The sequence below is a fragment of the Exiguobacterium sp. E17S genome (assembly GCF_057772545.1).
Genome location: NZ_JBYLRU010000003.1, coordinates 55,590 through 106,807 on the forward strand (window position 1 = coordinate 55,590; position 51,218 = coordinate 106,807).

Annotated in this window: 78 protein-coding genes (2 of these 78 cut by a window edge); 50 read left to right on the forward strand and 28 right to left on the reverse strand. The window is 47.4% G+C overall.

The genetic code is table 11. The features are described from left to right. Positions 1 to 83: the final stretch of a polysaccharide deacetylase family protein gene (locus AC3B4V_RS11120; RefSeq protein ID WP_488378434.1), read on the forward strand. The gene continues 1,165 nt to the left of window position 1, outside the view; 83 of the gene's 1,248 nt are visible here — the last part of the coding sequence; the start codon falls outside the window, past its left edge; its stop codon occupies positions 81 to 83. A gap of 37 nt (positions 84 to 120) precedes the next feature. Here the strand turns inward: AC3B4V_RS11120 and AC3B4V_RS11125 are convergent, their stop codons facing one another. Continuing rightward, positions 121 to 918, reverse strand: coding sequence for an SDR family NAD(P)-dependent oxidoreductase (locus AC3B4V_RS11125; RefSeq protein ID WP_488378435.1), 798 nt, complete (start codon positions 916 to 918; stop codon positions 121 to 123). A gap of 63 nt (positions 919 to 981) precedes the next feature. Then, on the reverse strand, positions 982 to 1,749 hold the full coding sequence (locus AC3B4V_RS11130) for an SDR family NAD(P)-dependent oxidoreductase (RefSeq protein WP_214857787.1): 768 nt from the start codon (positions 1,747 to 1,749) through the stop codon (positions 982 to 984). Between the two features lie 118 nt (positions 1,750 to 1,867). On the opposite strand from AC3B4V_RS11130, the gene AC3B4V_RS11135 reads away from it, so the two are divergent. After that, the gene (locus AC3B4V_RS11135; RefSeq protein ID WP_488378436.1) at positions 1,868 to 2,503 is read left to right on the forward strand and encodes a hypothetical protein; all 636 of its coding nucleotides are present in this window, start codon (positions 1,868 to 1,870) and stop codon (positions 2,501 to 2,503) included. On the opposite strand, the gene AC3B4V_RS11140 is transcribed toward AC3B4V_RS11135, so the two are convergent. Continuing rightward, complete coding sequence (locus tag AC3B4V_RS11140; protein WP_214857784.1) at positions 2,491 to 3,345, reverse strand: LysR family transcriptional regulator; 855 nt, start codon at positions 3,343 to 3,345, stop codon at positions 2,491 to 2,493. The genes AC3B4V_RS11135 and AC3B4V_RS11140 overlap by 13 nt on opposite strands. A gap of 136 nt (positions 3,346 to 3,481) precedes the next feature. Here AC3B4V_RS11140 and AC3B4V_RS11145 point away from each other — a divergent pair, with 136 nt between their 5' ends. The 3 genes from AC3B4V_RS11145 to AC3B4V_RS11155 are packed head-to-tail and all read left to right on the forward strand — an operon-like array spanning position 3,482 to position 4,753. Continuing rightward, a complete protein-coding gene (locus tag AC3B4V_RS11145) occupies positions 3,482 to 3,847 on the forward strand; it encodes an ArsR/SmtB family transcription factor (protein WP_488378437.1) in 366 nt (121 codons plus the stop codon). A gap of 16 nt (positions 3,848 to 3,863) precedes the next feature. Further along, positions 3,864 to 4,325 (forward strand): SRPBCC domain-containing protein, encoded by a 462-nt coding sequence (locus AC3B4V_RS11150; RefSeq protein WP_488378438.1) that lies wholly within the window; start codon positions 3,864 to 3,866, stop codon positions 4,323 to 4,325. A 17-nt stretch (positions 4,326 to 4,342) separates the two neighbouring features. Then, complete coding sequence (locus AC3B4V_RS11155) at positions 4,343 to 4,753, forward strand: DUF4362 domain-containing protein (RefSeq protein WP_488378439.1); 411 nt, start codon at positions 4,343 to 4,345, stop codon at positions 4,751 to 4,753. 48 nt (positions 4,754 to 4,801) lie between these two features. Here the strand turns inward: AC3B4V_RS11155 and AC3B4V_RS11160 are convergent, their stop codons facing one another. Further along, positions 4,802 to 5,437, reverse strand: a complete 636-nt coding sequence (locus AC3B4V_RS11160) for a homing endonuclease associated repeat-containing protein (RefSeq protein ID WP_373951076.1) — start codon at positions 5,435 to 5,437, stop codon at positions 4,802 to 4,804. A 183-nt stretch (positions 5,438 to 5,620) separates the two neighbouring features. Between AC3B4V_RS11160 and AC3B4V_RS11165 the strand changes: the two genes are divergently transcribed. Next, a complete protein-coding gene (locus AC3B4V_RS11165; RefSeq protein ID WP_488378440.1) occupies positions 5,621 to 6,331 on the forward strand; it encodes an SAM-dependent methyltransferase in 711 nt (236 codons plus the stop codon). Here AC3B4V_RS11165 and AC3B4V_RS11170 read toward each other — a convergent pair. Both AC3B4V_RS11170 and AC3B4V_RS11175 read right to left on the reverse strand, forming a co-directional pair. Further along, positions 6,320 to 7,087, reverse strand: coding sequence for a nucleotidyltransferase domain-containing protein (locus AC3B4V_RS11170; RefSeq protein WP_488378441.1), 768 nt, complete (start codon positions 7,085 to 7,087; stop codon positions 6,320 to 6,322). The two genes, AC3B4V_RS11165 and AC3B4V_RS11170, sit on opposite strands and share 12 nt — an antisense overlap. A gap of 12 nt (positions 7,088 to 7,099) precedes the next feature. Further along, positions 7,100 to 7,456, reverse strand: coding sequence for a hypothetical protein (locus AC3B4V_RS11175; protein WP_488378442.1), 357 nt, complete (start codon positions 7,454 to 7,456; stop codon positions 7,100 to 7,102). Between the two features lie 74 nt (positions 7,457 to 7,530). On the opposite strand from AC3B4V_RS11175, the gene AC3B4V_RS11180 reads away from it, so the two are divergent. The 5 genes from AC3B4V_RS11180 (at position 7,531) to AC3B4V_RS11200 (ending at position 9,343) form a co-directional block, all read left to right on the forward strand. After that, positions 7,531 to 7,935, forward strand: a complete 405-nt coding sequence (locus tag AC3B4V_RS11180; RefSeq protein ID WP_488378443.1) for a MarR family winged helix-turn-helix transcriptional regulator — start codon at positions 7,531 to 7,533, stop codon at positions 7,933 to 7,935. Further along, a complete protein-coding gene (locus AC3B4V_RS11185; protein WP_035407658.1) occupies positions 7,916 to 8,260 on the forward strand; it encodes a DUF3147 family protein in 345 nt (114 codons plus the stop codon). The genes AC3B4V_RS11180 and AC3B4V_RS11185 overlap by 20 nt, the downstream gene beginning before the upstream one ends. A 29-nt stretch (positions 8,261 to 8,289) precedes the next feature. Next, the gene (locus AC3B4V_RS11190) at positions 8,290 to 8,670 is read left to right on the forward strand and encodes a GNAT family N-acetyltransferase (RefSeq protein WP_488378444.1); all 381 of its coding nucleotides are present in this window, start codon (positions 8,290 to 8,292) and stop codon (positions 8,668 to 8,670) included. Positions 8,671 to 8,777: 107 nt separating this feature from the next. Then, on the forward strand, positions 8,778 to 8,993 hold the full coding sequence (locus AC3B4V_RS11195; RefSeq protein WP_488378445.1) for a helix-turn-helix transcriptional regulator: 216 nt from the start codon (positions 8,778 to 8,780) through the stop codon (positions 8,991 to 8,993). Next, entirely contained in the window at positions 8,990 to 9,343 is a 354-nt protein-coding gene (locus AC3B4V_RS11200) for a DUF2178 domain-containing protein (RefSeq protein ID WP_488378446.1), read from the forward strand. Before AC3B4V_RS11195 ends, AC3B4V_RS11200 begins: the two co-directional genes overlap by 4 nt. 115 nt (positions 9,344 to 9,458) lie before the next feature. Here the strand turns inward: AC3B4V_RS11200 and AC3B4V_RS11205 are convergent, their stop codons facing one another. Further along, complete coding sequence (locus tag AC3B4V_RS11205; RefSeq protein ID WP_488378447.1) at positions 9,459 to 9,860, reverse strand: VOC family protein; 402 nt, start codon at positions 9,858 to 9,860, stop codon at positions 9,459 to 9,461. Between the two features lie 146 nt (positions 9,861 to 10,006). Between AC3B4V_RS11205 and AC3B4V_RS11210 the strand changes: the two genes are divergently transcribed. Both AC3B4V_RS11210 and AC3B4V_RS11215 read left to right on the forward strand, forming a co-directional pair. Continuing rightward, a complete protein-coding gene (locus tag AC3B4V_RS11210; RefSeq protein ID WP_488378448.1) occupies positions 10,007 to 11,308 on the forward strand; it encodes an APC family permease in 1,302 nt (433 codons plus the stop codon). 23 nt (positions 11,309 to 11,331) lie between these two features. After that, positions 11,332 to 12,324, forward strand: a complete 993-nt coding sequence (locus AC3B4V_RS11215) for a phosphotransferase (RefSeq protein ID WP_488378449.1) — start codon at positions 11,332 to 11,334, stop codon at positions 12,322 to 12,324. A gap of 260 nt (positions 12,325 to 12,584) precedes the next feature. Here AC3B4V_RS11215 and AC3B4V_RS11220 read toward each other — a convergent pair whose 3' ends face one another. Genes AC3B4V_RS11220 through AC3B4V_RS11230 form a run of 3 tightly spaced genes read right to left on the reverse strand, consistent with a single transcriptional unit; the run spans position 12,585 to position 13,777 of the window. Continuing rightward, the gene (locus AC3B4V_RS11220; RefSeq protein ID WP_195864935.1) at positions 12,585 to 12,716 is read right to left on the reverse strand and encodes an NUDIX hydrolase; all 132 of its coding nucleotides are present in this window, start codon (positions 12,714 to 12,716) and stop codon (positions 12,585 to 12,587) included. Further along, the gene (locus tag AC3B4V_RS11225) at positions 12,713 to 13,588 is read right to left on the reverse strand and encodes an NAD-dependent epimerase/dehydratase family protein (RefSeq protein ID WP_488378450.1); all 876 of its coding nucleotides are present in this window, start codon (positions 13,586 to 13,588) and stop codon (positions 12,713 to 12,715) included. Before AC3B4V_RS11225 ends, AC3B4V_RS11220 begins: the two co-directional genes overlap by 4 nt. 6 nt (positions 13,589 to 13,594) lie before the next feature. Beyond that, entirely contained in the window at positions 13,595 to 13,777 is a 183-nt protein-coding gene (locus tag AC3B4V_RS11230; protein WP_488378451.1) for a Fe3+ hydroxamate ABC transporter substrate-binding protein, read from the reverse strand. 100 nt (positions 13,778 to 13,877) lie between these two features. Between AC3B4V_RS11230 and AC3B4V_RS11235 the strand changes: the two genes are divergently transcribed. The 17 genes from AC3B4V_RS11235 (at position 13,878) to AC3B4V_RS11315 (ending at position 27,655) form a co-directional block, all read left to right on the forward strand. Then, positions 13,878 to 14,027 carry a hypothetical protein gene (locus AC3B4V_RS11235; protein WP_488378452.1) on the forward strand — a complete coding sequence of 50 codons (150 nt, stop codon included), beginning with the start codon at positions 13,878 to 13,880 and terminating at the stop codon, positions 14,025 to 14,027. A 116-nt stretch (positions 14,028 to 14,143) separates the two neighbouring features. After that, positions 14,144 to 15,748, forward strand: coding sequence for a M3 family metallopeptidase (locus AC3B4V_RS11240; RefSeq protein WP_488378453.1), 1,605 nt, complete (start codon positions 14,144 to 14,146; stop codon positions 15,746 to 15,748). Between the two features lie 116 nt (positions 15,749 to 15,864). Further along, positions 15,865 to 16,119, forward strand: a complete 255-nt coding sequence (locus AC3B4V_RS11245) for a hypothetical protein (RefSeq protein ID WP_488378454.1) — start codon at positions 15,865 to 15,867, stop codon at positions 16,117 to 16,119. A gap of 10 nt (positions 16,120 to 16,129) precedes the next feature. Further along, positions 16,130 to 16,570: an NUDIX domain-containing protein gene (locus AC3B4V_RS11250; RefSeq protein ID WP_488378455.1), complete on the forward strand. Its 441-nt coding sequence runs from the start codon at positions 16,130 to 16,132 to the stop codon at positions 16,568 to 16,570. Between the two features lie 96 nt (positions 16,571 to 16,666). After that, positions 16,667 to 17,368, forward strand: coding sequence for an ABC transporter ATP-binding protein (locus AC3B4V_RS11255; protein WP_488378456.1), 702 nt, complete (start codon positions 16,667 to 16,669; stop codon positions 17,366 to 17,368). Further along, complete coding sequence (locus tag AC3B4V_RS11260; RefSeq protein ID WP_149427472.1) at positions 17,365 to 18,135, forward strand: ABC transporter permease; 771 nt, start codon at positions 17,365 to 17,367, stop codon at positions 18,133 to 18,135. The genes AC3B4V_RS11255 and AC3B4V_RS11260 overlap by 4 nt, the downstream gene beginning before the upstream one ends. A 10-nt stretch (positions 18,136 to 18,145) precedes the next feature. Further along, positions 18,146 to 18,568 (forward strand): cytidine deaminase, encoded by a 423-nt coding sequence (locus AC3B4V_RS11265; protein WP_488378457.1) that lies wholly within the window; start codon positions 18,146 to 18,148, stop codon positions 18,566 to 18,568. 98 nt (positions 18,569 to 18,666) lie between these two features. Further along, positions 18,667 to 19,416 carry an ABC transporter ATP-binding protein gene (locus AC3B4V_RS11270; protein ID WP_488378608.1) on the forward strand — a complete coding sequence of 250 codons (750 nt, stop codon included), beginning with the start codon at positions 18,667 to 18,669 and terminating at the stop codon, positions 19,414 to 19,416. Then, positions 19,413 to 21,857: an ABC transporter permease gene (locus AC3B4V_RS11275; RefSeq protein WP_488378458.1), complete on the forward strand. Its 2,445-nt coding sequence runs from the start codon at positions 19,413 to 19,415 to the stop codon at positions 21,855 to 21,857. Before AC3B4V_RS11270 ends, AC3B4V_RS11275 begins: the two co-directional genes overlap by 4 nt. Before the next feature lie 29 nt (positions 21,858 to 21,886). Continuing rightward, complete coding sequence (locus AC3B4V_RS11280; RefSeq protein WP_064299783.1) at positions 21,887 to 22,204, forward strand: hypothetical protein; 318 nt, start codon at positions 21,887 to 21,889, stop codon at positions 22,202 to 22,204. A 31-nt stretch (positions 22,205 to 22,235) separates the two neighbouring features. Then, complete coding sequence (locus AC3B4V_RS11285) at positions 22,236 to 22,706, forward strand: hypothetical protein (protein ID WP_488378459.1); 471 nt, start codon at positions 22,236 to 22,238, stop codon at positions 22,704 to 22,706. Positions 22,707 to 22,812: 106 nt separating this feature from the next. Beyond that, entirely contained in the window at positions 22,813 to 23,736 is a 924-nt protein-coding gene (locus AC3B4V_RS11290; protein WP_488378460.1) for a DMT family transporter, read from the forward strand. A gap of 97 nt (positions 23,737 to 23,833) precedes the next feature. Further along, on the forward strand, positions 23,834 to 24,322 hold the full coding sequence (locus AC3B4V_RS11295) for a quinone oxidoreductase family protein (RefSeq protein ID WP_488378461.1): 489 nt from the start codon (positions 23,834 to 23,836) through the stop codon (positions 24,320 to 24,322). Next, positions 24,319 to 24,819, forward strand: a complete 501-nt coding sequence (locus AC3B4V_RS11300) for a zinc-binding dehydrogenase (protein ID WP_488378462.1) — start codon at positions 24,319 to 24,321, stop codon at positions 24,817 to 24,819. Before AC3B4V_RS11295 ends, AC3B4V_RS11300 begins: the two co-directional genes overlap by 4 nt. After that, positions 24,809 to 25,339, forward strand: coding sequence for a nucleotidyltransferase family protein (locus tag AC3B4V_RS11305; RefSeq protein WP_488378463.1), 531 nt, complete (start codon positions 24,809 to 24,811; stop codon positions 25,337 to 25,339). Before AC3B4V_RS11300 ends, AC3B4V_RS11305 begins: the two co-directional genes overlap by 11 nt. A 20-nt stretch (positions 25,340 to 25,359) precedes the next feature. Next, positions 25,360 to 26,049 (forward strand): hypothetical protein, encoded by a 690-nt coding sequence (locus tag AC3B4V_RS11310; protein ID WP_488378464.1) that lies wholly within the window; start codon positions 25,360 to 25,362, stop codon positions 26,047 to 26,049. A gap of 205 nt (positions 26,050 to 26,254) precedes the next feature. Beyond that, complete coding sequence (locus AC3B4V_RS11315; RefSeq protein ID WP_488378465.1) at positions 26,255 to 27,655, forward strand: MFS transporter; 1,401 nt, start codon at positions 26,255 to 26,257, stop codon at positions 27,653 to 27,655. A 62-nt stretch (positions 27,656 to 27,717) separates the two neighbouring features. Here the strand turns inward: AC3B4V_RS11315 and AC3B4V_RS11320 are convergent, their stop codons facing one another. Continuing rightward, entirely contained in the window at positions 27,718 to 28,605 is an 888-nt protein-coding gene (locus tag AC3B4V_RS11320; protein WP_488378466.1) for an alpha/beta hydrolase, read from the reverse strand. A gap of 144 nt (positions 28,606 to 28,749) precedes the next feature. Between AC3B4V_RS11320 and AC3B4V_RS11325 the strand changes: the two genes are divergently transcribed. Further along, on the forward strand, positions 28,750 to 29,364 hold the full coding sequence (locus AC3B4V_RS11325) for a histidine phosphatase family protein (protein WP_214860063.1): 615 nt from the start codon (positions 28,750 to 28,752) through the stop codon (positions 29,362 to 29,364). Between the two features lie 34 nt (positions 29,365 to 29,398). Here the strand turns inward: AC3B4V_RS11325 and AC3B4V_RS11330 are convergent, their stop codons facing one another. Continuing rightward, entirely contained in the window at positions 29,399 to 29,977 is a 579-nt protein-coding gene (locus AC3B4V_RS11330; RefSeq protein WP_488378467.1) for a hypothetical protein, read from the reverse strand. Positions 29,978 to 30,094: 117 nt separating this feature from the next. On the opposite strand from AC3B4V_RS11330, the gene AC3B4V_RS11335 reads away from it, so the two are divergent. The 3 genes from AC3B4V_RS11335 to AC3B4V_RS11345 all read left to right on the forward strand — a co-directional run bounded on the left by AC3B4V_RS11335 (position 30,095) and on the right by AC3B4V_RS11345 (position 32,093). Then, positions 30,095 to 31,381, forward strand: coding sequence for a right-handed parallel beta-helix repeat-containing protein (locus tag AC3B4V_RS11335; RefSeq protein WP_488378468.1), 1,287 nt, complete (start codon positions 30,095 to 30,097; stop codon positions 31,379 to 31,381). After that, positions 31,378 to 31,596, forward strand: coding sequence for a hypothetical protein (locus AC3B4V_RS11340; protein WP_488378469.1), 219 nt, complete (start codon positions 31,378 to 31,380; stop codon positions 31,594 to 31,596). The genes AC3B4V_RS11335 and AC3B4V_RS11340 overlap by 4 nt, the downstream gene beginning before the upstream one ends. A gap of 86 nt (positions 31,597 to 31,682) precedes the next feature. Then, positions 31,683 to 32,093, forward strand: a complete 411-nt coding sequence (locus AC3B4V_RS11345) for an SRPBCC family protein (protein WP_290721918.1) — start codon at positions 31,683 to 31,685, stop codon at positions 32,091 to 32,093. On the opposite strand, the gene AC3B4V_RS11350 is transcribed toward AC3B4V_RS11345, so the two are convergent. The 4 genes from AC3B4V_RS11350 to AC3B4V_RS11365 all read right to left on the reverse strand — a co-directional run bounded on the left by AC3B4V_RS11350 (position 32,068) and on the right by AC3B4V_RS11365 (position 34,943). Continuing rightward, complete coding sequence (locus AC3B4V_RS11350; protein ID WP_167507574.1) at positions 32,068 to 32,286, reverse strand: helix-turn-helix domain-containing protein; 219 nt, start codon at positions 32,284 to 32,286, stop codon at positions 32,068 to 32,070. The two genes, AC3B4V_RS11345 and AC3B4V_RS11350, sit on opposite strands and share 26 nt — an antisense overlap. Before the next feature lie 433 nt (positions 32,287 to 32,719). After that, positions 32,720 to 33,424, reverse strand: coding sequence for an AAA family ATPase (locus tag AC3B4V_RS11355; protein WP_488378470.1), 705 nt, complete (start codon positions 33,422 to 33,424; stop codon positions 32,720 to 32,722). Positions 33,425 to 33,434: 10 nt separating this feature from the next. Beyond that, positions 33,435 to 34,142, reverse strand: coding sequence for a hypothetical protein (locus AC3B4V_RS11360; protein WP_488378471.1), 708 nt, complete (start codon positions 34,140 to 34,142; stop codon positions 33,435 to 33,437). Between the two features lie 81 nt (positions 34,143 to 34,223). Further along, positions 34,224 to 34,943: an alpha/beta fold hydrolase gene (locus AC3B4V_RS11365; RefSeq protein ID WP_488378472.1), complete on the reverse strand. Its 720-nt coding sequence runs from the start codon at positions 34,941 to 34,943 to the stop codon at positions 34,224 to 34,226. A 90-nt stretch (positions 34,944 to 35,033) separates the two neighbouring features. On the opposite strand from AC3B4V_RS11365, the gene AC3B4V_RS11370 reads away from it, so the two are divergent. Then, complete coding sequence (locus AC3B4V_RS11370) at positions 35,034 to 35,696, forward strand: Type 1 glutamine amidotransferase-like domain-containing protein (protein WP_214860072.1); 663 nt, start codon at positions 35,034 to 35,036, stop codon at positions 35,694 to 35,696. Next, complete coding sequence (locus AC3B4V_RS11375; protein WP_488378473.1) at positions 35,693 to 36,250, forward strand: histidine phosphatase family protein; 558 nt, start codon at positions 35,693 to 35,695, stop codon at positions 36,248 to 36,250. Before AC3B4V_RS11370 ends, AC3B4V_RS11375 begins: the two co-directional genes overlap by 4 nt. Before the next feature lie 5 nt (positions 36,251 to 36,255). On the opposite strand, the gene AC3B4V_RS11380 is transcribed toward AC3B4V_RS11375, so the two are convergent. After that, positions 36,256 to 36,528, reverse strand: a complete 273-nt coding sequence (locus AC3B4V_RS11380; protein ID WP_488378474.1) for a hypothetical protein — start codon at positions 36,526 to 36,528, stop codon at positions 36,256 to 36,258. 147 nt (positions 36,529 to 36,675) lie between these two features. On the opposite strand from AC3B4V_RS11380, the gene AC3B4V_RS11385 reads away from it, so the two are divergent. Next, positions 36,676 to 37,212 (forward strand): PadR family transcriptional regulator, encoded by a 537-nt coding sequence (locus AC3B4V_RS11385; protein WP_055968286.1) that lies wholly within the window; start codon positions 36,676 to 36,678, stop codon positions 37,210 to 37,212. 1 nt (position 37,213) lies between these two features. Next, on the forward strand, positions 37,214 to 37,678 hold the full coding sequence (locus AC3B4V_RS11390) for a DUF4188 domain-containing protein (RefSeq protein ID WP_047394648.1): 465 nt from the start codon (positions 37,214 to 37,216) through the stop codon (positions 37,676 to 37,678). 35 nt (positions 37,679 to 37,713) lie between these two features. Here AC3B4V_RS11390 and AC3B4V_RS11395 read toward each other — a convergent pair whose 3' ends face one another. After that, a complete protein-coding gene (locus AC3B4V_RS11395) occupies positions 37,714 to 37,872 on the reverse strand; it encodes a DUF1272 domain-containing protein (protein WP_488378475.1) in 159 nt (52 codons plus the stop codon). A 136-nt stretch (positions 37,873 to 38,008) separates the two neighbouring features. Between AC3B4V_RS11395 and AC3B4V_RS11400 the strand changes: the two genes are divergently transcribed. The 4 genes from AC3B4V_RS11400 to AC3B4V_RS11415 are packed head-to-tail and all read left to right on the forward strand — an operon-like array spanning position 38,009 to position 39,847. After that, a complete protein-coding gene (locus AC3B4V_RS11400) occupies positions 38,009 to 38,434 on the forward strand; it encodes an Lrp/AsnC family transcriptional regulator (RefSeq protein ID WP_488378476.1) in 426 nt (141 codons plus the stop codon). After that, on the forward strand, positions 38,431 to 39,189 hold the full coding sequence (locus AC3B4V_RS11405; RefSeq protein WP_488378477.1) for an aminoglycoside phosphotransferase family protein: 759 nt from the start codon (positions 38,431 to 38,433) through the stop codon (positions 39,187 to 39,189). The genes AC3B4V_RS11400 and AC3B4V_RS11405 overlap by 4 nt, the downstream gene beginning before the upstream one ends. A 25-nt stretch (positions 39,190 to 39,214) precedes the next feature. Next, positions 39,215 to 39,379, forward strand: coding sequence for a hypothetical protein (locus AC3B4V_RS11410; protein WP_488378478.1), 165 nt, complete (start codon positions 39,215 to 39,217; stop codon positions 39,377 to 39,379). A 12-nt stretch (positions 39,380 to 39,391) separates the two neighbouring features. Further along, positions 39,392 to 39,847, forward strand: coding sequence for a Type 1 glutamine amidotransferase-like domain-containing protein (locus AC3B4V_RS11415; protein ID WP_488378609.1), 456 nt, complete (start codon positions 39,392 to 39,394; stop codon positions 39,845 to 39,847). On the opposite strand, the gene AC3B4V_RS11420 is transcribed toward AC3B4V_RS11415, so the two are convergent. Beyond that, positions 39,840 to 40,298: a VOC family protein gene (locus AC3B4V_RS11420; protein WP_214857716.1), complete on the reverse strand. Its 459-nt coding sequence runs from the start codon at positions 40,296 to 40,298 to the stop codon at positions 39,840 to 39,842. The two genes, AC3B4V_RS11415 and AC3B4V_RS11420, sit on opposite strands and share 8 nt — an antisense overlap. After that, on the reverse strand, positions 40,295 to 40,666 hold the full coding sequence (locus AC3B4V_RS11425; RefSeq protein WP_488378479.1) for a winged helix-turn-helix transcriptional regulator: 372 nt from the start codon (positions 40,664 to 40,666) through the stop codon (positions 40,295 to 40,297). The genes AC3B4V_RS11420 and AC3B4V_RS11425 overlap by 4 nt, the downstream gene beginning before the upstream one ends. 119 nt (positions 40,667 to 40,785) lie before the next feature. Between AC3B4V_RS11425 and AC3B4V_RS11430 the strand changes: the two genes are divergently transcribed. The 4 genes from AC3B4V_RS11430 (at position 40,786) to AC3B4V_RS11445 (ending at position 43,734) form a co-directional block, all read left to right on the forward strand. Further along, the gene (locus AC3B4V_RS11430) at positions 40,786 to 41,466 is read left to right on the forward strand and encodes an NAD(P)H-dependent oxidoreductase (RefSeq protein WP_488378480.1); all 681 of its coding nucleotides are present in this window, start codon (positions 40,786 to 40,788) and stop codon (positions 41,464 to 41,466) included. 194 nt (positions 41,467 to 41,660) lie between these two features. Further along, positions 41,661 to 42,095, forward strand: a complete 435-nt coding sequence (locus tag AC3B4V_RS11435) for a MarR family winged helix-turn-helix transcriptional regulator (protein ID WP_488378481.1) — start codon at positions 41,661 to 41,663, stop codon at positions 42,093 to 42,095. Between the two features lie 58 nt (positions 42,096 to 42,153). Then, positions 42,154 to 43,137: a ring-cleaving dioxygenase gene (locus tag AC3B4V_RS11440; RefSeq protein ID WP_035397186.1), complete on the forward strand. Its 984-nt coding sequence runs from the start codon at positions 42,154 to 42,156 to the stop codon at positions 43,135 to 43,137. Between the two features lie 54 nt (positions 43,138 to 43,191). Then, a complete protein-coding gene (locus tag AC3B4V_RS11445; protein ID WP_488378482.1) occupies positions 43,192 to 43,734 on the forward strand; it encodes an NADPH-dependent FMN reductase in 543 nt (180 codons plus the stop codon). Between the two features lie 59 nt (positions 43,735 to 43,793). Here AC3B4V_RS11445 and AC3B4V_RS11450 read toward each other — a convergent pair whose 3' ends face one another. The 3 genes from AC3B4V_RS11450 to AC3B4V_RS11460 all read right to left on the reverse strand — a co-directional run bounded on the left by AC3B4V_RS11450 (position 43,794) and on the right by AC3B4V_RS11460 (position 44,606). Further along, positions 43,794 to 44,003 (reverse strand): hypothetical protein, encoded by a 210-nt coding sequence (locus tag AC3B4V_RS11450; RefSeq protein WP_481265753.1) that lies wholly within the window; start codon positions 44,001 to 44,003, stop codon positions 43,794 to 43,796. Between the two features lie 75 nt (positions 44,004 to 44,078). After that, complete coding sequence (locus AC3B4V_RS11455; protein ID WP_488378483.1) at positions 44,079 to 44,249, reverse strand: hypothetical protein; 171 nt, start codon at positions 44,247 to 44,249, stop codon at positions 44,079 to 44,081. 12 nt (positions 44,250 to 44,261) lie between these two features. Further along, positions 44,262 to 44,606 (reverse strand): DUF2200 family protein, encoded by a 345-nt coding sequence (locus tag AC3B4V_RS11460; protein ID WP_488378484.1) that lies wholly within the window; start codon positions 44,604 to 44,606, stop codon positions 44,262 to 44,264. Positions 44,607 to 44,688: 82 nt separating this feature from the next. Here AC3B4V_RS11460 and AC3B4V_RS11465 point away from each other — a divergent pair, with 82 nt between their 5' ends. Further along, positions 44,689 to 45,390 carry a hypothetical protein gene (locus tag AC3B4V_RS11465; RefSeq protein ID WP_488378485.1) on the forward strand — a complete coding sequence of 234 codons (702 nt, stop codon included), beginning with the start codon at positions 44,689 to 44,691 and terminating at the stop codon, positions 45,388 to 45,390. Here AC3B4V_RS11465 and AC3B4V_RS11470 read toward each other — a convergent pair whose 3' ends face one another. After that, positions 45,391 to 46,419 carry an ABC transporter permease gene (locus AC3B4V_RS11470; RefSeq protein ID WP_488378486.1) on the reverse strand — a complete coding sequence of 343 codons (1,029 nt, stop codon included), beginning with the start codon at positions 46,417 to 46,419 and terminating at the stop codon, positions 45,391 to 45,393. It lies immediately after the preceding gene. Continuing rightward, complete coding sequence (locus AC3B4V_RS11475; protein ID WP_223040365.1) at positions 46,419 to 47,135, reverse strand: ABC transporter ATP-binding protein; 717 nt, start codon at positions 47,133 to 47,135, stop codon at positions 46,419 to 46,421. Before AC3B4V_RS11475 ends, AC3B4V_RS11470 begins: the two co-directional genes overlap by 1 nt. 155 nt (positions 47,136 to 47,290) lie before the next feature. On the opposite strand from AC3B4V_RS11475, the gene AC3B4V_RS11480 reads away from it, so the two are divergent. Next, entirely contained in the window at positions 47,291 to 47,878 is a 588-nt protein-coding gene (locus tag AC3B4V_RS11480) for a TetR/AcrR family transcriptional regulator (RefSeq protein WP_488378487.1), read from the forward strand. Beyond that, entirely contained in the window at positions 47,875 to 48,405 is a 531-nt protein-coding gene (locus AC3B4V_RS11485; protein ID WP_488378488.1) for a nucleotidyltransferase domain-containing protein, read from the forward strand. Before AC3B4V_RS11480 ends, AC3B4V_RS11485 begins: the two co-directional genes overlap by 4 nt. 1 nt (position 48,406) lies before the next feature. On the opposite strand, the gene AC3B4V_RS11490 is transcribed toward AC3B4V_RS11485, so the two are convergent. Beyond that, complete coding sequence (locus AC3B4V_RS11490) at positions 48,407 to 49,663, reverse strand: hypothetical protein (RefSeq protein WP_488378489.1); 1,257 nt, start codon at positions 49,661 to 49,663, stop codon at positions 48,407 to 48,409. After that, positions 49,635 to 50,336 (reverse strand): hypothetical protein, encoded by a 702-nt coding sequence (locus AC3B4V_RS11495; RefSeq protein WP_488378490.1) that lies wholly within the window; start codon positions 50,334 to 50,336, stop codon positions 49,635 to 49,637. Before AC3B4V_RS11495 ends, AC3B4V_RS11490 begins: the two co-directional genes overlap by 29 nt. Positions 50,337 to 50,488: 152 nt before the next feature. Here AC3B4V_RS11495 and AC3B4V_RS11500 point away from each other — a divergent pair, with 152 nt between their 5' ends. Continuing rightward, positions 50,489 to 50,611: a hypothetical protein gene (locus AC3B4V_RS11500; RefSeq protein WP_256443265.1), complete on the forward strand. Its 123-nt coding sequence runs from the start codon at positions 50,489 to 50,491 to the stop codon at positions 50,609 to 50,611. Positions 50,612 to 50,812: 201 nt separating this feature from the next. Here the strand turns inward: AC3B4V_RS11500 and AC3B4V_RS11505 are convergent, their stop codons facing one another. Continuing rightward, positions 50,813 to 51,218, reverse strand: the 3' portion of a protein-coding gene (locus AC3B4V_RS11505; protein ID WP_488378491.1) for an HAD-IIIA family hydrolase. 122 nt of this gene lie beyond the right edge of the window; the window shows 406 of its 528 coding nt (coding positions 123-528); its start codon lies beyond the right edge, outside the window — the gene reads right to left on this strand; its stop codon occupies positions 50,813 to 50,815.

Genomic DNA, 51,218 nt, shown 5'->3' on the forward strand with positions numbered 1-51,218 from the left:
CCGTTGCTGGAAAGACGAGCGTCCTCGATCCATTCTTTGATGCAAAAGAGGTCTTTGATCCAGCGCGACCGGAACGGAAGTGAGTGATTGAAAACTAGTTGAATCCATCGGGTAAAGAAATTAAAACGGTAGTGGCTGCGTCCCGTCCTGATCCGTAAAGTGATAGGTCTTCGCGAGATCGGCAACGAAGAGGGCTTGTCCAGAATAACGGCTAACATCGTCATCCGCCATCAGCGCTGTAACGGCTCGTCCGATATAGGTCGTCGATTCAGTCGCAGCACTCGCGAATCCAGCATCGACGACCCGTTCCGTTCGCATGAAACCGGGGCACAGCGCGATGACAGAAATGGTCGTCTGAGCTAACTCCTGCGCCATGACGTGTGTCATTCGATTAATCGTTTGCATCGCCAAATCATAATAGAGGTTTCCGGCCACCTGATCTGGAGTGAATGACGTCAAATTGATGACGAGCGCAGCTGGACTTTGTTGTAGCAAGGGCATCGCAGCCCGAATCGTCCACAAATACGCTTTTGGTCCGGCAGACATCATCGCGTCCCAATGTTCCGGTGGTCGCTCCCAAAACCGTCGTCCAGTTCCAGACGGTAAGTGGCTTTCCGAACCACCGAACACACAATTGACGAGGAGATCGATTCGACCATGTTGGTGCTGAATCTGCTGAATCAGACGATCGATGTCCATTTGATTCGTATGGTCACAAACGACGGGAATGCCAAGTCCGCCGCGTGCTGTGACACCAGCAGCTGTCTCTACGATCGTTTCGCTTCGTTGATCCGTTGTCTGTTCATTCGTACTCCGTCCTGTGACGTAGACAATCGTTCCAGCGTCACCCAAGGCATAAGCGATGCCACGTCCGGCACCACGCGAGGCGCCAGCGACGAGTGCAATCCGTTTTGACATGATGAAACTCCTTTCAGATACGAGAAGACGGATGGGCAGATGCGCATCCGTCTTCTTCTGTCTTCAAAAACCTTTAATCGTCATCCCACCATCGACATAAAGCGTTTGTCCGGTCACGTAACGGGCTGCAGCAGACGATAAGAAGACAGCTGGTCCAACCAGTTCTTCTAATTCACCGACCCGACCGAGCGGTGTCACGTCAACGATGTCCTGCAAGTATGTAGGATCTTTCAGTAATGGTTCCGTTAATGGTGTCTTAAAATACCACGGTCCGATCGCATTGACACGAATGTTTTGTGGTCCCCATTCAAGCGCCAGAACTTTCGTCATCTGAATCATTGCCGCTTTCGTCGTCGCATACACGACGCCGGTCCGTAAGGCGACGTGACCAGCAACCGAGGCGATGTTCAGAATGCTTCCACCTGTCTCCTGCATCCGTTTCCCAATTTCTTGAGCGAAGAAGAAGGCGGATTTCAAATTCGTCTGTTGGATCGTTTCCCACTCGTCTTCTGTTACATCAAGGGCCTTCGAGCGAATGTTCATTCCAGCGTTGTTGACGAGCCCATCAATCTGCGGTACTTGTTCGTAGGCACGAGCTACCGTCTCGACGACTTGTTTCCGGTCAGTGATGTCGCACGGAAAGATGTAAGCTGTTCGACCGAGTCGTTCGATTTCTTGTGCCGTCTCCTTCAAATCCCGTTCCGTCCGGGCGACGAGAATGATGTTCGCACCGGCTTCTGCCATCCCGATGGCGAGCGCGCGTCCAATGCCTCGACCAGCTCCTGTGATAAGAAACGTCTGATCGGTTAACGAAAAACTTGGAAGATACATGATGTCACGTCCTTTTAATGAGAGTCACCACTAACTCTAATGAAAAATTGACTGAAAAGAAAGAAAAATCACTCCGAGGTAGAGTGGAGATGGTAAAATATTGAAAAGGAGGGATAGGATGAAGCGTGGGTTAGTTGTGACATTATGTATAGCACTCGTAAGCCTTGCTGCGATTCAATTGGTCGGTACGGAAGTTTACCGTTATTTCTTTTATGAACCGGCATCTTATGAAATGCGCTTTATGACGAACGATGGTGAAGAAACGAACATTAAACCAAAAGTAGAGAAAAAACCGAAAAATGAGATACAGAGCAGCGGGGAGGATGGGGATACTTTAGGTGTTGCTACCTTTTACGGTGTCGTCAGTCTTGTAATACTACTGATTGTCCTCTTCAGTGTACGTTACTTCTTGAAGCGTTTACGAAAACGACGCAGACGAGAGGCTGTAATCGACGATTTAATGGACCCGCCACCGGTGTTTTCCCAAAATCGTTCGATCCGACAAACACTTGTTGGTGAAGAATCAGAGTCAGAGATTCGCCGTCTGTTACAAACGTTCGATCGGCAACTGACACGACAAAAACGCCGCCGCTCCGAAGAGACGGTCGGCGAATGGTTACAACGGATTGATGTCACGCTTGATCCATCGATCTACCATCTCGTCCGGTACGGTGACACACCGGATTCGGCGATTTCACAAGATCAAGTCGATGGGCTGAGGCATGAACTACAAGTGCACCTTCAGCGCGACTGACCAAGTAAATCAAGCAGAATCGCATGATGAGAGGCGTCCCGTGAGACGAGTGACAATTCACGGACGACATCAAACCCGTCGACCGGTAACGTCTTGATTTCTGGGGATAGTCCGTCTTGGAAAATCTCCGGCAACAGGGCAATACCGAGCCCTGCACGGATGAAACCGAGGACGCTTGAACCGAATTCCATCTCGTTTTCTGCTTGGTAGACGGCACCTCGCTCGATGAACGCGTCCTTTAGGATGTTCGTCGAATCGCAATCGATCGGAAGCGATAAGAAAGAGGCGTCACGAATTTGATCAAACGCTACAGACGTACAGCCTGTGAATCGTTCGTCGTCTTGATGGACGTAAAGCAAAAAGTTCTCCGTATACAAATGGGTCGTATGATAAGGATGGACATGGTGACGATCGTCGAGTAAGACAGCATCATATCGGCGTTCTTCAAGACCTTGCATCAAATCGATCGTCGTATGCGCCGTCTTTAATTTGAGATCCGGTGCCGTCGCTTGACGCGAGACGTGACGCGGGAGATACGTCATCGCGACGCTTGGCCATGATCCGAGCGTCAGGGTCGTTCGTTCGTCGATCGTACCGATCCGCCGTTTCATCTGATCGATCCGGTCAAGCAGTTCGCGACTCTCTTCAAAGACAATTTCGCCAGCTGTCGTCAACGTGACACCATGTGCCGAACGGTGTAACAGCGAGACGTCGAGTGCACTCTCAAGACTTTTGATTTGTTTACTTAACGCCGGTTGCGTCATATGCAGTACTTCGCTTGCTTTCGTCAGGCTGCCGGTCTCCGCGGTGACGAGGAATGCTTCCATCCATTCGGTCTTCATTGGTTCACGCTCTTTTCATACAGGTTGTTTAGAACGTACGCCATTTGAACGCATCTGACAATCATTTTGCATTTTTTATATTCTTAGTTTGGAATATTCTAAATTGGGAATATATAAAATAAAGAGGTGAACGGATATGAATGATCGGATACCAATACGATTCTCAGCTCTCGGAGACGCGACACGGATTCAACTCATCGAAGCGTTACGAAACGGTCCTCGCTCCGTCAATGAGTTAGCTGAACAACTACACTTACGCCAACCGCAAACCTCGAAGCATTTGAAGCTGTTGCTCGACGCGGAACTAATCACTGTCGAACGGCAGGCGAATCGTCGCTTGTATAGCCTTCGCTCAGAAGCGTTTCGAGAGCTCGTCATGTGGAGCAACTCGCTTGCACAAATGGAAGCCCGCATGCATCGTCTAGACGCGCATTTGAAGCAGATTCAGCCGAACGTGAAGGGAGACGGAACGAATGAAAAGGGAATTGAAGACTTCGATTGAGGGAAAGACGCTACGAATGGAATGGACGTGTGAGGCGCCACGAGATAGCGTCTTTGCCGCATTCACGGAAAAAGAGCAGCTCGAAGCGTGGTGGGGACCGGAAGGCTGGGAGACGACGATCAAGACATTTGAGTTTCAACCGGGTGGTGTATGGCATTATTGCATGCGCTGTGTTGACCCGGCGCAAGGTGACTTTTACGGAATGGAGTCGTGGGGAAAAGCGATTTTCAGACACATCGATGCTCCGAACACGTATAGTCATGCCGATTATTTCTCGGACGCGTCAGGAGCGATCTCTGAACATTTACCAGGAAGCGAGAATGTCACGACATTCCTCGACCACGGGGAGACGACGTTGATCGTCTTCGAGTCGACCTATGAGACAGAAGCAGCCGTGCAAGAAGTACTCGGTATGGGGATGAAGGAAGGCTTTACGTCGCAACTGTATCGCCTCGATCGTCTATTAGTGAAACAGTGAGAAGGAGTCGGTGAGGGATGCGGAAGCTCAGTCTTATAGTATGTCTGCTTTGTTTAGCCGGTTGCGGAAAGTATACGATGGAAGAGGCGAAGGAGAACGGCGATATCATCGTCCAGAAGGATGTTACGAACAGCGGCCGATTCGAGTCCTTTTTGAAGAACTCAACGCAAGGGAAATCAGATCAGATTCGCATCACGGCGTTTACGACTGAAGGCGACCCGGTGTTGTATGACGTCAAGTATGATGGTAAGTCGTATCACTACACGTCCGATTCATCGCGTGATCAATTCGGTACAACAGACGATGATCGTAAAAACGAAGTCTGTAAGAGACTCGTCAAGACAAGCGAGAAGGAACAGTCGGTCTATACGTTACGCCAATGCGCTGAAGGGGCGGATCATGAGCTCTTACGATTGCTAACACAATAATCAAAAAGGATCGTGTCCCGTCGAATCAATCAGCGGGCACGATCCTTTTTATTCGATGTCGAGACGACGCAAGGCTTCGCGCCAACTGGAGAAGCGTTCAATCAACAACGTTAGTGAAGGTGCTTGGTGCGCACGCGCCCACTTGGCATATTGTTGGCTCGTCAGAAGCGGTCCATGTGTGGCTGCAGCTTGTTGAAGAGCGTCTAAGCAGTCTTGATCGGTGAAGAAGCCGTTCGAGGTGAGATCGAAGTGTGCCAAGGCCTTTTTCCAAGTGCCGAACCGACGAATGATCGTATTCGCACTCAGCATCTCGGGGTGTAGATCCCGCAATTCCGTGTAGGAGCGAATCGTCATGTTCGTTCCTTTTTGTGCGACATAAAAGGCGACGCTCTCTTCGATCGACCACCGTTTCGTTCGCTTGACCGCAGCGGGACGGTTCAGCGTCATGCGTTCTTTCGTCGATAAATGGGAAGCCTTGACGATTCCAGCTCGTTCTAACAGGTGTGCCCACGAACCGAATCGGGCGTTGATTTCTTCAAGCGAAGGGTAAGGAAGTTGAGCTGCTAACTTTTGATAATGGGTAGCTTTCATAGGTGAATGGTGCATTTGATGAAGACCTTGAATCAAGCGGATGATCTTCTCATCCGTTGCTAAGGTGGAAGTGGAAGTCGGATGTTGACGCATGCAAGATATCTCCCTTTTGAATGGTTGTTTCAATTAAAGGCTAGTGTAGCATGGGCGATTGCGAGAACATACTAACAATATCGTAAGGTAAGAAAAATAGAGCATTTTCATCCGAGAAATACAGGAAAATAAGAGGTGTAACACGAATACAATATTATAGAAGAAAAGAGGGGGAAACGATGAATGAACGAAACACAAACGATTGATACGATGGAGGATATTTTAAAGATGCTTGATGCGCGATTGCGTGAACCAGAACCGCTTTGGGACAAGTTTTATGAAGATCGGACGAAACCAGTCCCGTTTTTTAAGAACATTCCGGACGAGAACTTAGTTCGCTACGTCGAACAGGGCTGGATCTCGCCAGGTGACGCGTTAGATCTCGGAACAGGACCGGGGCGAAATGCGATCTATCTCGCAACACACGATTTCTCGGTGACGGGACTGGATCTTTCAGCAACCGCGTTAGACTGGGCAACGGAACAAGCACAACAGACTGGAGCACACGTTGCGTTTCGAAAGCAAGATTTTCTAGAGACGACAGAACAGAATACATATGATTTCATTTACGATTCAGGCTGTTTTCACCATATGGCGCCACATCGACGTGTGACCTACGTGACGCGAATGAAGGAGATGTTGCGACCAGGAGGATATTTCGGATTAACGTGTTTTGTTGCGGGCGGTCCGCTTGGCGGGGCGACGTTGACGGACTGGGAAGTCTATCAAGAAAATAGTCTCCAAGGCGGACTCGGCTATACGAAAGAGCGATTACTCTCCATATTCGATGCATTCGACGTCATCGAACTAACGGAAATGAAACCCGTCGACAATCCAGAGGCATTATTTGGTCATGCTGGACTGTGGACCGGTTTGTTTCGATTAAAGGATTGATTCGTCCGGCATTCGAGACGTGAACCAGTCCACAAAGTAACGGACATCTTCTAGCGAGACGATTTGGTGTGTATCGTAAGCGGCGAACAACGTTAAAAAGCGCGGTTCGTCAGGAAAATAATGAAACAGGATCGAGCGGAGTGTCTCTAAGTCATGCACGAAGCTTTGATCGTCTTCTAAGAGGAAATGATAGGCACTCCGAACGATCCGCTTCACGATCGAATCCGAATCAAGCAAAGTGACTTGCCCTTTCTCTAGACGTGATAGATCAGACCTCAACTGCTCGGATAGCCCACTGTTTAATGCGAAGCCAAGAGCACGTGTCGGACGGAGAAACGGAAATCGAGATTGGAGATTTTCGCCTGCCAAAAACAAATTGACGGATTTCAGCCAGACGCCCCAGCGAAGTGCTTCGTCATCTCGTATGATGTCGCCAAGCAGACCGATGTCATAATCGATTTTGGTGACGAAGGGATAGTCCGTCAACCAGTGTTCCGTCCATTCATCTAACTGCATGTGTTCTTCTTCCGTCAACGGTTCTGTCAAAATCAGTGTAAAATCGAGATCGGATTCAAAGGGACGCGCCGTTCCTTTTGCGACGCTGCCATACAAGTACACGCCATGAAACGCGGATAAGGTTTGTACATAGGCGACGACGTCCTGAATCACGGTACGATAACGGACAGGAATCGCTTCAGCGGAAGTTGGATTATGGATGTAGCCATTTTTCGTGCCCAATGTCGTTGGATACTGCATCTGTTTTCCTCCTCATCCTTCAGGGATGGATTGATAGCGATACCACTTCTTGTTTCGCTGCACATATATAAACATCGTATCATCTTTTTCTTGATAGATGACCGTACCGCTCTGAAGATGAGTTGCCATGCCGTCCTTGAGCGTCTTTTCGGATGCTATTTTTTGGATACGTGGTCCGGGAGTCAAAGAAAGACTCGAGATGGTTACGACCTGATCTAGTCGGTACACGCGATCGTTCAAGCGGATGACGTCTTGATCTTGTTCAATGGCTTCCGCCGCGATGAGGTCCGTCGTTGTCATCGTCGTCTCCGCTAAGCATCCACTGAGACAAAGAATGACCAATACGATAAAAGCTACCGTTTTTTTCATGAAACACACCTCTTTCTCTGTTAATATATCGTATTTTACGATATATTCGGGTTATACGATATAAGGGGGGCATTATGATTTCAGCTGATTTTGCAAAAATTTATTATCAACTACATCCACGGTTCGAAGAAAACCTGTCTCACCAAAGTGTGCGTATTTTGCAATACATTCAATTTGCGGTGAGTCCGACGATCAAGCAGATTGCCGAGGCATTTCGCCTCTCACATAATACGACGTCTGAGCACGTCAAAAAGTTGGAGGGATTAGGCTATATCGAAAAAAAACGGAATCCAGAAGACCAGCGGCAAGTGACGATTGGTTTGACGGACATAGGGGATACAATTGTTCGTCGTCATACAGAACTCGATCCCGAGCGGTTAAATCAAGTCCTTGCTACGATGTCAAAAACAGACCAACAGGCGATTGAACAGGCGTTTCGATTGTTGCGGGAGGCGGCAGATGACTGCTTTTCTCGTTAAGGTGCTATCGAGCGCACTGGTCATCGGTCTCGTCACGGAAGTCGCCCGGCGTTCACCGTCACTGGGTGGTGTGTTGTCTGCATTGCCCGTCGTCAGTCTGATCAGCTTTGCCTGGCTCGTTAAACAGGGAAGTGAACGGGCAGAACTGAGTACATTCTTAAAGAGTGTGTTACTCGGATTACCAGCGACGTTCTTATTGCTTGCCGTCTTATATGGATTGATCCGCTTAGGTATTCCTATTTTTTACAGTATACTCGGTGCGACGAGCTTTTTTATTGCTTGTTGGTATATCCAACGTTACCTACAACAGTGGTGGCAAACCTAAAAAAGGAGACAAAGTAATGATAAAAGCGATTGACGATTCATCCATGTACAGCGAAGGATCTACCGCGTTTACAACAACAGCACTACGATAACGGACCGGAAGTTCAGCATCATTTGATGTCAATAGCGTCAGATCCCTCGTTGCTATACTGGGGCAGCTGGCTCGTCATGACAAAGGATAATCAAGTAATCGGGGATATCGGATTCAAAGGGAAGCCGGACATACGACAAGCGGTCGAAATCGGTTATGGTCTGTTACCAGCGTATCTCAATCAAGAGTTTGCGACGGAAGCAGTTCAAGCATTGATTGAATGGGCGTTTGAACAAACGGAAGTGACAGGGGTACTTGCGAAGACGGAGTCGACGAATCAAGCATCAATCCGAGTACTCGAAAAAGCGGGATTGATTTAGGTCGGGAGAGACGATCGGTATATCATGTGGGAGCGTATAAAGAGGGTGTAAAGGAAACTTGACAGATAGTAAGTTATTTACATATAGTGGGACTACGAGGTGAAATCATGAAAAATAAGGTCAAGGAGATGCGCGAAGAACGAGGTTGGTCGCAAGGCGAACTGGCAAAACGATTGAACGTGTCGCGTCAGACGGTCATTTCCATCGAAAAAGAACGATATAATCCGTCACTCGACCTCGCGTTTACACTAGCTGATCTGTTTGAACGGCGAATCGAAGAGATCTTTATACCGAATCGAGTGAATGAGGAGGGAGTAGAATGAAGCGAGTCAATGTGTTGTTAGATATCATTTTAATTGGAGTAGGTCTGTACTTAACGATGACGGATCCGGCGGCTAAAACACTCGGAGTCATCCTCACTTTAGCTGGTGTCACGTCACGTATCGCAGGAACGGTATTCTCGCCAACGGAACCGTATGATGAGCGCCAAGGAACGATTAAAATCCGTAGTGGACATATCGCTTATCTCGTAAGTATCGGATATCTTTTTTTGATCTTGATTCTCGTCAATCTGTCGATCATAAAAGACATTCAATTTGCTCTGTTGCTAGCATTAGGAGGGCAACTTTTATTCTTTCCGCTTGTATTGCTATACGTGAATCGAAAGATGTGAGGAGTGTCGATTCATGTAAGCTACATAGAGAGAAAAGAGGAATGGATTGATTCAATCATTCCTCTTTTAGTTCATTTTTGGAACCATTAAAATCACAATTACAAGTGCAAGTGCTTCAACCCTCTATTGCAAACGTATCTCGTAACTCGATGATTGTTCCTTCTGGTGCTTTTAATTTGCTGAGATGGCCATCGACGACGAAATAGATGTTACCACCGTCCTTTGGTAAAAAGGGCATACCGAGTCGTTCTAGGCGTGTTACTTCCTCTTGCAAGTCGTCAACGTAGAGGGCGAAATGGACGGGTCCAGCCGCTTGTTTCGTATAATCGGTGAACGATTGACCTGATTTCGGTGTTTGCAACTCGATATAGAAGTCACCAAGACGCAACCAGCTGTTAAAGGCACGGTCGTGAAAACCAGGTGACTCTTGGACGAGCGAGAACCCGAGCTGTTCATAAAAGTTTTTAGACGCAGCGTAGTCCGTCGTCTGAATGCAGATGTGATGAATTTGTTTCATAATAAACCTCTTCTCTTTCATTCTTCATAGTAGGAATCGACCCTTATCAGTATAAAGGAGCAGGTCTGAAATTGAAAAATGATTAATTCAGGACCGGTAAGGGAAACTGTATCTAACTTACTGAAGTATCAAGAGGAGGAACGATAGTGGCAGAGTATAAAAAAGACAGTATTAGTTTAAAAGGAGCCGTTGGTCTTGGAACTGGTGTTATGATCAGTGCCGGGATATTTGCCTTGCTCGGACAGGTCGCAGAACTCTCGGGTTCCTGGTTGCCGTATATTTTCATTATAGGCGGTATCGTGACTGGATTTAGTTCTTATTCTTATATCAAATTGAGCAATGCTTTTCCATCAGCTGGAGGAATCGGCATGTTTCTTGTCAAAGCATACGGTAAGGGAACGATTGCTGCCGCTGCAGCCCTGCTGATGGCAATCTCGATGATCATCAATCAGAGTCTCGTGGCGCGCACGTTCGGTACCTACCTGTTACAACTCGTACCAGGACAACAGGCTAGTTACTGGATTCCAGCACTCGGTGTCGTTTTATTGATTGGTGCATTCATCGTCAACATCTCTGGGAATTCGTTTATCCAAACGTTTTCGTTAATCACTTCAGCGCTTAAGATCGGAGCTCTCGTTCTGTTCGGCATTTTGATTTTATCGATTGGTGGATTTGAGCTGGATAGTCCGAACACTACGTCGGATGGGTCGATTACGAATTATGTCGCGGCTGTCGCACTAACGATTCTCTCGTTTAAAGGGTTTACGACCATCACGAACAGCGGCTCGGAAATTAAACACCCGAAACGAAACGTCGGCGTAGCCATCATGTTGTCCATCCTGATTAGTTTGATCGTCTATCTCTTGTTAGCCTTTTCCGTCTTATCGACATTATCGCTTGATCAAATCATTCAAGCGAAAGACTATGTGTTAGCTGAAGCAGCCCGCCCGTTACTTGGAAATAAAGGCGTCTGGTTCACGGTATCCATCGCGCTTCTTGCGACGATTTCTGGCATCATTGCGAGCGTCTTTGCCGTCTCAAGGATGCTTGCGATGTTGACGGACATGCATATGATTCCGCATCGTCATTTCGGGATGCCGGGATCCGTGCAAAAACATACGTTAGTCTATACGATCGTCCTAGCGATGTTGCTAACTGTCTTTTTCGATCTATCTCGGATTGCGTCGATGGGAGCAATTCTGTATTTGGTCATGGATATCATCATTCATGTCGGCGTCTTAAAACACCTTCGTAAGCAGTTGCGTGTTCGCGTTTGGGTGGTCACATTGGCGATTTTGTTTGACGCCATCGTGTTGCTGGCGTTTTTGTATCTCAAGGGAACGACGGATCCGCTCGTATTGATCGTCTCCCTCGTCAGTATCATCTTGATTTTCATCGGTGAATACTATTTTATTCGTCATACGAAACAAACGGATCAATCCGCGTAAGCGTTAAGTAAAAGGAGTTTTCAATGAATGACGAACAAATGAAAAAATTATGCCTAGACTTTCGAATTGGTATGTATCGGCAGGATCTTTCACCACTCTCAGGAGGACTGATGCACGAGATGTTCCGTTTTTCGACGGATACAGGACACTTCGTCGTAAAACGTCTAAATCAACAAATCATGAAGCGGAAGACGGCTCGAGCTAACTTCATTCAATCCGAGAATGTGGCGTCTGCCGCTGCAAAGTTGCTACCTGCGTTGCCGGCACTTCGTCTAGATGGACCATTGTATGCAGTGGGAGAATCATGCTGTCTCTTGTTCCCGTGGATCGACGGACAAACTTTAAAAATGCAGGACTTATGTCCGATGCATGCAGAAGGCATTGGTAACGTACTAGGTACGTTACATCGAGCGGCGATCGAAACGACGCCGTCGATTCCTTCCGCTTCATCTGAGTATGTTCCGATTGATTGGAATGGTTTTCTTCAACAAGGACAAATGCAGAATAAGCGTTGGGCGAGACAGTTGGGGGAACTGGTGCAGCAACTACGAGCAATCGAAGCGGATGTATGCCGCTCGATGAAGACGTTAGGGAATGACTGCGTCATCAGTCATCGTGACCTCGATCCGAAGAATGTCATTTGGACAACAACCGGACCGGTCGTTATCGACTGGGAGTCTGCCGGACCGATTCATCCGATGCTCGATCTTTTTGAGACCGCCTGTTATTGGTCAAGCCGGGTGGACGGCACGTACGATGCAGAACGTTTTTCTTCGTTCTTAAACGGATATGCAACGACGAATCAAGTACTCGATGTCGATTGGTACAGTGTCATCGACCGCAGTGTCCATAGCAAGCTTGATTGGTTAGTCTTCAATCTCGATCGTTCACTGGACAAGACGGATTCGTCCGAAGCAGAACAGAGACTTGGAACAGAGCAAGCCATTCAGACGCTTGCGGAGTTAAGACGGCATGATCGGGAAAAATGGTACGACTGGCTTCAAACGATAGTATGAAAAAGAGGCTGACTCAAAAAAAGAATGACGCGTCTTTTCACGCCCTTTCCTCAGGCGAGACACAAGCCCGTTTTCCTGCTTTATTTAAGCAGGAAAACGGGCTTGTTTGTCTCTGACAGCGCATAAATGCGCTTATTCCTGTAGGAGTGGCGTGTGACGCGTCATTATTTTTTACGAGATAAGGGTGGCAGATCATGAATCTGCCACCCTTATCTTTGGAGAGACTGACTTTTGAGTCAGCCCCTTTTTCTTGGAGCACATCACGCTTGTTGGGGTGAATTACCAGGCTCGATTTGTCCGCCAGGAAAATTCCAAACGTTTTCTCCTCGCGCTACATACTGTCGTACCAGCAATACGTGTCCGTTTACTAATATAATTGCTTGCGAAATCATGATTTTACTGTAAAGGATTGAATCAACTGTTCAATCGTCTCTTGCGGTGTTCGGAGTGGAACGTATCCGAGTTGTTTGATTCGTTCGTTTGCGAAAGTAGCGCGTTCCGCCGAACGATTCGGTGTTCGGTATGGCGTGCCGCTCGCATGGATCAACTTCAACCGAAAATCCGTCTCAGGTAGATTCGCATCGATCGCATTGAAGATGTCCCCATTATGCGCATTTTTTGCGGCGATGACGATCATCTCGACTAGATTATCCGTATGGACCCACGGAACGACATCGTCCGGATGCACCCAGGTAATCACATCCGCCTCCTTCATCCGCTCGACTTGACGATCCCCCCAGTAGGACTGCTCCTCGGCACAAATTGATCCTGGACGTAAGATGATTAAATCGGAATCGGGTGTATATTTCTGTAACAGGCGTTCGGATTCCTGTTTTGTATGGATGTAGACATGTTCGGACGGTAGGAGCGGTGACGTTTCCGTAAAATGTCCACTCACGACTTCGCCGTACACGGAAGTCGTCGAGATGTGAATGATGCGCTTGACACGAGCTTTTGTCGCAGCAGCCGCGAGATGTTGTACACCTGTGACATTTGCTTCCTGTGCTAAATCGGGATCATCTCCGAGATAGGCAGCACAGTGAATCAACAGATCGACGCCTTGAAGTGCTGTTAGAAGCGAATCCGGATCACCGAGCTCACCGATGACTGCGTGGACATCTTTGAAAGCGTATTGATCCGCTTGTTCCTTAGAGCGATACAAACCGCGCACTTCACGAGCTTCTTCTAGAAAACGTCGCGCAACACGAGAGCCAAGCGTTCCGGTCATCCCTGTAATCAAAATCGTACTCTCTTTTAGGTTCATGGCTGCTTACCCCTTTGACTCTGTCTTTTCAGCGAAACATTGCTCACAAATGAAACGTCCTTCGCTTTTTAAGTATGCTTTGACTTCCGTCATCCCGCGATGTTTCGGATAGCGCATCTGGATGTAGACTTTTTCGTTTCCTTCAATCGTTTTGCCGCAATGCATACATGACGGTTCTTTGCCGAACATTCTAACGCCCCCTGATTATGTTTATCTTCTCCCTTATCGTAAAGGAAAAACCAGGGTGTTGGAAGAATAAAGTAAAAAAGGAATCTAAAGGAGGGTGTCTATGATCTTCATTGCGATTTTTCTCTCCGTTGGTGGAGTCGTCTGGTTCATTTCAGCGCGGAGTCAATCGAAACATCGTTCGCTCGACGATCAGGAATATACATTGAACCAACATGATGCTCATCAGCAACAAAATCATCGTGATTTGTGAAGGCATGTAAAGGAGCACCCGGTCGACGGACCGGATGCTCCTTTTTAATGATAAATGAATCAAATGAATGGAATAAACTGTATAGTAAAATAAGATGAAAGGAGATGTGAACAATTTTGAAAAAATCTCAACTTCATATAGACGATGTCTTGTACGATCAGGACTTGGAGAGTCGGATTCATTTGATTCTCCAAATGGAAGAGACATTGCTCAAACAAAAAATCACGTATCTTCAGGACGTCACAGATCCCGGTACTACTTCTGAATATGAACAAGGGCGTCAGCAGCTATCGGATAAGCTCGATACGTTGAGACGTTCCGTAAAAATGGATCTCGCCTCGCGCGATGACGTCACACTTCGAACGAGAGCACGTTTTGAACAATCACTCAGAGCAACAAGTGTGACAGAAGAGGAAGCACGGCTCATTCAAGACTATCTCCGAATTGAGGCGACGATGCTGACAAAATCGGGAGAGTCGGTTTCGGATCTCTATGCTGCTTTATTTGACGCGGATGAATCAACTCGAAAACAAGCGCTCTTATCGATTGAGGAAGCGTTCCGCACGAAAGAATCCGTCATTCAACCGTTGTTTTCACGACTCGTTGATTTACGACAAGCGCGTGCCTCTGCAAGTGGTAAGATCGGATACGAGGAACTAGCTTTTGCAGAACTCGGACGCGTCGATTATACGAGTCAAGATGTCGATCATTACGCCACCATCATTCAATCCGACTTTCTACCGGTCAAACGGCGATTTCAGCGCGAACAACAAACGTTTCTCGGTAAACAGACGATCCATCCATGGGACGTCCGACAATCGGCATATACACAGATTGATCATCACGTGACCGGTTCTGACACTTCATTCTTAGACAAGGCACAAGCAATTCTCGAGAGTTTTCATCCATATTTTGCGGACGTATTAAAAGAAATGCGACATAGGAATCATCTCGATATCGGTGCCCGGTCGAACAAAGCCGGCGGAGGGTTTTGTGAGTATTTACCGGTCGAACAACAATCGTTCTTATTCATGAATCGCATCGATACGTTTGATGATCTTGTCATCTTCATGCATGAGATCGGCCATGCCGTCCATCATGATGCGATGAAAGAAACTTACGACGGACTGCAACCGATTCCGCTCGAAGTAGGGGAATTTGCTGCCATGTCGCTTGAATTGTTGTCGATGAACGAATGGCATCAGGTGATTCCGGATAAAAAAGACGTTGCCCGAGCGAAACTCGAACAGATGCGTTCTATTGTCGAGTTCTTACCCGAGACGATCATCGTTGATCGTTTCCAATCGTGGCTCTATGCTCATCCCGACCATGATCCGAAAGAACGACATGCCTTATATGCTCGTCTCCGAGATACATATGATACAGACATCATCGATTGGTCAGAAACACCCGATTGGAAAGGTCACGCATGGATGAGTGTCATCCATCTCTTTGAGACGCCGTTTTATTACATCGAGTACGCGATTGCTCAAATCGCCGCTCTACAGATTTATCACCGTTTCACGAAAGATCCCGACCAAACGCTGAAAGATTTCATCGCAGCTTTAGCTCTTAGTCAAACCCATTCGGTTCAAGATGTCTACGCGAGAGCGGGTGTATTTTTCTTGCCGACTGAAGGAGAGATGAGCGAATTAGTGAGCTTTTTGACATCAGAAGTCGAGACTTGGAAGATAATTTTACAGGACGGTACATCGATATAATGAAGGATGACAAGAAAATTCATATACCAGAAGAGTTAGAAAGCCTCTATTTTTTCGGAGTAGAGCCGATTCTTGAGTTTCCGGAGGAAGAAGCATTCTATCAGCGGTCTAAATACATGTTACACAACTCCTCAAAAGAGCGTATTCAGTTTATTCTGTATCCGGCATTTACTGAAATTGAACTCCATGTCTTCCGACCGACTGGGGAGACGCTGTCACGATTACGAATTGAAACAATCCAATCCTTAAAATATGTTGAAGAAAACGGAAAACGTCTGTTACTTGATCATAGTGATGATGAATATTACCGCATCAGTGAGATTCAACTGGATCCGTTATTTTGTATCATTCAGACGGAAAGAAGAAAATAGGAGGACGAACATGAATATCTGTAAAAACATCGTCTATGCGACATTATTTAATGAAACAGGCGATCAATTATTGATGGTCGAGAATCGTGGAGATCATGGTGACTACTATACATTGCCCGGTGGGACAGTCGAGCGCGACGAAACGTTACATACGGCAATCACGCGTGAAGTTCTGGAAGAGACAGGATTTACAATCATACCAAGTGACATCGTCCATCTGGCAGAAGCATTCTTCCCGCAAGCGGGGGAACATTGTCTCTTTTTCTTCTTCGCGGGAGAAATCACTTCCGGTCAATTAAAGACGAATGTTCCAGAAGAAATTTCCGGACTCGTCTGGATGGATCGTGAAGAAGCGTTCAAACACCTCAACTTACCTGAAGCATCAAAAGAATCGCTCTTTGCTGGTCGAACGGTACCGTATGATTTTGCCGGAGAGATCATCCACGCGTAAGGAAGTGTCGCTTGACGTACTAACGTGACGGATTTTCGGGTACAACACTACAGGAGCATTACCCGAAACTTGTAGAAAGTCAGGTGAACACACGGTATGTCGATTCTTACGTTTCACGAAGTCAGCTATCAACACATCTTACACGAAATAACAGGTGAGTTCCGCGAAGGTGTCATTACAACGCTCGTCGGACCAAGTGGTGCCGGGAAATCGACGACATTGAAACACATCAATGGACTTATTTCTCCCGATCGCGGCGAAATTCGTTTTCGAGGCGAACCACTTGAGCAGATGAATCTGCTCGACGTCCGCAAACGGATCGGGATGGCATTCCAAAGCGCGCCGATGATTCCAGGTACCGTCTACGATAATATCAATTTGCCGAAATCAATCTTCGGTGAATCGTTGCCACGTGAAGAAGCGGAACGCTTGCTACAACAAGTCGAACTATCCGTCGAACTTGAGCGACCGGTCAAAGATTTGTCGGGTGGTGAACGGAGCCGACTCGGAATCGCACGGACACTCGTCAATCGACCGGACGTCCTGTTGCTTGACGAAATCACGGCAAGTCTCGATTACCGGATGGTACAAGAGATTGAGAAGCTAATCCTTGATCTACAGCAAGAGTTACAGACGACAATCATTTGGATTACGCATGACTTAGAGCAAGCAAAGCGGGTCAGCGACGACGTCTGGTTTTTAAAAGACGGTCGATTGATCGAGTCTGGTGCTTTTAAAGAACTCGTTTCAAGTGGTCAAGCAGAGACACAAGCGTTCTTGAAGGGGGAATCGGTATGAGTTACCTCCAACTGGCAACTTCGCTCATCTTCATTCTGATTCCCCTCGTCTTAGCACGGACGTTACGGCTTGGTCTAGAGAAGGACATCCTCATCGCAACCGTTCGGTCAATAGTCCAACTCTTGATCATCGGTTACATTCTGACGTTCGTCTTTGAGAGCGGCAGTCCAATTTTTATGTTACTGATGATTCTGTTGATGATCGGTGCAGCGACACTGAACGTCATCCGTAAAGGGGACGGGATTCCCGGGATCCAGTGGATCATCTTGTTCACACTGATTGCGGTCGAAGCATTGACGATGGGCATTTTGCTCGGGTTACGAATCATTCCGTTCGAAGCCCAGCAAGTCATTCCAATCAGCGGGATGGTCATCGGAAACTGTATGATCTTGTCCTTATTGTTTCTCAATAAGTTCAAGGACGAAGTCGAACGAAGCGACGAGGTCATCGAACTGATTCTTTCACTCGGTGGAGATGCGAAGACAGCGATTGATACGAGCTTAAAAGGCGCGATCCGGACAAGTATGATTCCAACGATCGAAGCGCAAAAAACGATGGGGCTCGTCCAACTGCCAGGAATGATGAGTGGGTTGATCATCGGTGGCGCGGATCCGATGGAAGCAGTCCTTTATCAACTATTGATTCTATTCCTGATCTTGACGACGGCGGCGATGGCATCGGTCCTCGTTGGTTTTCTATCCTACCGTCGGCTGTTCAATGAAAAAGCACAATTCATCGGTTTGACCTATAAGAAAAAAGACACGTAAGGAGCACGTTATGCAGACTTATCCGATTACAGAAGCCGACCTACAACTGGTCGAACTAGCAACCGAAACGATTCAAAGCCGTTATGCTGACGATAAACATCACGTCGCAGCTGCGTTGCGGACAAAAGATGGCGCAATAAAAACGGGGGTTCATGTCGAAGCGTATATCGGACGGGTGAGGGTGTGCGCGGAAGCCATCACGATCGGTTCCGCCATCACGGATGGATTGACGGATTTTGAGCCGATCGTCGCCGTCCGACATCCCTATTCGGATGAGACGGACCGAACGATCCGTGTCGTCAGTCCGTGCGGCATGTGTCGCGAATTGATTTTCGATTATGCACCGGACGCGTTTGTCCTCTTGACGATCGACGATCAGTTGACGAAAGTCCGGATTGCAGATTTGATCCCATTAAAATATGTTCGCCAATAACCAGTAACTCCTCGTCGTTTAGATGAGGAGTTTTTTTTGCATTTACTTCTAAATCATCCTTATTATGGTTATGATAAAGACGGAATAACTAAGGAGGGATATGCGTGTCAGCTTTATTAGAAGTCGAACGGTTATCAAAAACCTACATACGGGGAACGGAGACAATCCATGCATTAAAACAAGTCAGCTTTACGTTAGAGGAAGGAGGATTCATCGCCATCATGGGCACGAGTGGCTCCGGGAAAAGTACACTGTTGAATATCCTGGGAGCGCTTGATGCGCCAACCGGCGGTACGTTGACCTTAAAGGAAAAACGGCAACGCGAGATCTTCACTGAGCCTGCTGCGACGTTATACCGACAACAGCACATCGGGTTCATCTTTCAATCGTTTCACCTGCTCGATGACTTGACGGTGCATGAGAACATCGCCTTACCATTGATGTTGAAGGGGATGGATGACAAAACGATCAACCAAGAGGTGGACACTTGGCTCAAACGAGTCGGACTGACGAAGTGGAACAATCATCGACCGCAAGAGCTGTCGGGTGGACAACAACAACGTGTCGCGATCGCACGTGCCTTGATCAGTCGACCACCGATCATCTTAGCGGATGAGCCGACGGGGAACCTCGATTTCAAGACATCTGCTGAAATCATGCAATTGCTGCAAGAACTCAATCGCGAACAACAAACGAGTATCCTGCTCGTGACCCATGATGCGACCGTAGCTGCTCATGCGAAACGTGTACTGTATTTCCATGACGGACAGATCGTTGCCGATCAGCTGTCGACCGGAGACGTGGCACCGATCTTAGAGACATACGAGCAGTTCGTGGGGGCTGTATGAAACGACAACATCTCTTCCGTCTTTCCCACCGACTGTACCGTAAAAGTCCGATGATTTTAGTGACCTCAATCGGAAGCGTCATGATTTCGATTGGTCTTGTCTTAACGATGGTCATTTTTTTACTACATAATCAAGCCGCTATCGAGACAGATCGTGTACAAAGATATGGTCAAGTCGATCTGACGGTCAAATATACACCTGAAGACGAGCGGACGGATCAGTCCATGTTTGAGAAACTTAAAAAGGATCACGATGTCTTGGGCGCAGAGTCGATTTTACAGACGACATCGCGCGTCGCTGGTCAAGCGATGGCCGACGTGGAGACGATAGGAGTTCATTCGGATGCCCTGACGAAAAGTCGGTATCATTTCACGAACGAATTGAAACAGGGAGAAGTGATCGTGTCAGCTCGACTCTCGACGTCGCTTGATCGTAGTGTCGGGCAAACGCTTCGCGTCGGAGAAGCGACGTATCGAATCCGTGAGATTTTACCAAATTCAAAAACACCGGGAGTCTCGCACGATCAAGTCTTGCTTTCGTATGCTGATCTGAAAAAGTATCATCCGATCGAAACGAAAGCCGTCTTGCTCAATCTAAAAAAAGAGGTGGATCTCGTCCACTATGCCGATACACTCATCAAAGCGAATCCGAAGCTCCGGATTGAACTTTCGGAAGGGCAAGCGCTCTCACCGGCGCTGAACGGCTACATCGGAATCTTGTCAGTATTGATCCTTGTCGTGTCCGGCTTCATCTTGATGGCGAATTTCGACTTGTATTTACGTAAACATGCTGTCCAATTTGCCATCATGCGGACGCTTGGGGCGACGACACGGCAACTGTTTCAGCTGTTCTTCGTTCAATCTGGATTGATTGTCTTAGCGGGCACGATGCTTACAATTCTAGGCAGTATTTGCTTCCCGTTACTCGGTCAACTCGTATGGCCGACAGAGGGTAAAATGATCGTCTCCCTCATGATCGAACAGGGAGCGTTCTTGATGCTCGTAACGTTCGGTAGTGCTTTGTTAATTCTGCTGTTGCTCGCGAGTACGGCTTACCGAAAACGGGATGTGTTACCACTCCACGTTTTGCGAGAAAATCTGAAAACGGCGTCACGACCGACCCGACGAAAACGTCTCGTCCTGTTCAGTAGTGGATTGACCGTCAGCTTAGTATTATTCGCTGAAGTGATTGCTAGTACGGGTGGGTCACGGGCGATCGGCTGGCTTGGTGCGACCGTCACCTTTTTACTGACGATGTATCTTGCGACGCCACTCCTCTTGAAGGGAGTGCTGCATCGAGCGGAACCGATCGTTCGTCGGTTAGCGGGACCGACGAGTTTCGTCGCCTTCCGGGGCGTGTTACCGCAACTCCGGAAAAATGCTTGGTTGATGCTGATCGTTCAAGTCTTGATGATCATCGTCGTCATCGGCTCGACGTTCCTTGAGACGGTGCAACAAAACGAGCGGAAGTACATCATCAGCCAATATCCGACGGAGGTCGTCTTAAAGAGTCGTTTAGATGAAGGATCGCAAGGAAACCCGCTACAATTGATTCGGCAAATTGAAACGGACCTACCTGGCGCAAAAGCGACCTTCCTGTCGTCTCGAAATTCACTCGAATATCAATCGTCTCAAGAAGATGTCTCGATCGAATACGAAGTGACGGACTATCGTCGTCTGGACGTCTTAGCGGGAGAACAGACGAGTGACACAGAAGGAATCATCGTCTCACGGACCTTCGCTAAAAAACACAGTCTCGAAAAAGGCGATATGTTGCCGCTCGGGCGATGGGACGGGGAACAAGAACGAAGCGTTTCGGTCGGTCAATTCCGAATCGTTGGAATCGAAAAGAAGATGGCACCAGACGTCCTCGTGGATTGGCGGAACGAGCAGCTGCGGCAACCGAACGATCACATCTTAAATGTCTTTATCGACGTTCCGTCCGAGTTAACGAAGGCGCAAGTGACCACAACATTATTAGAGATCACGCAACGTTATCCGACATTGCAAGTGAATCGACTATCTGACGCGCTTCACGATGCGGAGCAACAAACGACGGAACGCTGGTTCGTCTTCTTGATTGCGCTCGTCGTCATGAGTGGATCCGTCTGGTTCGGACTTGCGAACGCCTTACTCAGTTTCGTGAGTGGAAAACGAGGCGAATACGCCTTGCTCCGAACGATTGCGTTGACACGGAACAAGCTCCGTCAGCTGACACTCATTCAAATGCTCTTATTCATTGGGAGTGGCATCACCTTTGGGCTGATCAGTGGTCTTGGTGCGACCTTCTTCGTGACACGGATTGATGATGCGGGATCATTTTACTTCAACGTACCGACGATTGCCGGAACCATTGTCGGTTTAATAGTGCTTGTCATAAGCATCGCTTGGTTCGTCACCCGACGAAAGCAGGAAAACCTCGTTCACGAATTGAAACATTAAATAAGGGCACGTGAACCGGAGGGATCGAAATGCGAAAAACGATCGGGGCGATTCTATTACTCGTAATAATTAGCGGTGTCGGCTGGTGGATGATCGCAGATGAACGGGATGCGACCTATGAACAGATTGTTGAAGTACAAGTCGTTCGACACGTGACGAAGCAGTTCGGACGCGATGATATCGCATCGGTCAAACCGTACTTCGTAGCGTCGGAATCATCGAAATCACGTCGTCATCAGATTGCCGTTCAGCTGAAGTCGGCACCGACGGGAGAATACCGGATGTATCGTGTACTTCAAAATAAAGTCGAGTACATCGGTCGATCACGGACGGTTCGATCAGATTAAAAAGATACGTCACATCAGTTGGGGGATTTAGATGAAAAAGAAAGCAGAACGCATCGCGTTCATTCAAGAAGAAAAGCGTCAACTCGTCAAACCACGTTTGTACAGCTCGTTGCTGTACGGCGTCAGTATCTTATTAGTCGTCGCCAATCGCGACGTGTACTGGCCATTGTTCTTTTTACTTGTAGCACTAGTGTGGATTGCGCGGATTCACTCGCAAGAAGTCGAACGTGATATGGCATTAACGGTAGAACCACAGATGAAGAAAATCATTCAATGGCAGTATGTGACTGATTTTTTGTTCGTGATCTTAATGGGATTATTTTTCCCACTGATCATCGTATTCGACTTGCCATTCTTCCTCAGTTTTGCCGTCTATGTCGTCCTTGCGATTGTTTTGCTCGTATCCGATATGTTGCTTGAACGAAACGGAAAACGTCTCGATGCTGAGCATCCAACGAAGAAGGAACTGCGGACGTATCCGAAGTCGTGGAAAAAGATCTAATCCGTGGAGCCGGTCGATGAACCGGCTCCTTTTTTGAGCATTCCGGTCGCTTCAGCGTGTTCGACTGCCGTATGATGAAGGGGCACATGAACAAGGAGGTCCTCGTATGCTTGCTATCATCATTGGGTTTATCATCGGTCTGCTCGTACCGGTTCAAACGAGTGTCAATACACGATTACGGGGTGTCGTCGGTTCACCGTTCCTCGCTTCGCTGATTTCCTTTTCGATCGGCTCACTCTTCTTACTGCTTCTCGTCTTGCTCGTCGATGGGGATTTTACAGGTCTCTCAGCTACCGCCGATGAACCGTTTTGGATTTGGGGTGGAGGACTGCTTGGCGTCATTTATTTGACCGGAAACATCTTGCTGTTTCCGCGACTCGGAGGCGTCCAAACGGTCATCATGCCGATTTTCGGTCAAGTCATCATGGGACTGTTGATCGATCATTTTGGATTGTTTGAAGCGAACGTCACGACACTTTCGTTGACACGGGTCATCGGTGCAGTGCTAGTGTTACTCGGTGTCGTCGGAACGGTCGCGCTCGGTGATTATTTCGCACGCCGTCGTAAACATCAGGTGGCATCAACAGAAAACTCGTTGTTTGTCTGGCGTCTGCTCGGAATTCTAACCGGAATGATGAGTGCTGCCCAGACGGCGATCAATGGTCATCTCGGAAGTGTTCTCGGGTCAGCCGTCAAAGGCGCATTGATCTCGTTCGTCATCGGGACGATCACCTTGTTATTGCTGAATCTGATCCTCCGAACGAAGTGGCACATCGATCGGTCGCAATCCTTACCTGCTTGGATTTGGATCGGTGGGTTGATCGGTGCGTTGTTCGTTGCCGGGAATGCCTTCATCGTTCCGCTCGTCGGTACAGGACTCGCTGTCGTCATCGTGACGATCGGTCTTCTGACTGGCAGCCTATTGATTGATCGTTTCGGTTGGTTCGGTGCAAAAAAACAACCAGTCACAGGTGTGCAAATCGTCAGCTTGCTCATCATGCTTGGTGGTATCGTATTGATTCGGCTGTAAATCAAAGACATCTGCAATCCGTCGGTTGCAGATGTCTATTTTTTTGTTGTTAAATGGAAATATGAGGTAAAATGAAAGGATGATAAGGAGGAATAAGATGAGACGTATCATCCAACATACATACGGAGAGGCTAACGTGCTTCAACAAGATGAATGTTTGGATCCAGTACTTAACCCTGGAGAGGTCTTGATTCGAGTTGCTTGGGCGGGTGTGAATTTTGCTGATATAAAACAACGCCGAGGAGGAAAAGCAACGGGTACGTTTCCGTTCGTACTTGGTTTAGACGTAACCGGCATTGTAATAGCTTCTAACCCAAATTCGGCATTTCAAGTAGGCGATCGTGTCATGGCATTTGCAAAAACCGGATCATATGCCGAAATCGTTCGAGCGGACGAGCGACTCGTATATCGAGTCCCACTATCGATCTCGTTGCGGGAAGCAACCTTATTTACTACGGTAGGAATTCTGAGCGAGATGTTACTGACTGAAATTGGTCAAGTGAAGCCGACCGACACAATCATTATCCATAGTGCAGCAGGTGGAGTAGGCACTGCATTGATTCAGCTTGCGTACATAGAGGTGTGAAGCAACTCATCGCAACAGTAGGAAATCTTGAGAAAATAAAATACGTACAATCGTTTGGTGTGGAACATGTATTCACATATGATGATTTTGCCGAAAACGTCCTTTTGTTGACGAATGGGAAGGGAGCAGATGTCATTTTTGATTCTGTCGCAGGTCACGTAACGCGAAAAAGTCTTGATTGTCTCGCTAATTACGGGACACTCGTACAATTTGGTAACAGTAGCGGATCAGCAGGTGAACTCTCGACGACTGATGTCCACGCCAGTTGCCGGACGATTCGTGGATTTAGCCTTGGAACGACGCGTCAATTGGATCCAAATCGGATTAAACGGGCTGCTTCCCATATCCTGCTTCTACTCGAAAATAAGAAATTGAAGATGCCGATGATTCACGAGTTTCAACTATCAGAAGTGCAAGAGGCACATCAGTTGATGGAATCCCGACAGTATCAAGGGAAAATAGTTCTACGAATCGGAGGAGATGAGTGTGGATCATAAAGAAATTGAACAGCGATTACGAAACGATCATGAGTTACATGAGATGCTAGCGTTGGTAGCGACACTCCACTTGCCTGATTGGTGGATCTGTGCTGGATATATTCGCTCAATTGTTTGGTTGGAGGATCGATACGAACGACCGGACATCGATATCGTCTATTTCGATCCGAATGATCTTTCGGAAGCTACGGAAAAACGTCATGAAGAACAGTTACGGAATTTATTGGATTTACCGTGGTCCGTTAAAAATCAAGCCCGGATGCATCTCGTCAATGGACTACCACCTTATCAGTCCGCAACGGATGCGATTTCACAGTTTCCTGAGACCGTCACAGCAATTGGCGTGACGAGACGACCAGATTTTGAACTTTACCTTCCATATGGAGCAGATGACTTTATGGATCGGATCATTCGACCGACGCCACCTTTTCAAGTCGGTACCGCGCGTCATTCGATTTTTCAGCGACGGGTGATCGAAAAAGGATGGCAAGACGACCCGGGTCTACAAATATGTACATGAAACAAGAAGGAGCGTATGTGATGAAACGAATCAGTTATAAAAAAACGATACCGCTTCTACTAGTAGGACTCCTCTGTATCAGCGGATGCGCACCGGAAAAGAATGTCGAGGTGAAGGAAAAGATTCACGTTGATGGTACGAGTTTGTTCGACAGTGGCTCCTATCCGACTGCTATAGAGACGGCCGAGCATCAGTTTAAATATGACTTGAGTGACAAGTCCACCTATACGTTAAAGCAAGACGATTTCAAAGTGGACGTGCGATTCGATGACTATAATTTACTGCTAGCAAGCGTCATCGATGGACGATATGATTCGCTAATGATTTATGAAAAGAAGTCGAACTGGATGTTAAGCAGTTCGATGGATCTCATTCGGGATCAATCCACGAAAGGCGAGTCGATCGAAGGGAGTCTAGCGTGGGAAGGAAACAAGAAAAAAATGACGACGAAACTTGTCACGAATCGTCATTACACGGTGATTGAGACACGACTGAAAAGTGAGCAGATTCCGGCACGATTTGGAAAACGGATACGTAACGTTAACGGATTGAAGGTACACGTTCAAAAGCAAGGGAAACAGCTCAATCTTGCCTACCAAAACGGAACGGACGTGATGTGGATCGTCAGTGATCGACCGGAACAAGTCCTGCTTCGGCTCATAACGGCATCTCCTGACAGTCCGATTTCGGAACTATCCGATGACTTTTAGATCCGCCTCGGTGGGTCTTTTTTTATTTTCCGTAACCCTACGAGAAATTGTATATGGTTGAGGTCAAGAAGCGTTTATCGGTCATGCATAGGGGGAATCTTAATCATGCAATCATATGTTGAAAATAATGAAAGCAATCGATGATCAAAAAGGTGAGGTGAGATGTTAACCGTAACGCATTCATAGTAAAGGAAGTGAGAATTTCATGCGATTCAAAAGGGAACGCGTCAACGTCGTCGATCCGGCGCAAACGAAAAAGAGTGTCTATGCGACCGGAATCGGCAATGCGATGGAGTGGTTTGACTTTGGACTGTACTCCTACCTCGCCGTCATCATCAGTCAGAACTTCTTTAGTGGTGTGGAAAATGATGAACTGAAACTCGTCTTTACGTTCGCGACGTTTGCGATCGCCTTTTTGATGCGACCACTCGGGGGAGTAATTTTTGGGCGTATGGGTGACCGTCTGGGACGAAAAGTCGTTTTGACGACAACGATCGTCATGATGGCATTTTCGACCTTATTGATTGGATTGCTGCCGACGTATGATCAAATAGGTGTCTGGGCACCAATTCTTTTACTCTTAGCACGAGTCTTGCAAGGTTTTTCAACCGGTGGTGAATATGCTGGGGCGATGGTCTATATCGCCGAATCTTCACCCGATAAACACCGGAGTGCGTATGGTAGTGGTCTTGAAATCGGAACATTAGCCGGGTACATTCTGGCTTCCGTGCTAGCGACGATTTTGTTCGTCTCTTTGTCAGATGATCAAATGTCATCTTGGGGATGGCGGATTCCCTTCATCTTAGGCGCACCGCTCGGATTATTTGGTCTGTATCTCCGGCGTCACCTGGATGAGTCACCGATTTTCGAGAATGAGATCAATGAAAGTAAGCAGGAACAGGCGACGTTTCGAACGATCGTTCAAGAACACCGGAAAGATATCATCGTCTGCTTCATCGCCGTTGCCTTTTATAACATCACGAACTATATGTTGTTATCCTATATGCCGTCTTATCTGGACGAAATCATTGGTCTGCCGAGTGCGACGAGTACGATGTTGATCACAGGTGTCATGATCGTCATGATTCCGCTCGCTTTCTCGTTTGGTCGCCTGAGCGATCGGCGCGGCAATCGCCGACTAGTCTTGCTGGGATTGACGGGATTATCCTTCACATCAATCCTGTCATTTTTCCTAATCGGTCAAGACTGGTTGCTATACGTCGGTCTCGGAATCTTCATCCTTGGTTTCTTCTTGTCAATCTTTGAGGGAACGATGCCAAGTTTGTTGCCAAGTATTTTTTATTCCGATGTGAGGTACCGGACGCTTTCCGTCACGTTTAACATTGCGGTGTCGATCTTCGGAGGGACGACCCCACTCGTCTCGACCTGGCTCGTGCATACGACGCACGACCCTCTTGCGCCTGCGTACTACCTGACAGCCGTCAGCGTCATTGGCTTCATCACGTTCTTCTTTTTCTTTGAGAACACGGCAGGGAAGTCGCTAAAAGGATCACATCCGACCGTTGCTTCGGAACAGGAAGTCCATGAAGTCGCAAAAAATCCAGAAGATGCCCTGTGGTGGAAAGAAGACAATAAAAAAGAATAACGGCAAACCAAACAGTCCCTTACTCGATGGAGTGAGGGACTGTTGTACTTCATAATGCGACATTACGAACGTTCAGTAGCTTGAAAGGCATGCCGAAGAAAATCAGCAATCCGTTGCCACGCCTGAAGCGCCACATCGATGTCACCGTGGTGTGTAAAGGCATGAGCTTGACCGGCGAATTCCTGGTGCTCAACAGCGACACCTGCCGCTTGAAGACGTTTCGCATACTGCCGCGCTTCCTGCGCCAGCGAGTCGAGCTCCGCCGTCAGGACGAGCGTCTGCGGTAATGCTTCGAGTTGAGCCGCATAAAGTGGTGAAGCGAGATGATGGTACGCGTCTTCCGGTCGTGCGATGTACATCGCATTGAACTGACGTGCCTGTTCAGCTGGTATCGCTTCTTCGAAGAACGGTTTGTCCGCGGGATCGGTCGCGAGATCGAGCGGAGGATAATCAAGGATTTGAGCGATGAGCGGAACCGGATACGTCTGCTCGGCGTTCCATAACGATAAGGCAGTCGCAAGATTCCCACCGGCACTATGCCCTCCGATCGCAATGCGCGCCGCATCGAGATGTAGCGTCTCAGCATGTTGGAAAATCCATTGAACGACTTCATAGGCGACGTGGACCGGAACAGGAAATGGATGTTCTGGCGCTAACGGGTACTCGACATTGAGAACATGACAGTTGGCGGTCTCAGCGAGAAACAGATTCCATGGTTCATCCATCTCTGGCGTTCCGGTGATGAAGCCGCCGCCATGGAAACTGATGAATCCGGGTAACGGTTCTGCTGCATCAATCGGTGAGTGGCACAACACTCGGACATCTCCGACTGAAGCCGGCACGTGTAGCGTAGTCGTGGTCGCTTGCGGTGGATGAGGAGGTGTGACTTGAGGACGTTCCTCATCCGAGCGGATTTGTTTGGCAAGGTCAATCATCTCTTGGCGATTCATCGAAATCCTCCTTTAGGTATATCTTCATCATACCGAACGGATTGGTGAATTTCTCTTCTGGATTCGTTTTCTCTAGTTGCAGGAAAAAGCAGCCAGAGTTTGATACACTTTTGAAAGAAACTAGAAATCGAAAGGATGGAACAGATGCCAACACTTTACATTACGCGTCATGGCGAGACAGAATGGAACCTCGAAAAACGAATGCAAGGCTGGGAAGACTCTCCTTTGACAGCAAAGGGCAGGCAAAATGCGCGAGACCTTGGTCACCGCTTACGTGAAGTTCAGCTGGATCATCTCTATATCAGTCCGATTGGTCGCGTCCGAGAAACAGTTCGAATGATGGATCTCGATCCAGCGATTCCGGTCACCATCGACGATCGATTGCGTGAAATGCACATGGGAACCTGGGAAGGACGGACGGCGGCGGAAATTGAAGTCGCGCATCCGCTTGCTCATGCTGCATTTTGGCAAACGCCGCATACCTACATACCGGAGAGTGGAGAATCCTTTGAGGCGGTCCGCGAGCGCATCCTATCGTTTTTGGAACGACTGGCAGATCATGAAGAAGACGAAAACATCTTAATCGTCACCCACGGCATCTTCCTTAACATCTTGCTGACATATCTTCAACGTAAGCCGTTCGCGACATTATGGGATCCGCCGTTCATTCATGGAACGAGTTTGACGATCGTCGAATACAGGGATGGGGAAGCCGTGATTCGATTAGAAGCTGACATGTCGCATGTCATAGCGGACTAAAAAACGGCGGACTTTTCTCGGTCCGCCGTTCTCCTTATCGTGATTTCGTCAAATAGATCAAAATTGCGCCTTCTTGTTTTCTGACCTTTAGGTGAGGAGAGGATAACGTGTCAATCGAGCGACCGATGATCGATTCTCCTGTCGTATAGCGTTTGAGGAGTAAGGGGTAGAACGAAGCATTCGTCTGTTTCTGATCATTGAATTGACCGCTGTCAGTCTGAACATTTTGAGGTAAGGTATAGACCGTTTTCGTCTCAGGAATACCATTCTTCGCATCAAGCGAATAGGTGAAGGCATGCGAATCGTTGAGTAGGTTCAAATCATACGTCAACTGGAACGGTGTGCGATCATATGTACCGGCAGGAATCGATTTGTCGATTAGCACCTCTGGTGGTTCTGTATCGTCAAATTGGACCGCCTTGAGCTGGAGCGGGCGATCGAGTGTACCAGTTAAGAAAAATGTCCGCTGTTGCTGCGACGCGTCCTTTGCGGTAGAGGGTGTGATCGAAAAGGAAGACTTCTTGATCTTGACGGTCTCTGTTGGAAGGACGGTTGCTTCCGTTGTGCAACCAGCAAGCAAGAAGGGCAGGGTGAATAAGAGCGCATATTTCATGACGTGTTCCTCTTTTCCGTAGTCATAGTGAATCGGGATGAAATTGAAATATTCAAAAAATTAGAAATGATACCTAGATTATACCAACAATGTTCTTGCTAAATAAAGGAGGAAATCATGAAAGGCAAATGGTTATTAGCAACCGTCCTGCTCGTCGGTTGTGCCTCGACAAGTGAAGAGGCCGAATCGACGGCAAAATCGTTATACGTCGCACCGAACGGCAGTGATAAAAATACTGGCACGTTGAAGCATCCGTTTAAAACGATTCGACAGGCGACACAAAAAGCGACTGCGGGTACGACGGTCTACTTGCGAAAAGGAACGTATCACGAGGGGCTAATTGTCAGACAAAGTGGAACGAAAGAACACCCGATCACCTTCCGAAACTATCAAGACGAGCAGGTCACGTTAAGCGGGAAAAACATCAAAGATCGGGATACCACTTTACCGATCGTTCAGGTGAAAAATCGAACATATGTGACAATCCAAGGACTGACGATCGAAGCCGTTCAGTCAAAACGAACGGACGCGACACCGATCGGCATTTTGGTCACGGGATCAGGATCTAACATCACGTTGAAGAACAATACGGTCCGCCAGATTAAGACGCTCGCGAAAGATGGGAATGCACACGGCATCGCCGTCTACGGAACGGGAGCGATTCGTCACCTGACGATTTCCGGTAACCGAGTCGAGCAGAATCGTCTCGGTTTCAGTGAAGCCCTCGTCTTAAACGGAAACGTTAAACATTTCCGGGTGACGAAGAACGTGTTACGGGATAACGACAACATCGGCATTGATTTGATCGGACACGAAGGGATTGCTCAGTCGAAAAAAGACGACTACGTCCGTGAGGGCGTCGTGTCGGAAAATCGTGTCTACCGGACGTCGAGCTACGGCAATCCTGCTTACGGGAAGGAATACAGCGCAGCCGGTATCTATGTCGATGGTGGGAAGAATTTGACGATTGAGAAGAATCTCGTCGAAGCGAGTGATATCGGGATTGAAGTGACGAGTGAACATGCCGGACGATACGCAGAAGATGTCATCGTGCGCCAGAATGATGTACGGCAAAACGTCTACACCGGAATTGCGATCGGTGGGTATGACACGAAGCGAGGCGGTACAAAACGTGTCCGGATCGAGCAAAATCAGCTGATCGGGAATGATACGAAAGGACTCGAGGGTGGTCAATTGCTCGTCCAGCATGATGTCCATGACAACAAAATCATCGGGAACACATTCGATGGTTCGTTAAGTGTCGCCCATTACTTCAAGACGAGTTCGGGAAATCGGTTTGAAAAAAATTCGTTCCAGCATACAAAACGTTTCATGTGGCGCGACGCCTCCTATAAAACAGAACGAAGTTTTCTGAAAGCGGTCCGAAAGATGGAAGGAAGATGAAGTTATCGGAGCGACTCCTCGCTTACTGGATCCGGATTCCGAGACGCTGGCGGCTTGCAGCGTTGACCGCCTGTATGTTAACGATTTGGACAGTGGAAGGCGTTCGGTTTTTAACAAGTCCGGCGTTACGACTGCCGACCGTTACCGATGCAATCATCTGTCTCGTTCCAGCAATTCTATTGTTTGTGGTATGGAAAACAAAGCGTTCAAAATAATACCTGAATTAATCGATAATAACAAGGAATTCATTTATTCGTTCTCGAAATAGGGAGGGAACTTCAATTAGTAAGGAGGAAGAAAGATGACGAAACTAACGATTCAAGCCGTGATTGATCGTCCGGTCGAGACTGTGTGGGAGATCTGGAACGCACCAGAAGACATCAAACGCTGGAACGCAGCGTCTGACGATTGGCATACGACGGCGTCAACGAATGATTTGACGGTCGGTGGTCAATTCACGAATCGAATGGAAGCAAAAGATGGTAGCATGGGGTTTGATTTCACGGGTACATACGAGACAATCGTTCCTTACGAACGCATTGCGTATGTCCTCGAAGATGGCCGTCAGGTGACGATCGACTTCTCCCGGAACGGAGAACAGACCGAAGTCGTCGAATCGTTTGATGCCGAAACAAGCAACCCGCCTGAGATGCAACAAGCGGGTTGGCAGGCGATCCTTGATCGGTTCAAAGCGTATGCTGAGTCGAAGTAAGTCGTTCGCTTCGTAACTTCCGACCACGGCGATCCGTCAGGGCAGGAATACCACCGCTCTCATAGCGCCGGACCCAGTTATACAATTGTTGATACGACACATCATGCCGTCCGGCGATGCGTTGGTAGTCCTTTGCGGCCGCCAAACAATCGAGGACGGCATTCATGCGTTGTTCAAGAGTGTTGGTGGACATGAACGTTTTCCTCCTCATTGAATCTCCCTGGATTCGCCCACGGCATTATACTAGTGCACATACAATCGATGGAAGCCATTGAATCAAAGAAAAATTGACGCGTCTCCTGTTGATTCGTTTTGACGATCAGTCGTTTTTCTAGCGTTGGTAAATGCACGAGAAACGAAATCTGACATTCCATAGGCTGTGAGAGAATGGTGGTAGATCGTTTTTGTAAGTGGATCGCTGCTGAATTCGCAGTGATGTATAAGACGTGTCGATTCCATTCCTCTTCGTTGAAAAGTGAATCTATCATCGTGATAAAAGCTTGACCGGAAATGAAGTTCATCGGACGACCTCCTTTCTTATAATGTGTATATCCTGTACATGTTTATTAAAAACCTGTATTTCAAATATTACAAAAAAACCACCTCCAAAAGAGAGATGGTTAACGTTATCCTGCCAGTTCAAGCATTTGGACGAACGCGACGTCCGGATCCGTCGTCTCGAATCGGTTCAACCAATCCTTGAAGTCACCTTCGTACAAAATACGACCTTGATGAAGGAAGATGACATGGGCATCGGTATGCAATAGATCGTGTAATTGATGCGTCGAGAAGAGGCACGTTTGACCGTTTGCTGTCATCTGCTCGAAGCGTCGCATAATATGAAGCCGTGTAGCCGGGTCGACCCCGCTCGTTGGCTCGTCAAAGATGTAGAGCGAACGTGGTATTGTTGTTAACAGGGTCACGAACAACCATTTCTTTTCGCCAGCGGACATCTTACCGATTTTCATTTTCCACAGATGAGCGAATAGATCGAGCTCTCGTGGCTGTTTCAGGTGACGTGTATAGGTTTCTTGTTTGCGATATGCTTTCAAACGGGCGAGCCGACCGACGAAGACAGCGACATCCTTGCCCTTTAATTCATCCGAGTAATAGATGAATTGCGTCAAATAGAGAATGTCCGAAATATCGGGTAAGTCCAGTTCTCCGGACGTGATCGGTAAAGCACCGGTCATGCAATCAAACAGTGTCGTTTTCCCGGCACCGTTCATCCCGATCAAGACGTTCAATTTTCCGGGAATGAGTGAAAAGGAGACATCGTGTAACAGGTCAGGTGATTTCGGATAGTTGAAGCGTACGTGTTGAACGTGCATCTGAATCCTCCTATCGGGTCAGCAATGACATGAGATTAAAGCGTTTGACAGAGAATAGACCAAGTAATAAATAAACGACGAGTACGACGGTCAAGATAAGTAACGATGCTCCCGTAACGTGCTCGGAGACGGCGAGACCGAGTGTTTTCATGACATAAAAAGGATTCAAGTAACTGTACCAACGATCCGGTTGGCTACTTGCGAACAAGAACAGGGGATACATGACGATGTTGATCAATGTCGACATACTCGAAATCTTTGCCGGAAGCATCGTCAAGGCGATGCTTGCAAAAGCAAGCGGGATGCTGAGCAACAAGACGAGATATGCAAGTAACAACGTCAAAGGTGAGAAGAAGCCGAACACGAGCATCAGGATCGTCGTAAAGACCGTTAAACTAACGGTTGCGAACACGAGCTGAACGAGTACGAGTGCGAGAATACAACCGATCTTACTACCGGAAATCATGATATACGTTTTCATCAAACCATGCTCCCGCATCCGGGCAAGCTGGAGACCGATGCCATTCACGTAAATCGAAAGTAAGATATAGCCCCAAAAAAGCGCGAGGAACGAGAGGAAACTGCTCTCGGTGAAGTCGAGTCGTGACCCGAAGACAAAGGCGAGAATCAATGGGAAGATCAACGACCAAAAGACCGGAATCTTATCCGTCAGCATGATTTTTAAGTAGAGTGTGAAGTAGCTAGGAATCGAATACATATGTGCCTCCATTCAGTGTGTCGAATCAAGCTTACATTAGTTATACGTATGTAAATGGGAAATAGTTCCTTTGAAAAGAGTTTAAGAATCACCTGAAATCAAACGATGTAACGCATCGATCACAATATCGGGAGCATCCTGTTGAATGAAGTGCCGGCTGTTGGCAACTTCGATGAATGATCCTTGAATCGACTGTGCAGCAGTTTGTCGTTGCAATTCGTGCCACAATAGTTGCGCTTCACGCGAATAATGATCCTTTTTACCAGCAGACAGAACAATGAGTGGAAATAGGTAGAGGACATCGACGTTCGTCGCTTCAATACTCTCTTTAAAATCTTCGTATGTACATTCGAGCGTGAATTGTTTTTTGTAAATGGATTGGAACGTGTTTGGCATAACGGGTAAGAAGCGTTGAATATAGGACTCTGGTGTTGCATCGATGAGCAATAGCCCATTTATTTCATTTGGATATTGCGATGCAAATTGTCGAACTAACGTGCCGCCATAGGAATGACCAACAAGAATGAATGGTGGTTTGAGAGATAAAGTATGAATCAAACGGCGAAGGCGATTCACGCTCTGTCGACTAGTCTCGGAATCATAGGGCATACTGCCACCGATGTTCGTACGGTCATACATCAAGATCGTTCCAAGTCCTTCAACTTGATCCATGATTGGTTGCCAAGTTGAAAGATCTTGTCCATATCCATTTTCAAAGATAAACGTCGGTTGATTGGAAGTTCCGAGAATCAGACGATAGTGTAACGTCGTTTCAGGTAACGTCATTAAATCGAAAGACATATGATTCCTCCTATTCTAGTGGGAATAAAAGTAAGGATACCAGAAACGTACAAATATTGTAAACTGAAGCAAAGGACAGGAGGTATCATGATGGACTATTTATTAACGTCTGGTGGGATACAAAATCCATCGATTCACAACGCGTTACGCGAGATGCTCGGAAAACCGATTGAGGAATGCCATGCCATCGCGATCACGACAGCTTCATATGCGTTATCCAAAGGATTGGAGCTTGCTACAAACTTCATTCAAGGAAAAGATGAGGCACCGATGGTTGATTTAGGATGGAAGTCAGTCGGTCTGTTGGAATTATCAGCGGTCTCGGTAATTGATCCAGCAATTTGGCAACCAGCGGTCGAACAAGCGGATGTCATCCTCGTTAATGGTGGGGATCCACTCTTTCTACATCATTGGTTCGTCGAATCGGGTTTTGATCGCATGTTACCGAATTTGACAGGGGTCTATGTCGGGATGAGTGCCGGTAGCATGGTGCTTACGCCACGAATTGGAACAGATTTCGTTGGGTGGAAAAAGACGCCGGAGCAATCGGACGCAACATTAGGTCTCGTTGATTTTTCAATCTTCCCGCATCTCGATCATCCGCAGTTACCGGACAATCACTTACAAGCTGCCAAGTCTTGGGCTGAGATATTAACGAATCCAGCTTACGCAATCGACGACGCGACAGCGATCCGTGTCATCGGTTCGAACGTAGATGTAATTTCTGAAGGAACTTGGGTCCAGTTGCGATGAGGACGATCTATTTCGTTCGCCATTGCGAATCGATCAAAACAGGCAGTGATCGAGGGCGGGGATTAACAGATGCAGGTCAGGAACAAGCGCAAGAACTCGTAGCGTTCTTTCAAGCGCTGCCGATTGACGCCATTTATTCGAGTCCGATGCAACGAGCGATGGACTCCGTTCGCCCGCTTGCTGAGCAACGAGGTTTGCCGATCTACGAGGCAGCGTTTCAGGAACGGTGTTTTCAGGAAACAGACGAACGTTTATCACCTAAACGGCTAGAAGAACTGTTGAAGCGATCATTCCAAAATGACGATTACGCGCAAAAAGGTGGAGAGTCGAATCAAATAGCACGCAATCGTGCTCTAGTAGCCATCGATCAGCTACTTAAAACCCACCCGTACCACCGAGTGGTCGTCGCGACGCATGGTCTCGTGTTGGCGTTAGTGCTCGAACACTACACTGAACGACCGGCAAATGAGTGGCTGGGCGCGATGGGGAGTCCAGCAATCCATCAGCTGACATTCGATGCAAGCGGGAAAACGTCTCATGAACAACTATTGTAAAATGATTAAATCTGCCCGCTGAAGATGAAACCGAGAAAGAGCAGTAGTAACACGCCAAGCGGAACGGCACAGGCGAGACTGACGTATTTGAGGATTCCCGGTTCGCGTCGTTTGAAGGCGACGATCCCGAGTCCGATTCCGAACAGATAAATGACAAGTCCGATCGGAATCGTAAGCATCGAGTTCGGTCCGAACGACCAGTTGAGCGGTGGGAAAATCATATAGGCGATGAACAGACCGAGCAAACTAAAGAAGATAGAAGCTTTAGCGTATGTCATGTGAGAACTCCTTTTAATTAAGTATGTGAACAAGAATTCGGATTTAAAACGAGAATTCCTGCTTCATTTAGTGAATTTCTTGTTTGGCATTTGAATGAACGGGAACTATATCTAAAAGATACTATCTTTTAGATATAGGAGGGACCGATGCCAAAAGAAAACATGACCCGTTATGCGATTCTCGGACTTCTTGCAAGCGGATGTACGTCTGGTTATGAGATGAAACACACGATCGATACGAGTTTGAATCACTTCTGGAAAATCAGCTTCGGACAAGTCTATCCAACGCTGAAACGGTTAGAGGCGGAAGGGTTGATCGTTGAAGAGGTCACGGATGGGGAACGGAAACAATTCGCCCTGACGGAAAACGGGCATGCGGAGCTTGCACGATGGGTCGCTGAACCGTCCGTCGAGCTGCCCGTGCAACGGAACGACCTGTTGTTGAAGCTGTACTTCGCTCGACATGCTTCAAAAGAGGTCACCTTGCAGAAAATTCAGGAGCACGCGCGATTGCTCGAAGAACGGCTTGAGACGTATCAAGCGATCGATGCGATGATTCGTTCTTATCCGGACTCGAATGATGCCGTCTATTGGTTATTGACGCTTGATTATGGCATTCGGAAGACACGGGCGTTACTCGATTGGTGTGACGCTTCCCTTGAGACCCTTGAAGGAGGAAATTGACATGAAACGGATCATTGCGACTCCGAACAAAGACGTCGTCGTGTTCATCATCGGTTTACGAATCAATCGTTTACGTTCCGTCCGGCAATGGTTGCCGACGGTCCAGGCGATGGGACCGATGCTACAAGAGTGTTATGCAAACGATGTCGGTCTGATTTCGCATGAGTCACTTGTCGGTTGGCGTTCCGTGACGTTGATTCAATATTGGCGTTCGACGGAAGAATTGATGGCGTATGCCCATGGTTCCCGTCATTTGACGGCGTGGAAACGATTCAATCAGAAGGCACGGACATCAGAAGCGGTCGGGATCTTTCATGAGACGTTCGAAGTCAGCAATTATGAGTCGATGTATGTCAATCTTCCAACACGAGGTCTAGCGAAAGCACTCGGGGAGTCGGCGATCAAGCCGCATCAAGAACAAGCAAAAGGGCGCTTAGCCGAGCGGCAATCACAAGAGACGATCTAAATAGACAAAAGACGGGTGCCGAGGCATCCGTCTTTTTATGTCGCGACTGGCGTGACAGGTTCGAGCATCTCCCCGCAGTTTTGGCAAATATGATCGAGCGTTTTCGTACACGGTTCGCAAAACGTACAAGCGTGCGAGCACTGATAGATCGTCGTTTCAATCGTTTCTTGACACCGGACACAGGTTGATTCCATATGTATCACCTCCTGTAATTAGTATAAGAAAAGCATTTTGGTGAGCACAGTAGGAGAACATAGGGAAAGGCTATATTTTCCTTTGATTCCGTGTTAATTTGAAGAAAGTGGTTTTAATTCGAAAGGGAGATGAAAAATGGACCAAATTGATCAACAGATTGTCCGGATTCTGCAAGACGATGCACGGATTCCGTGGTCGGAACTCGGACGACAGATCGGGTTATCGGCACCTGCCGTCATCGAACGGGTCCGAAAAATGGAGGACGCGGGAATCATCGAAGGATTCCGCGCTGTCATAAATCCGGAAGCACTCGCGCAAGGGTTACTCGCGATCGTCATGTTCGAAGAGACACGCTGCGCAGGCTTGATTGAATTTTGTAAAGGACATCCAGAAGTCGTCGAGTGTCACCGCCTGACCGGTAGTTATAACTTCATGGTCAAGTTGCAAACCGCGTCCGTTGCAACACTGGAACGTTTTATCGATGATGCATCGGTCTACGGCAAACCGTCGACCTGGATTCGGCTGTCGACGCCAGTGCCGTTCACGGGATATACGGTATGACGGAAGCGACACGTGTACGGATCGAACAACTGACGGGGGATATCGGGCACGTCGAAAAGCTTGGTGAGCAAGGGGGAACTTCGATTGTGTACCGGATTGAAGCAAAGAAAGGGAGTTACTTACTAAAGACTGCTACGGAAGCGAGATACCAAGAATGGCTCGCAGAAGAAGCAATTGTCTTAGAAAAATGGATGCAACGAGAGCCAGGGTTCCTACCTGAGTACGTCGGCTTTTTAAAGACGGAACAGCTAAGTCATCTCTTGATGCAGTGGCGAGACGGGATGACGTTGACGACAGCCTTAAGACAGGCGACAAGTGAGCAACGGATTCAGCTGTGGCAAGCGTTCGGAACGTATCTTTTCCAGTTTCATCAACGCACGACAGGGGGAACGTCACAGGAGTGGTTAACGGAACGACTTATGACAGCGGAACGTTATGTCGCATCTGCTTGGACGTCCGGTACGTTGGATTTACTGAAACGATTAAAGTCCTCCTGTCCGGATCCGATAACTGCCAGTTGGATTCATGGAGACTGTACGACGGACAATCTGTTCATCGCGACGGACGGAACGCTGTCGTTCATTGATGTCGGGGCGATGAGACCGGGCGATCGGCGGTATGATATCGCTCTTGCGATCAGTCCAATCATCGATGATCCGCGAGCCCTCGATGCCTTTTATGAAGGCTACCGTTTTGAGCGACTGACTAAACGAGAATTTGATTATTACGAACACGGACTGTATTCCTTTTTCTAAAAAGCCGCTGAAAAGGAGAAAAAAGATGAACCTCATGCTAATCGGAGGCGGTCAACTGGTTGCTCCGTCTCATCAATTCATCAATCGGCATGTCGTTCAACTGACGAAACACGCACCACATATCGTTTTCCTGCCGACGGCAAGTCGAGATGAATTGCTATATCAATACCAATTTCAAGATACATATTAAGCACTTGGCGCGATTGTCTCGATCGTCACGCTGTTTGACGACGAACAATCCATGGCGACGCAACGACGACTAATAGAAAATGCCGACATTCTTTATGTCGGTGGTGGCAATTATCCGTTACTCGTCAAGACTTTTGCTGTAAAAGGCATGGATGTATTGCTTGAACAAGCCATCAAGCGTGGAACATGGTACGTCGGTGTCAGCGCTGGAGCGATTTATGCGATGGAATACGGGATCCGTACGAGTGAGGACGGAACGGACTATTGCCTGGATACGGGGCAAGGCTGGCTGAGCGGTTGTCTCTGTCCTCATTTAAACCAGGAAAAACGGGCAACCCGTTTTCAGGAACACTTGTCTCAAATGAATCACGCGATCGGATTACCTGACGATACGGCGTATATTCTTTCTGGGACAGATCACTATCGATTAGGAGAAGGACACGCGTTGTATGGACGTTACATTAAGTGAACGTTAGCGTCTCGAACTCTAGGAGTGTCATCTTCTTCGATAGTCGTTTCGGATTCGGTAAGTGACAGATGAATTCTAGACTATTTCCATCCGGATCATTGAAATGCAATTTGGCATGGGCGTAATTCGTATGTGTCATCACGAAGGGCTCATCTGGTCCAAATCCAAATGCAGCGCGTGGTTCGATTTGACGCTCGCGCAGCCAACCTGGAGCATTCCGTAAAAAGTCGATGTCGACAGTTAAAGCGATGTGTCGGATAGAAGGATGATACGGTGTGTTCGCGTGCTCGCTAAGCCAAAGTCCAATCCAGCTTTTTCCGGGTTCAATCCATAAGAATGCGATTCGATCGTCAACGGTATGATCAAAGGTCAATCCGAGTGATTCGTAAAATACAATCGATCGATGTAAATCAGTTACCGGTAGATGCGCTTCATATAGTGAGAACGTCATCGAACGAGTTCTCCTGTAGCACGATGTTCGAGCACGCTAGACATGTGTTCGGTCGCCCATTGTTTCATCATCAGGACGAGTGGACGAAGGGTCTCACCGAGCGGGGTAAGCGAATACTCGACCCGAGGTGGTACTTCTGCGTATGTCACGCGATGAATCAGCCCATCGTGCTCGAGTTCGCGTAATTGCAAGGTCAAGATACGGGGGCTGATGGATTCAGAGGTCTTCAATAGTTCTGAAAAGCGAAGCGGACCGTCAAGTAATTGATGGATTAAGATGGCTTTCCACTTTCCACCGATCACTTCAACCGTCGCTGCCGTCGCGCAAGAATAAGTATTTAGAAAGACACAACTTTCTTCGATTTGCATGTGGATCGTCTCCTTTAGTTACATGATTGATAGTATGTCACTTCAAAGTGCGTACTTGTCGCTTGTTAGGAAGCGGCATACACTTCAGATGTCACTATCATACGAAATGAGACTAGAACATGTTAACTAAAACGACTACCGATTTACGAAAACAACAGATTCTCGAGGCATTCGCCTTCCGTCACGCGACAAAACGATTTGCGGACAAACCGATTCCGGAAGAGGATTTTGCCTTCATTCTCGAAACGGGGCGTCTTTCACCGTCATCGTTTGGCTACGAACCGTGGCGCTTTCTCGTCATTCAAGATGAGTCACTTCGTGCGCGGCTTGCACCGTTTGCGTGGGGCGCTGCTGGACAACTTGAGACAGCGAGCCACTTCGTCATCCTCTTGGCTCGAAATGAACAGGACATGCATTTTGACGCGCCTTACATCAACCATATGATGCAGGACGTGATCGGATTAACGCCTGAAGCACAGAAAGGTCGTCATTCATTTTATCGTCAGTTCCAAGAATCCGACTTCGATCTTGTGTCATCAAAGCGTGCCATGCGGGATTGGTCGGCAAAACAAACATACATTGCGCTCGGTAACATGATGACCAGCGCGGCACAAATCGGGATTGATTCGTGTCCAATCGAAGGGTTCGACCAACAAGCTGTCGAACAGCTGTTACGTGAAGAAGGACATTTGACGGACAATCTGAATGTCGCGGTCATGGCAGCATTCGGTTATCGAAATGCAGCACCGGCGCATCCACAAACGCGTCAAGCCATCGCTGATCTCGTTGATTGGGTCTAAACTTCAAGCTATTTTAAAAACTATGTGATTCATCGCAACTGAGCTGATTTTTTTCTTCGGCTCAGTTTTTTTAGTTTGTTACGCATCAAGTTCATACAAATATGATTCAAAACAGTTGACGAACAAAAATCGGAATGGTATATTTATCTCGAATTAAAGATATATGAATTAAAGATACAAAAGAGGTGAACGAAATGACTCCACCGAATCCGAACTTGAAAGCATTAACGGTCATGGTGCGCGCAGTCGATGCGTTACATGAAGTCATCAAGAAGGATGTTGCGCAATGGGGGTTGAACCCAACGGATTTTTCGGTTCTTGAGTTGCTGTTTCACAGGGGCAGGCAACCGATTCAATTGATCGGGAAAAAAGTTTTGATCACGAGTAGTAGCATCACCTACGTCATCGATAAGCTTGAAAAGAAGAATTACGTTGTCCGCAAAGCATGTCCAGAGGATAGGCGTGTGACATTTGCGGAACTGACACCTGAAGGGCACCAATTGATGGAAACGATTTTTCCGGAGCACGAGCAAGCGATCAATCAAGTATTTCAAGGAATAGCCCCGTCAGACCTCGAAGCATTCATCGAGACAGCCAAAACGATCGGCTATCAAGCAAAAAAACAATAAAATTTTTTAGACTGATATCTCGAATTCGAGATAATAACCATTAAAGGAGCGATTTTTCATGAATGAACTAAAAGGAATCCACCACGTGACGGCGATTACGAGCAGTGCCGAGAAAAACTATGACTTCTTTACGAACGTCCTAGGGATGCGATTGGTAAAGAAGACCGTCAATCAGGATGACATCCAGACGTATCACTTATTTTTCGCCGATGATAAAGGATCTGCCGGCACGGATATGACGTTCTTTGATTTCCCTGGTATTCAAAAAGGGTCACACGGAACGAATGAAATCTTTAAGACAGCGTTCCGTGTTCCGACGGATGCCGCACTCGAATACTGGATTAAACGCTTTGACAAATACGACGTCAAGCACCGTGGTATCAAAGAACAATTCGGCAAGCAGACGCTCTCGTTCGTCGATTTCGATGAGCAACAATACATGTTGATCTCTGACGAGCATAATCAAGGTGTCGCTTCCGGCACACCGTGGCAAAACGGTCCGGTACCCCTCGAGTTCGCGATCACGGGACTCGGTCCAATTCACATCCGGATCGCGGAATTCGACAATTTAAAAGCGGTACTTGAACAAGCGATGTTGATGCGTGAAGTCGATCAAGCGGGTTCCCTGCACTTGTTCGAAATGGGTGAAGGCGGAAATGGTGCCCAAGTCATCGTTGAGCATAACGTCGTTCTACCAAGCGGACGTCAAGGATTCGGAACGGTGCACCACGTCGCCTTCCGCGTTGAAGATACGGCTGCCTTACAAGAATGGATCGAGCGGATGCAACAGCTACGCTTCAACACGTCCGGTTACGTCGATCGCTTCTTCTTCGAGTCCCTTTATGCACGTGTCGCGCGTGGTGTCTTGTTCGAATGGGCAACGGATGGTCCTGGTTTCATGGGGGACGAGCCATACGAAACGGTCGGGGAGAAATTATCATTACCACCGTTCCTCGAGCCGCAACGAGCACAGATCGAACAAATGGTCCGTCCAATCGATACGGTCCGGAGTACGCGCAAAATCGAAAAAGAATACCTTTAAGAGAACATTACGATAACGTAGCTAACCGCATCTAAACAAGAGGAGGAAATGAAAATGGAGAAATTAAATATTGGTATCGTCTTAGGATCCACACGTGAAGGACGCCTCAGCCCACAAGTCGGAAACTGGGTCAAACAACTCGCCGATCAACGAGGGGATGCGAACTATACGATTCTTGATATCGCCGACTACAAATTACCGCTCCTAGGTGAAAAGGACGGGGATGCGTCGGGTGCTGCTGCTTGGTCGAAGGATGTCGCAGCACAAGACGGCTTTGTCTTCATCGTCCAGGAATACAACCACTCGATTGCAGCGTCACTCAAGAACGCGCTCGATTATTTACGAGTCGAATGGAACAATAAAGCGGCAGGAATCGTCTCTTATGGTTCCGTCGGTGGAGCGCGGGCAGCTGAACATTTGCGCGGTATCCTCGGTGAGTTATTGATTGCCGATGTCCGGGTGCATCCGGCGTTATCCTTGTTCACGGATTTCGAGAACGGATCGGTCTTAAAAGCGGCAGCCGTTCAAGAAACATCGGTCAACCAAATGCTCGATCAAGTCATTCCGTGGGCAACAGCATTAAAAACAATCCGCTAAATCGTGATTGATCAGAAAACCCCCTTATTTCAGCGAAATGAGGGGGTTTTCTATCGTTGTCATGTACAACACGACGTGACGCGACGCAGATCCTTTTCTTGAATGTAAAGCGTCTGTTGGCGGACTTTATAAGGAATGTCAGCCGCTTGAAGCCGTTCGAGATAGTGACCCGTTGGAGCGACCGTCCATTTCACATATGTCGTTGCGGCATTCGGTGAGGCGAGACAGATGAGTAGCAAAAGCGGAAGGATCCATTTTCGAAGTTGCAATCGTATACCTCCTCTATTATTTCAAATACTGTATTAATAATTTTATTGTTTAAGTCAAAAACTAAAAATCACGACTCACGTCAGCAAAAAATAACTGACCATCAAGCCGACCAACAGACCACTAAAGACAAGTCGATAGACGGGAGAACGATGCGTTCCTTTGTTTCGTTTAACTTGATAGACGATGAAATAAGTCATACTGGTCACCATGACGAGGATCGCCAGTGTACTGAGTAAAGTAGACATCAGCATTCCTCCTTATCGTAAGATTTTAGATAACGCTTTTCCTTTCGCCAGTTCGTCGACGAGTTTGTCGAGAATCCGGATGTTACGAATGAGCGGATCCGTTAGGTTTTCCACACGAATCCCGCAGATGACGCCAGTGACTAAAAAACGACGTTCATTCAGGGCGGGTGCGTGCTCAAAAAAGGCTGCGACGTTTTGGGTTTGTATGGCTTGTTCAAGAGTGAATTGCGTGTGTCCGGTCAACCAGAACAGCACGTCATCGAGTTCCTCTTGTGTCCGTTGCTTACGCTCGACTTTTTGACGGTATACCTGATACAGCTGCAACATTGGCATTTGAAATACTTTTTCGTAACTCATCTGAATCGCCTCCTTTCATGGTAACATATGGGAAAAAGTCTTGTGTCACGGATTTCAATTCGATTTGGAGGTGCAGGATGAAATGAGACATCGAATCATTGGAATGACTTTTTTGACGTGCCTAGTCCTATTTTTAGGCATCATGGGTGTAAAACTATCGTATCAAGCATTGATCGATCCACCGATTGATCAATCGACAGGAAACTGGGTACATATTCCGAGCAAGATCTTACCGACTAAAAAAGTCATCTATGTGAAAGAAGAACACATCATCAAACAACCGGATTCTTCAAAAATTGGGCACGAAAGATATCGGAAGGAACCTAAAAAGAAAAAACCGATTGAGCTTGGGAAAGGTTTCTTGACAGATGCGATCAATCAAATCGCACGTATGACTCCTTGGATGGTCGCTCTAGTCATCATCTACCTGTATCGTCGACAACGATTCAACCGTATGCAGTGGTCATTCCCATCAAGTCATCAACCGAAACGAACCGCTCTATCGCTTCCGCTAACGCCTGAAGTCCAGTCCTCATCTAAAGACAGTATTCTTGATTCAAAAATTCGTGAAGCGGTGCGCGCGTTTAATCGGTCACTTGCTCCAGCGCAGCAACGTCGGACACATGAGACGCTGACGGAGTGGTTTACACGCTTAGAGGTCACGGTCCCGCATGAGATCTATCAGCTCGTTCGGTATGCTGATGTTCCGGAACATACACTCGATCCTTCGCGACGAACTGTTTTCCTCGAACAGCTTGAGCAAAATCAGACACGGCTTGTGTAATCAGCCGTGTCTTTTTTGGTGTCCGCGATATTTATTGAGAGCAAGCATGTTCAACAGGAACAACACTGCACCATAGAGGAACAATCCAAGCCAGTACGGCCAGATGCTTGGCCAACCGTTGCCGTAGACGAGCACCTCCTTGATCGCGCTCGCTCCGTAGAAAATCGGGGTGATATATCCGATGTTACCGAGTCCATACGGGATTAAATCAAGCGGAATCAAGCCCGAGAAGAAAATCTGCGGAATGATCGTAAAGGGAATCAACTGGACGACTTGTAATTCAGACTGAGCAAAGATTGAAATCGTTGCGCCGAACAAGACCGCGACGACGGCAAGTCCAAGCATCGTCAGGAAGACCCAGATGATCGAACCTTTAGACGGTAAGTCGAGAACGGTCGTCGCGTACAGGACGACAAGAATCGCCTGGATCGAGGCGAAGACGCTATAACCGAGCGTATAGCCGAAGATGACGTCGGTCTGGCGAATCGGTGTCATCATCAACCGCTCGAGCGTGCCGCCACTGCGTTCCTTGACGAGTGCCATTGCTGATAAGATGAAGACGAAGAAGAACGAGAACAACGATAAAAAGACGAAGCCAAGCGCATCAAAGGTCGATTGATCAACATCTCCGTACAGATAGTTCGTCTCGAGTTGCATCGTCGGTTGCAGCGATGCCAGTCCAGCTTGAATTTCGCGTAACGCTTTGGAACTTTTCGTCGAAGGTTCACGGAGGTTCAACGCTAGCTGATTGTCTTTCATATCTAAGACGACGTCGACCGTTTCATGGTCCTTGAGATAGGCGTCCGCATCGCTGCCGTTATACGTTTTAAGCGACAGATCCTGTTTTTCGATCGCTTGTGAGACTGGAGTCGGTACATCTTGACTGATGGCGACGACTGGCGTGTAGTCATCGTTTCCAAGTAGGAAATAGATCAAGGTGAAGATTAATAACGGAGCAAGCAAAATGAGTCCGACGCTTCGTTTATCGTTCAACGTTTGACGGATGACCCGTTGTGCGAGGTGCCACATTATGTCACGTCCTTTCCAGCGAGCAGGAATAGTTCCTCGACCTGACCGTTTTCAGTCTGTGCGAGCAAACGGTCGAGCGGATCGTAGGCGATGATTCGACCGTTATAGATCAGTGCTGCCCGGTCACATTCATTGATTTCGTCCATGACATGGGTCGAGACGACAATCGTCGTACCTTGCGCACGAATCGCTTGGAATTGATTCCAAATCTGGCGGCGTAACACGGGATCAATCCCGACGGTCGGCTCATCCAGGAATAAGACGGTCGGACGATGCAAGATTGAGATGGCGAGGGACAATCGTTTCTTCATCCCGCCGGAATAATGGCGAACGAGCTTTTTTTGATCATTCGTTAAATCGACGAGTGTCAAGACCTCCTCGATGCGTTTTGCTAAATCCTGACGGGACATGTTGTATAAGGAACCGAAAAATTGCAGGTTCGCAAGCCCCGATAAATCCTCATACAAAGCATCGTTTTGTGGCATGAAACCAATCTGCGATAACATCTTGAAGCTTGGCATCGAAGTGTCACCAATCTGAATCGAACCTGCGTCTGCCTGGATCGCACCAATCATCAAACGAATCAGTGTCGTCTTACCAGAACCTGACGGACCGAGCAAGCCACAAATCTCACCGGACGGAATCAAAAGATCAATCTGTTGGAGGACGTTCTGTTGATGAAACGATTTTGATACACCGTTCAGTCGTAAATCCATCGTATTCTCCCTCCTTTTTATAAAATAATTATTGAACAACGTGTTGATTAATTTCATTATAAAAGGGAGAGAAACTGGGAGCAATGACCAGTTGACGTCCATCTGTCGCTTAAGCGACACATCCTTCTAAAATGTTGAAGAAAGAGGCGATTTCAATGAAAAAACAGGATTTACGCGTTATCCGGACTGACCGGAGGATTCGTGAGACGTTCCTTCAGCTGATCGACGAAGTTGGTTTTGATGCCGTGACGATCAAGTTGTTGACAGATCGGGCGGAAGTCAACCGCGGGACGTTCTACCATCATTACGCGGATAAATACGAACTACTCGAGCGGATGACGAATGAGATTTTTGAAAAGATTGAAGCGACGTTTGAACGCGAGATTCCCTTTGTCTTAATCAACCAAAAGGAGGACTCACCGTACCGACGAATTATTCCGTTTCTGACGTTTCTTTATGAACACCGGACGCTGATGCGGATCCTACTCAGTCCGACGAGTGACGGGATGTTTCGGAACCGGGTCCGTGATTACATGCAACAGATTCTGTTTTCAGGACTACCGGAACAAGGAGAACGGCTCGTTCCAGAAAATTATCTCATTGCCTATCTCTCAGCCGCTCATCTCGGTGTCATCGAATCCTGGTTGAGTCATCCAAACGGGACATCACCGGAAGAAATTGCTCGAATCATCTTTACGATTTCGATGGAAGGACCGTTTCGAGCAGCAGGGTTCCGGCGATGAGTCTTGAGCAGGTCTTAGAAAAAGTCGTTGCGTGTTTGCAACAAGAACGGATTCATTTTGGCATCGGTGGTTCATTATTGTTGGAGCATCATGGACTGCCTGTCACTCCGCGCGACATCGATCTCGTCGTCGCGTTAGCGGACGCCGAACGGGCAGTCCTATTGTTATCTGAGATGGGAACTGTCGTTGAACAAGACGAGACGTCACTCTATGCAACGGAAGTATTCCAAGAATTCATCATCGAAGGAATCGATCTTGATCTGATGAGCGGACTGCAGGTTCGTCATGACGAGGGCGTGTTCGTCTATCCGTTTGCTGAACAAACGATTAATGAGACTGGACTTCCATTTATGTCACTCGTCGATTGGTATGTCATCTATCAACTGATTCCGGGGCGGGAACAAAAGGTCACGATGATTGAGGACGTATTTACGAAACAGGAAGTCGACCGTAAGCGTCTCGAACAGCTGAGAAGCCTCTTTCTTCCGCAAGTCGTAAGAAATCGGATAGATCAATGGCTGAATTGACCTATAAGTCGCGTAATAAGACGACTTCGTTCGTTGCTGATAAGTAAGCGTGGTTCGAGTCAAGCAAACCACAAAGAACGTAGTGACCTTTTGAGACATCGAACACATAACGCGGAGTGAGCAAAAGGTACGGACGTAATGCATTGAAAATGACATCTTGCTGATCATCCTCGAGCTCCGGTGGAGTAACGGATGCGAGCGCGGTATGGAGTTCCTGATCGTCGGTCAAGCTAATCCAGTCAAGTGTCTTTTCGTCAAGGAGAATCGTGACGCGTCGCTGCTGATCAACATAGGACGTCGGATACGCGCGTGACAACGTGACAGCAAGGTAGGGATGTTGCCGGTAGATGTACCGAATCGCCCATTGTCCGGATTCACTGGGGTAGACGTTTTGGACGATTTCTTGAACCGCAATTCGACAGGCATTCACTGTCTCTTGCTGAATTGGATGAAAATCAGGATGTTCAGTCTGCATGATCACATCCTCTGCTGTCACGCTTGCTGCTGATTGGAAAGGATGGCGCTTGAGAATTGAAGTTGACGGATTTGCCCACGTTAAGATGTCATTTCGATCAAGTGATGACGTGAAATCCAGTTTACTAGGCACAAGGATAGATCCTTCTTGCGTCACGATCGTCTCGACGACAGTATGCGCGTATTGATGTCCTGGTTTTGTATAGGAGAACCACTTTATTTGTTGTTTAGCTAGCGAGTCGATGTCCTCGAGCGTTAAAGCGAAAGGTTCCTGATTCACATGATGATCACTCGGGTGAGGACCGTATAGGAACAACTCATCGAGTTGACCGTTTTCCGTTAACGTCAAGTGAATGAAACAACCGGGTGAAAGCCGAATCCCTTCGTGACAACTCACATAACTGAAAAAAGTGTCGTTTTCTTCTTCGAGCATGAAATGCGTACCATGGATCATATCAGTCTCTGATTCGATCCAAGCGATCCGAGTGGTTGGCTCACGTAAATCGTCAGGAACGGAATGAATCGGGGTCGAACCGTGTAAGGATAACGTCGTCGTTCGTTTCGTGACAGGGTCAATTGTAATCTGCACGGTTCCTTCAGGAAGCATCGTGTTATCCTCTTCCTCGATAACCGATGCACCTCGCGGAATCCAAAACGTCTCAAAAGAGTAAACGGTTTGGTCGTTCCGTTTGTGTCGAGCGTAGGACGATTCATAGAGTACATAATCGGTTAGCCGATATTTCTCGAGCATGTATTCAGTTAGTTGTTTTGTTAGGGCATGCAAGCTGTTCACTCCTTTTTTGTATGTCCTCCGTGTCGTCAATCAAGGTTGGAATGACGAAGTCAGGTAAGGTTTGGAATAAGCAATCGGATGTCTCGAAAAACGGTTGATTTGAAACAACATTTACGACATCTGCATCGTAGCTGAACGCAAAGACAGACATGTTTTCCTGCATGGAGACGATGACTGTTTTTTCTGGTCGTTCGGAGTAGTAGTACGTTCGGTATTCAATCCGGAAGACATTTGATTTGGTCGACCAGATGACAAGATCATTCCAACTCGCGTGGGAATGTAAGTAAGAATACAGGTGTTGAAAATCGGTAACATGCTGCAGCTCAACGACGATGAAACCTTTGTCCGCAAGTGGTGTTAAAACATTATATGTAATCGAGCAAGACTGGCATAACGCTTCAAACTCCTCTTCGTCATAGCGATTCACCTCCACGCAGACGAATAGGGGGAAAGCTTGTAATCTATGAAACCACTGTTCAAGAAATGAACTTTCGAATGAAGACGATTCATCGTCTGGATTCGTAAAGATGCTAAGAGCTGACGTGTAGTCTTGTTCGATGACGAATCGCAGATTGTCAGGATTTGAAAAGTCATTTGGAATCAACTGAAGATCATCATCGTAATAATAAGGCATGTACTCAAATATTAATTGCAACATATTCATCTCTGTTTCGTACGTTCAGTGTAACGTGAATCTCTTCATAATGAAGAATAATTGAAAATTATTACATAATTGTAAGGGTTCAAAATATAGTGAATGCATTATTATAGTAGAATAAATATAAGAGAACCATTGAAATATAGGAGGAAACAAAAGTGTCAGATTTTAATCTAGCTGTGAACGTGTTATTCGGAAGTGTCCATCTCATCCTCATGGCGATGGCTGTTCCATCGATCATCTACGCGCTTTATCTGTTACGAAAAATTGCTAATAAATGATTGCAGGGATTTATTGGTAATGAAAAGAAGATAGTTAAAGTACCTACGCATCATTCAAAGGAGGCGATGACATGTCATTTTGGACATGGTTTGCAATCTTATTTGTGTTAGCGGTTAGTGTCTACGCATCTTCTCAACCAAAACGTTCAAAGCATTAACAAAGGCGCGACTTCCGTTGTGGAAGCGCGCCTTTTTGTTTGTTCAGTTTTGCGCATCGAGCCAAGCAATCGCGGCCGTTAAGTCGTCGGCAATATAGTCGACGTTTGCTTGTTCCACGCGATCAGCGTAATCACGAATGGAGCTCTCTCCGGCACCGGTTCGAACTAAGATTTTGATACACCCGGCGTGCGCAGCTGCCATCATATCACTCCATCGGTCCCCAATGACGACACATTGATCGAGTCGGAGATCGTGTTTTACTTGAGCTTGCCATAATAATTCAGGTGACGGTTTGCGACAAGTGCAACAATCTTCCGCTGCATGCGGACAAATCAGCGTATCATCAAAGCCGAAGTTCTGTAATTCTGTTCGAAAATCCTCTTCACGCGCCAATCCTTTTGAAATACCAGGTTGATTCGTAAACGCAATCAGTAAAATCCTTTGATTG

Excerpts from the sequence above, each read along its gene's own strand:
- AC3B4V_RS11355 (WP_488378470.1), bottom strand. The coding sequence starts at position 33,424 with ATGCACGTTCAACACGTACGCTTCAACTATCCGAAATCACCTGACCTG.
- AC3B4V_RS11435 (WP_488378481.1), top strand. The coding sequence starts at position 41,661 with ATGACTCCACCGAATCCGAACTTGAAAGCATTAACGGTCATGGTGCGC.
- AC3B4V_RS11290 (WP_488378460.1), top strand. The coding sequence starts at position 22,813 with ATGCTTGCTATCATCATTGGGTTTATCATCGGTCTGCTCGTACCGGTT.
- AC3B4V_RS11470 (WP_488378486.1), bottom strand. The coding sequence starts at position 46,419 with ATGTGGCACCTCGCACAACGGGTCATCCGTCAAACGTTGAACGATAAA.
- AC3B4V_RS11250 (WP_488378455.1), top strand. The coding sequence starts at position 16,130 with ATGAATATCTGTAAAAACATCGTCTATGCGACATTATTTAATGAAACA.
- AC3B4V_RS11150 (WP_488378438.1), top strand. The coding sequence starts at position 3,864 with ATGGAATGGACGTGTGAGGCGCCACGAGATAGCGTCTTTGCCGCATTC.
- AC3B4V_RS11295 (WP_488378461.1), top strand. The coding sequence starts at position 23,834 with ATGAGACGTATCATCCAACATACATACGGAGAGGCTAACGTGCTTCAA.
- AC3B4V_RS11465 (WP_488378485.1), top strand. The coding sequence starts at position 44,689 with ATGAGACATCGAATCATTGGAATGACTTTTTTGACGTGCCTAGTCCTA.
- AC3B4V_RS11340 (WP_488378469.1), top strand. The coding sequence starts at position 31,378 with ATGAAGTTATCGGAGCGACTCCTCGCTTACTGGATCCGGATTCCGAGA.
- AC3B4V_RS11360 (WP_488378471.1), bottom strand. The coding sequence starts at position 34,142 with ATGTATTCGATTCCTAGCTACTTCACACTCTACTTAAAAATCATGCTG.
- AC3B4V_RS11335 (WP_488378468.1), top strand. The coding sequence starts at position 30,095 with ATGAAAGGCAAATGGTTATTAGCAACCGTCCTGCTCGTCGGTTGTGCC.
- AC3B4V_RS11430 (WP_488378480.1), top strand. The coding sequence starts at position 40,786 with ATGTTAACTAAAACGACTACCGATTTACGAAAACAACAGATTCTCGAG.
- AC3B4V_RS11285 (WP_488378459.1), top strand. The coding sequence starts at position 22,236 with ATGAAAAAGAAAGCAGAACGCATCGCGTTCATTCAAGAAGAAAAGCGT.
- AC3B4V_RS11475 (WP_223040365.1), bottom strand. The coding sequence starts at position 47,135 with ATGGATTTACGACTGAACGGTGTATCAAAATCGTTTCATCAACAGAAC.
- AC3B4V_RS11280 (WP_064299783.1), top strand. The coding sequence starts at position 21,887 with ATGCGAAAAACGATCGGGGCGATTCTATTACTCGTAATAATTAGCGGT.
- AC3B4V_RS11485 (WP_488378488.1), top strand. The coding sequence starts at position 47,875 with ATGAGTCTTGAGCAGGTCTTAGAAAAAGTCGTTGCGTGTTTGCAACAA.
- AC3B4V_RS11170 (WP_488378441.1), bottom strand. The coding sequence starts at position 7,087 with ATGCAGTATCCAACGACATTGGGCACGAAAAATGGCTACATCCATAAT.
- AC3B4V_RS11365 (WP_488378472.1), bottom strand. The coding sequence starts at position 34,943 with ATGTCTTTCGATTTAATGACGTTACCTGAAACGACGTTACACTATCGT.
- AC3B4V_RS11200 (WP_488378446.1), top strand. The coding sequence starts at position 8,990 with ATGAAGCGAGTCAATGTGTTGTTAGATATCATTTTAATTGGAGTAGGT.
- AC3B4V_RS11410 (WP_488378478.1), top strand. The coding sequence starts at position 39,215 with ATGAACCTCATGCTAATCGGAGGCGGTCAACTGGTTGCTCCGTCTCAT.
- AC3B4V_RS11130 (WP_214857787.1), bottom strand. The coding sequence starts at position 1,749 with ATGTATCTTCCAAGTTTTTCGTTAACCGATCAGACGTTTCTTATCACA.
- AC3B4V_RS11275 (WP_488378458.1), top strand. The coding sequence starts at position 19,413 with ATGAAACGACAACATCTCTTCCGTCTTTCCCACCGACTGTACCGTAAA.
- AC3B4V_RS11155 (WP_488378439.1), top strand. The coding sequence starts at position 4,343 with ATGCGGAAGCTCAGTCTTATAGTATGTCTGCTTTGTTTAGCCGGTTGC.
- AC3B4V_RS11205 (WP_488378447.1), bottom strand. The coding sequence starts at position 9,860 with ATGAAACAAATTCATCACATCTGCATTCAGACGACGGACTACGCTGCG.
- AC3B4V_RS11225 (WP_488378450.1), bottom strand. The coding sequence starts at position 13,588 with ATGAACCTAAAAGAGAGTACGATTTTGATTACAGGGATGACCGGAACG.
- AC3B4V_RS11370 (WP_214860072.1), top strand. The coding sequence starts at position 35,034 with ATGGACTATTTATTAACGTCTGGTGGGATACAAAATCCATCGATTCAC.
- AC3B4V_RS11375 (WP_488378473.1), top strand. The coding sequence starts at position 35,693 with ATGAGGACGATCTATTTCGTTCGCCATTGCGAATCGATCAAAACAGGC.
- AC3B4V_RS11400 (WP_488378476.1), top strand. The coding sequence starts at position 38,009 with ATGGACCAAATTGATCAACAGATTGTCCGGATTCTGCAAGACGATGCA.
- AC3B4V_RS11315 (WP_488378465.1), top strand. The coding sequence starts at position 26,255 with ATGCGATTCAAAAGGGAACGCGTCAACGTCGTCGATCCGGCGCAAACG.
- AC3B4V_RS11145 (WP_488378437.1), top strand. The coding sequence starts at position 3,482 with ATGAATGATCGGATACCAATACGATTCTCAGCTCTCGGAGACGCGACA.
- AC3B4V_RS11345 (WP_290721918.1), top strand. The coding sequence starts at position 31,683 with ATGACGAAACTAACGATTCAAGCCGTGATTGATCGTCCGGTCGAGACT.
- AC3B4V_RS11495 (WP_488378490.1), bottom strand. The coding sequence starts at position 50,336 with ATGAATATGTTGCAATTAATATTTGAGTACATGCCTTATTATTACGAT.
- AC3B4V_RS11320 (WP_488378466.1), bottom strand. The coding sequence starts at position 28,605 with ATGAATCGCCAAGAGATGATTGACCTTGCCAAACAAATCCGCTCGGAT.
- AC3B4V_RS11455 (WP_488378483.1), bottom strand. The coding sequence starts at position 44,249 with ATGTCTACTTTACTCAGTACACTGGCGATCCTCGTCATGGTGACCAGT.
- AC3B4V_RS11395 (WP_488378475.1), bottom strand. The coding sequence starts at position 37,872 with ATGGAATCAACCTGTGTCCGGTGTCAAGAAACGATTGAAACGACGATC.
- AC3B4V_RS11140 (WP_214857784.1), bottom strand. The coding sequence starts at position 3,345 with ATGAAGACCGAATGGATGGAAGCATTCCTCGTCACCGCGGAGACCGGC.
- AC3B4V_RS11220 (WP_195864935.1), bottom strand. The coding sequence starts at position 12,716 with ATGATTTCGCAAGCAATTATATTAGTAAACGGACACGTATTGCTGGTA.
- AC3B4V_RS11175 (WP_488378442.1), bottom strand. The coding sequence starts at position 7,456 with ATGAAAAAAACGGTAGCTTTTATCGTATTGGTCATTCTTTGTCTCAGT.
- AC3B4V_RS11350 (WP_167507574.1), bottom strand. The coding sequence starts at position 32,286 with ATGTCCACCAACACTCTTGAACAACGCATGAATGCCGTCCTCGATTGT.
- AC3B4V_RS11230 (WP_488378451.1), bottom strand. The coding sequence starts at position 13,777 with ATGTTCGGCAAAGAACCGTCATGTATGCATTGCGGCAAAACGATTGAA.
- AC3B4V_RS11330 (WP_488378467.1), bottom strand. The coding sequence starts at position 29,977 with ATGAAATATGCGCTCTTATTCACCCTGCCCTTCTTGCTTGCTGGTTGC.
- AC3B4V_RS11310 (WP_488378464.1), top strand. The coding sequence starts at position 25,360 with ATGAAACGAATCAGTTATAAAAAAACGATACCGCTTCTACTAGTAGGA.
- AC3B4V_RS11260 (WP_149427472.1), top strand. The coding sequence starts at position 17,365 with ATGAGTTACCTCCAACTGGCAACTTCGCTCATCTTCATTCTGATTCCC.
- AC3B4V_RS11245 (WP_488378454.1), top strand. The coding sequence starts at position 15,865 with ATGTTACACAACTCCTCAAAAGAGCGTATTCAGTTTATTCTGTATCCG.
- AC3B4V_RS11325 (WP_214860063.1), top strand. The coding sequence starts at position 28,750 with ATGCCAACACTTTACATTACGCGTCATGGCGAGACAGAATGGAACCTC.
- AC3B4V_RS11180 (WP_488378443.1), top strand. The coding sequence starts at position 7,531 with ATGATTTCAGCTGATTTTGCAAAAATTTATTATCAACTACATCCACGG.
- AC3B4V_RS11420 (WP_214857716.1), bottom strand. The coding sequence starts at position 40,298 with ATGACGTTCTCACTATATGAAGCGCATCTACCGGTAACTGATTTACAT.
- AC3B4V_RS11425 (WP_488378479.1), bottom strand. The coding sequence starts at position 40,666 with ATGCAAATCGAAGAAAGTTGTGTCTTTCTAAATACTTATTCTTGCGCG.
- AC3B4V_RS11385 (WP_055968286.1), top strand. The coding sequence starts at position 36,676 with ATGCCAAAAGAAAACATGACCCGTTATGCGATTCTCGGACTTCTTGCA.
- AC3B4V_RS11380 (WP_488378474.1), bottom strand. The coding sequence starts at position 36,528 with ATGACATACGCTAAAGCTTCTATCTTCTTTAGTTTGCTCGGTCTGTTC.
- AC3B4V_RS11390 (WP_047394648.1), top strand. The coding sequence starts at position 37,214 with ATGAAACGGATCATTGCGACTCCGAACAAAGACGTCGTCGTGTTCATC.
- AC3B4V_RS11160 (WP_373951076.1), bottom strand. The coding sequence starts at position 5,437 with ATGCGTCAACATCCGACTTCCACTTCCACCTTAGCAACGGATGAGAAG.
- AC3B4V_RS11235 (WP_488378452.1), top strand. The coding sequence starts at position 13,878 with ATGATCTTCATTGCGATTTTTCTCTCCGTTGGTGGAGTCGTCTGGTTC.
- AC3B4V_RS11215 (WP_488378449.1), top strand. The coding sequence starts at position 11,332 with ATGAATGACGAACAAATGAAAAAATTATGCCTAGACTTTCGAATTGGT.
- AC3B4V_RS11195 (WP_488378445.1), top strand. The coding sequence starts at position 8,778 with ATGAAAAATAAGGTCAAGGAGATGCGCGAAGAACGAGGTTGGTCGCAA.
- AC3B4V_RS11405 (WP_488378477.1), top strand. The coding sequence starts at position 38,431 with ATGACGGAAGCGACACGTGTACGGATCGAACAACTGACGGGGGATATC.
- AC3B4V_RS11165 (WP_488378440.1), top strand. The coding sequence starts at position 5,621 with ATGAACGAAACACAAACGATTGATACGATGGAGGATATTTTAAAGATG.
- AC3B4V_RS11460 (WP_488378484.1), bottom strand. The coding sequence starts at position 44,606 with ATGAGTTACGAAAAAGTATTTCAAATGCCAATGTTGCAGCTGTATCAG.
- AC3B4V_RS11185 (WP_035407658.1), top strand. The coding sequence starts at position 7,916 with ATGACTGCTTTTCTCGTTAAGGTGCTATCGAGCGCACTGGTCATCGGT.
- AC3B4V_RS11480 (WP_488378487.1), top strand. The coding sequence starts at position 47,291 with ATGAAAAAACAGGATTTACGCGTTATCCGGACTGACCGGAGGATTCGT.
- AC3B4V_RS11440 (WP_035397186.1), top strand. The coding sequence starts at position 42,154 with ATGAATGAACTAAAAGGAATCCACCACGTGACGGCGATTACGAGCAGT.
- AC3B4V_RS11125 (WP_488378435.1), bottom strand. The coding sequence starts at position 918 with ATGTCAAAACGGATTGCACTCGTCGCTGGCGCCTCGCGTGGTGCCGGA.
- AC3B4V_RS11265 (WP_488378457.1), top strand. The coding sequence starts at position 18,146 with ATGCAGACTTATCCGATTACAGAAGCCGACCTACAACTGGTCGAACTA.
- AC3B4V_RS11445 (WP_488378482.1), top strand. The coding sequence starts at position 43,192 with ATGGAGAAATTAAATATTGGTATCGTCTTAGGATCCACACGTGAAGGA.
- AC3B4V_RS11255 (WP_488378456.1), top strand. The coding sequence starts at position 16,667 with ATGTCGATTCTTACGTTTCACGAAGTCAGCTATCAACACATCTTACAC.
- AC3B4V_RS11135 (WP_488378436.1), top strand. The coding sequence starts at position 1,868 with ATGAAGCGTGGGTTAGTTGTGACATTATGTATAGCACTCGTAAGCCTT.